Below are 57671 nucleotides of genomic sequence, written 5' to 3' on the forward strand. Positions count from 1 at the left end.
CGACGCATTCGGGAAGTAGTGCGACCTGCTTGCGGTCATCGCCTTCAACGAATCGCTTCATGAGTCACCCGGTCTCAATGAGTTGATTCAGTTTAGGCGATGAGTGCGTTTTCACACAGGCTCGGCCATTAACAGCCTTTCGCAGTCGCGCAAAGATTGTCATTCGAGCGGCTGCTACAAACCGATCAGCGGACCTTCGAACGTGGCCATCCTCTCGGTGATCTGCGGCCGTCGAACGTTTCCTCGATACAGCTGACTGTATAAGCATTCAACCGCCATGTGATCGGCTGCCGTGTAACCGGCTGCCGGGTAGCCGGTTACCGTTCACGCCGCCCGTGCGGTCGTGTCGAGCTTAGCGAGCACTCGTGCATGTCATAGGGATCGGCGATTTATCGCGGTTTTTATCGCTTGGTCAAACGTTCCCGGGAGCGATGTAAGCGGTTTTCACGATTGTATAGAACTCGCGCGCATAGGTGCCTTGTTCACGGGGACCCAGGCTCGAACCTTTGCGCCCGCCGAATGGAACGTGGTAATCGACGCCCGCTGTCGGCGTATTGATCATTACCATACCGGCCTGTACGTGACGCTTGAAATGGCTCGCATGAGCCAGCGACATGGTGCAGATGCCAGCGGAAAGGCCGAATGGCGTGTCGTTGGCTACGGCAAGCGCTTCCTCGTAATCCGCGACCTTGATGACGGAAGCGACAGGACCGAACACTTCCTCCCTGTTGATCGTCATCGCCGAGGTCGTGTTGGTCACGAGAGCGGGCGCCAGGAAAAATCCTTCGGTCGCCGAGGGAACACGGTCACCGCCAAACACCGAACCACCTTCGGCACGTGCGAGTTCGATATAACGCTCGTCCTGTTCTAGCTGTTTGGCGTCGACAACGGGACCGATCTGCGTCGACGCATCCAGCGCGTTACCAATCTTGAGACTGCGCATGCGCGCCTGCATGGCCTCGACAAAACGGTCGTGGATGCCGCTCGTCACGATCAGGCGGCTAGATGCGGTACAACGCTGGCCGGTGGAGTAGAAAGCGCCGTTGATGCAGGCCTCGACCGCGACGTCCAGATCGGCATCGTCGAGCACGACCATCGGGTTCTTGCCACCCATCTCGAGCTGGAATTTCTTACCGGTGGCGACGCATTTCGCGGCGATCGCCTGGCCGGTCCCAACCGAGCCCGTGAAGCTGATGGCATCCACGTCAGCTGATTTGACGAGTGTTTCGCCGACGATCGAACCCGTGCCCATGACGAGATTGATTACGCCCGCTGGTGCACCGCCTTCGGCGATGATCTTGACGAGTTCCCATACGCTCCCCGGCACGAGTTCCGCCGGCTTGATGACCACGCAGTTTCCATACGCGAGCGCAGGCGCGATCTTCCAGGCGGGAATAGCGATCGGGAAGTTCCACGGCGTGATCAGACCGATGACGCCTAGCGGTTCGCGTGTGACTTCGACCGTCAGTCCCGGGCGGACGGACGGCAAAATCTCGCCGCCGACCCGCAATGCCTCGCCCGCGAAGAATTTGAAAATCTGTCCGGCGCGTCCCACTTCGCCGACTGCTTCGGCGAGCGTTTTCCCTTCCTCGCGTGCCAGCAGCTTACCGAGTTCGTTTTTGCGCGCAAGGATGGTGCTGCCGACCTGGTCGAGCAAGTCAAAGCGCTGTTGTGGGGTACTGAGCGACCACGTGCGAAAGGCTGAGCGTGCAGACGCGATTGCTTTCTGTGTCTGATCTGCGCTGGCCCGTGCGAAATGGCCGATCACGTCGCTCGTGTCCGAAGGGTTCACATTAGGAGCGAAGTCGTTGCCATCGACCCATTCGCCGCCAATGAAGTTCTTGAATTGCGTCATCGTAAATCCGTCAGTGAGTAAATATCTGCTTGATCAACCGAGGTTCAGCAGCGAGCGCTCGGCGAGATTGGCGTACAGCGCACGCACGCCGAATGTCCACGGAGCGATTTGGGTCGACAGCCACACGGTGTTGACGAGCGCGCCAAGCGGAGGGGCGCTGATCGTCACGCGGTCGCCGAGGTGATGCGTAAAGCCGCCACCCGGCGCATCGCGATCTTTGATCGGAGAGAACATCGTGCCGAGGAACAACATGAAGCCGTCGGGATACTGATGGTGCTTGCCCCAGGTCTGACTCACCAGGTCAAGAGGGTCACGGCTGATCTCCCGCATATGGCTGATGCCTTCAAGCACGAAGCCGTCGTCGGTACCTTCCACGCGCAACGAAACACTCGTTTCACGAATCGTGTCCAGTGTGAACCGTCCGTCGAACAGGCGAATGAACGGGCCGATCGCGCATGAGCCGTTGTTATCCTTACATTTGCCCAGCAGCAGGGCGGAGCGGCCTTCGATGTCGCGCAGATTGACGTCGTTACCCAGTGTGGCGCCCACCGCCTCGCCCCTGCTGTTGACTGCGAGGACGATCTCCGGCTCTGGGTTGTTCCACTTCGAAGCAGGCAACAAGCCGATATCGGCACCGAGTCCGACTGAAGACATAGGCTGCGACTTCGAAAATACCTCTGCATCGGGACCGATTCCGACTTCCATGTACTGCGACCATGCACCGCGTCGCTGCAGCTCTTCCTTAAGCTTGGCGGCAGCTTCTGAGCCGGGCTTGATTTTCGACAGATCGGTGCCGATCAGACGCGTGATCGCAGCGCGCACTTCCTCAGCCTTCGCAGCTTCGCCGCCTGCCTGCTCTTCAATGACGCGCTCAAGAAGGCTAATGGCGAACGTTACGCCACAGGCTTTGATGGCTTGCAGATCGCAGGGAGCCAGGAGGTAGGGTTGATCGTCTTTCCGTTGTGCGGCGACGGTGGCTTCGATCAGATTGCCGACATGACCCAGAGATTCGCCGGAAGCCTGCCGGACGAGTTCTACGAGATCCTGGCGATCGAAAAGATCGGACACTGTTGGTGCGATGCGGGAGATATCGAATACTTCCCCGCCGCGAACCGCAACGACGCACGGTCCCGCGCCGTTTTTCGTTTGACGCCACACGCGGCCAACGAGCAGGGCACCGTCGAGATCGTGAGGCAGATAGCTGGAATATGAGGTCATGAACGGATCCAATGTGCATTGAAAGTGGTGGCAACGGTAGCCGCAATAAGGATAAAACTCTGGTGACGCTAGAAGCGGTGGACGATACCCACGCCTGCTGCGAACATGCTGCGCGACGACGACGGAGTCGACTGGAAGCCGTCGCCGATCGATGCCGTTGCGGCGATCGAGCGGTTGGTCGGGCCACCCGGGAACGTCGGCGTGGCGAGCGTACGGCCGTTCGCACGCTGGAACGCTTGAAGTGCGTAGAACCCGGTACGTTTGGACAACGCGTAGTACTGGGACAGGTTGAACTGGTGGTACGACGCTGCGTCGTCGATTCCGTTCGCCTTGCTCGCCCACGTGTAGCTGTAGCCTGCAGCGAAGTCCCATGCCGTCGTGGGCTTCCAGTGCAGCACGGTGCCGGCGGTGTTGAAAACCTGCTCGTCAGTGAACTTCGACAGCACGCCCGGGATGTACTGAACGTTCGTGTACGTCGCCGAGATATCCCACGCGCTGTTGAACACGTAGCCGACGCCGACCGCGAAGCGATTCTGCGCCTGCGCGCCCTGATAGCCGTTCGTCACCGCCGACACACCCGACTGGCCAGCCGTATTCATCGTCGAATCCGTACCGTAGACGCCGCCGCCGACGGTCGAGTTGTTGATGCGCGAGAACGCAACCGTACCGCCGATCGGGCCTTGCTGATACTGGATCGCCGCCGACCACGTCGAACCGCGATACACGCTGTCCGGCACGCCTGCGAGCGAGTACGAGCCGCTGACCGTCACGCCGTAGAGCTTCGGAGAGGTATATACGATCGAGTTGTTCGCGCGGTAGATCGTGTCCAATGCGTCCAGATCGCCCGGGTGCGCGCCGAAGTAGCCGGTCAGCCAGTTCGTGGGGCTGTACGGCGCCATCAGTGTGTAGTAAGACGTGTACTGACGACCCAATGTCAGCGTACCGAAGGTCTGATTCGTCAGACCGACCCAGGCTTGACGGCCGAACATCGCGTTCGCGTATTGCTGCGCGCCGCTGTTGATGTTGAAGCCCGACTCCAACTGGAAGATGGCCTTGGTGCCGCCGCCCACATCTTCTGCGCCCTTCAGGCCGAAGCGGCTTCCCGCCCAGATGCCCGATGCCATCTTGACGTTCGAGCGACCACCGCTCGTCGAACCGAGCGACGTCTGGCTGCTCTGATAAACGATCGAATCATCGACGATACCGTAGAGCGTCACGCTGCTTTGAGCGAACGCCGGCGCAACTGCCGCGAGTGCCGTTGCTGCGGCAACGGCGGCCTTGTTCAAGTAGAAACCCTTCATTAAATTCTCCTCTATGTCCACGTGAATTGCTTTTGCCCTATCGGATCGGTACGAGCGCCTTGAGTACGCTCATATCGACCCTTGGTGTCGTCGGATTACTTGCAACTACATTCTTCGGCTCGCGCGTCATATCAATTACGGACAACTAACGTAGGTGTGCGGCGCGCCGCTTCCAGATGAAACTAGAGCAACTAGACCTGCGGGAAATTCCTCGTTAAAGCGCTAGATCCATCAGGTTGCGAGCAGCTACCCATGCTGCGGCGATTGACACCGATCCTTAGGCGCATGCAGGTCGGCTGTCTCGCGTTTTTCCTACGCTACAGATTTCTGACTAGGAAACGGGATCCAGTTTAATAGACACTCCGCCCTGTTTGGCCGAGGCGTAGGCCGCGTCCATGACTTGCATCATCAGCTCCGCATCCCGCAACGATGCGATCGGCTTTGCGCCAGTCCGACTTTCGGCGAGCACACGCTTGACAAACAAGGGGTAATAGACGTCGGTCTCAAGCTGGAGGCGGCGGCTTCGCGTGCCGGCAGAAAGATTATTTCTGTCGCGGATCTCGATCCGGTCCGGACCAGACTTCGCGTACATGCGGTTCGAAGCAAGAGTGAAAGAAAATTCGCGCTGCTCGTCGGGTGTACTGGGGAAGCTATATCCCGTTTCCACCAGGCCGATCACGCGGTCTTCGGTTTGCATTGTCAGCAGCGAATAGTCCTCAACGGCCGTTTGATGCGTTCTTGAGTTCATCGTGGCAGAGACTCGGACGATCTCCTTGCCAGTGAGCAATCTGAACAGGTCGATGAAGTGAGTCGCCACATTGATTGTCGATCCGCCTCCGGAATACACAGGATCGAGCGCCCAGCTGGCACCGGCCGCTTCGTATCGACTGGGCGGTCCCACAATGAAACGGAACGACATGTAGTTGAAGTCCGACGGTATGCGCCCCTCCGCATCTTCGAGCGAGCTGAGCAACTCGCTCATCCGGAAGATCAATGGCACTGCGCAATAAAGATTGGCTTCCTCGGTCAGTTTGCGAAGTCGGGTGATCTGCGACATGTTGACGCCGCACGGTTTCTCCAGCGCAAAGGGAATGTTACGCGCGATCACGGCCTCAGCGAGCGCCGGCATCTCAGAATGCCGCCCGAACACGAATGCGAAATCGACTTCCTCACGCTCGAGCAGTTCATAGGCCGACGAGTACAGCTTGCTTCCGAATCGTGCGGCAATTGCCTCGCCCTTGACATCCTCCGCATCTGACACGGCAACCACTTCAATCCCGGGCGCGTCCAGCGCATCGAGATAGAGTGGCACATGCCAATGACTGACTTCCAGTAAAGCAACTCTCATGCGTATTCTCCTTTGAGATTTTTACTCATCGCGGGCCGTGTCCGGTGCTGATCGTCCATCGGGGCGGTAATCGAATCCCAGAAACTTAAGTGCATAGACAGCCTGCCCCTGATGCATCGGGCCCCCGTCCTGGGTACGGCATCCACGCGCCTGCGCGGCGCGGCGAAGCGGCGTTGGCTCGGACGCATTGATGATGTCGACGACGATGGCGCCAGGCGCGAGCCGCTCAGGATCAACTGGCATGGCATCGTTCGCTTTCATGCCAAGCGGCGTGGCATTGATAACGATGTCGAAGCCTTGCGGATCGGGTGGCCCCGAACGTACGTCGCAGCCGGTTTCAGCAGCAACAGATGCCGCAAGGTCGCCAGCCCGATGCCCGTCGACATCGGATACGGTTAGCTTGCTAGCGCCTGCGGACGCAACCGCAAATGCGATGGCGCTCCCCGCACCTCCGGCGCCTAAGAGAAGCACGGACTTATTCACCGGGTGGTTGCCTTCCCACTGCATCCCAAGAACGCAACCGACGCCATCAAATATCGCGCCGACCCAACGTCCATCTGCTTCGCAACGGATGACGTTGAGCGCGCCGACCTGACGGGCAGTTGGATCTAGTTCATCGACAAATTCCAGCATCCGTTGCTTATGAGGCATGGTGACGAGCAGGCCGGAGAGATTGCCCATCGCTCGTGCACCGCTGACGAACTCGGACAGGTTTTCCGCCTTCACCCAGAACGGAACGCAAGCCGCGTCCACGCGCTGTTCAGCAAAAAGCTGGTTCAACAATTGTGGCGACTTAGCTGCCGTCAGTGGATCGCCCACTAATCCATAAAGTCGCGATTTACCTGTGATATGTGGATCCATAGCTGTTTGGTGTTCGATGTTGGCTGAAGGCGCAGTCTTGCGTGACTGCTCGGAAATGTGGCGTACCAAGCGCGTGTCGGACACATACAATCTCCGACCGAGCCCCTTTGATGACGAAGACCGCATCTCTTTGACGCAACGCGCTCAATTCGACTTTGGGCCGTCTGCGGCTGTCGGATGCGCCGAGAACTGGCGTTCTCATGACACTCGAGAAGGCCCCAAGGGTATAAACAGTCACTTCCAAGGCGCCGGCGGTACGTCCAGATCCCAAGTCCCGTAGACAGCGGGCTCGTTAATCTCGATGACCTCGAGGTCGTCGGAGCGCCCTATCACGTTGTGCGGCACGCCGGCAGGCTGCGACAGGCCGTCACCAGCGTTAAGCGTCACGTCGCCCTCCACTCCGGCGAAACGGAACGTCACGGATCCGCGCAGCACATACAGGTAGTGCCCAGTCATGTCGTGCCAGTGCCAGCCAGTGGGATCGGTGAACGGCTTCAGCGCACGAATGTGTTTCGCTCCGATGCGACCGTTGGTCACCGCGGCGAGTCCGAGGTCGCGATACTCAGAGTCGGCGCGCAGGCCCTCTTGGTTCCAGGGCGACTCGGCCGCGCTGATGCGCGCAAACGCGCTTAGAGATTGCGCGAGCTCGCGCGGGCCGTCGTAACGGGGTGTGTCTTCGTTGTGCATGTGCGTTCCCTTTGTGCGGTGTCAATCGATTTGCAAGCGCCGCAGTCGCATCGTTTATGTTCGGCTCATGCCAAGTTGCACCAACACAGTGGTCGCAACGAGTAGGGCCGGCCAGAACGGCTACGAGCGAATCTGATTTGCGAGATCCTGGGCATCGGCAGTTTTGATTCCTCCGGCCATCGCTTCGCCGCGCAAGCGCTCGTACTCGACTTTGGGTACCGGGACCGCATCGCGGTCGCCGAGATCGTTGAGGCGGATCCGATACGTCTCCCGCGTAGTGAAAGCAGCGAACGCGGCGACAAGACAAATGCCGAACGTCAGCAAACCGATCTTCAGCGGAATATTGGTGGAGCCGGGGGGCGCGACAGCTACGAAGAGTGTTGGCGTCAGTGCAGCAAGCGTCGTCCCAACGTTTTGTCCGATGGCCATTCCCGTCACGCGCACCCGCGTGCGGAATAATTCTGGGAAAAGGCTCGGGAAGACACCGTTGAAGCCTTGGTAGGCAACGCCCCACATCAGCATCGAAAGAATCAGCGAGAGCCAGAGGTTATGGATGCTGATGGCGTAGAGGTATGCGAACGAGAGCAGCCCGGCGCTGAGGACGCCTGCGAGAACGGGCGGCCTGCGGCCAATTCTGTCAGAGAGATTGCCGACGAAGGGAATCAGTATGACCGAGCAGATGTTGCCAAGAACCGGAATCAAAAGAAAGACGCCGGCAGAAAAGCCGATACCGTAGGCCGGCTGGACCGCATACGCGGCGCCGAAAACTGTAGCGAGAAGCGCGATGACGGCGGTGAGCGCCATGCAGATTACGCGCAAGACATCGTCCCAACTCTGCCGGAGGACTTCGACGACCGGTGAGGCAGGAACTTCGCCATGGGCCTGCTCCTCGGAGAAAGCCGGAGTTTCCTCGACCTGGCGGCGAATGACGTAGCCGACGATGATAACGACAAAACTGAGGAGGAACGGAATTCGCCATCCCCAGGAAGCGAACTGGTCCTTCGGCATGTAATGCGCGAGGGGCAGGAAGACCGCTGCCGCTAGGAGCTGCCCAGCTTGCACCCCTTGGAGCGTGAAGCTCGCAAAGTAGCCACGCCGGCCGAACGGTGCATGCTCAAGAATCATGGAACTGGCGCCGGAGACCTCTCCCGCGACGGCGAACCCCTGAATGAGCCGGAGGGTGACAAGCATCACCGGAGCCCAGATGCCGGCCTGCTGATACGTGGGCAAGAGTCCCACGCCCATCGTCGAAATGCCCATTAAAAACATGCAGAAAATCAGCACCGTCTTCCGGCCGTGTCGGTCGCCGACGTGGCCAAGCACCATCGCGCCTATTGGTCGGGCGACATAGCCGACGCCGAAAGTCGCCAGTGATGCGATGATGGCAACCGTCGGGTTGCCAGAGGGAAAGAAGAGCTGCGGAAAGAGTAATGACGCTGCGGTCGCGTAAATAAAGAAGTCGTAGTACTCGAGCGCTGAGCCGATCCAGCCGCTGGCCGCGGCTATCTTCGACTGGCGCTGACGATGGGCCTCAGCTTGGGTGCTTCCGTTCATGACTTGTCTCCGTCGTGGATTGACTTTTCGGCGCCGTTCCGTTATTGTTGTAACACCGTTCCAGTAAGAACAATGTTACCCATATTATGAGAGTTGTCAAGGGAGCCGTTGACCGTTCGCTTCAGGCGATCGAGTTGCTCGCACGTGAAGCGCGCTGGATGCGTATGTCCGATATCGCCGCTGAACTCGAGCTGGAGAAAGGCCCCGCCCATCGCGTGCTTGCGCAGCTGTGCGAGCAGGGCTGGGCTGAACAAGATGAACAGACCTCCCAGTACCGCTTGACCTTGAAGCTTTCTTTGCTTGGTCAGCGGTTCCTGCACGGGCTCGGGTTGCCGGGCCTGGTGCAGCCGATTCTCGACGAACTCGCAGCGCAATGTCACGAGCTAGTTCGGCTGACGGTCGTCAATGAAGGGACGCTCGCGTGGTTCGCTGCGTCTCAAGGCGCGGCGCCCGGTCTCATGTATTCGCCGTCCATGCATAGTCCCATCGCATTGCATGCCACATCGGTCGGAAAGGTGTGGTTGGCGACAATGTCAAACGACGAAGCAATCGGGCTCGCACTGCGCGGGGGGCTCGGCCAGCCCAACGGCGCAGGGACATCGAAGGCGATTAATAGCGTCGACCGATTGATACCGGAGCTCGAACTGACGAGGCAACGTGGCTATGGTCTGGTCGTCGAGGAAGCCGAGCCAGGTGTCGTCGCGATGGCCGTGACCGTGCGCTCGCTGATTGACGGGGCGATAGTCGGGACGATGAGCATTGCTGGGCCGGTCTTACGCATACCGCCGGAGCGTTACGACGCCTTTTACGCGCTACTGCGCGAAGCATCCGCGAAGTTGGGAGCTGTCTGGCCGCGACAGAGCGTCGATCGGCACGTCAACGAGGCGGCCTGAGATGCCGGACGCAGTTCATGCTTCTCAGCGAGTCGCCCTTTGGCATGAGAAGGCAGCAAGCATTCTCGTCGCAGCGCGCCGTCAAGGCACGCAAGTGGAGCGCCTCCCCGTTGAACTGCGGCCTTCAACGGTTGACGAGGGCTTCGCGATCCAGCGAAAGGTGAGTGATGCCCTTGAGAGTAGAACCGGCGCATGGAAATGCGCGCTTCCGCAGCCGGGCAAGGTCATCGCTGCGCCGATCTACGACGCCGATATTCATCGAGGCGATGTATGTCGCATGAGTGGGTCTCCGCGTGTCTCTGTAAGGGCGGAGCCGGAACTGGCCTGCCTGCTGAACCGCGACCTGCCGCCGCGGCGCGAAACCTACAGCGAAGCTGAAGCGCTCGACGCTCTCGGGCACACGCACCTCGCGCTCGAATTGCTAGGCAGTCGTTATTCGCATCCCGAAACGCTGTCGTTTCCTGAACTACTGGCAGACGGCCTGTTCAATGCCGGCCTTGTCATCGGCCCCCGCGTTAAATCTCGGGAGGGCGCGACGCTGGCCGATCTCCCCGTCGAATTCGACGTCAGTCTGGCCAGCGTCGGCGAAGAACCAGTCATGTGTGCGGGACGCCACCCTGACCGGGGTGCGCTCCAGCCGATTGTGTGGCTCGTCAATTTCCTTCGCGTCCGCGGCCTCGGGCTGCATGCCGGCCAAGCTGTGATCACCGGGTCCTACGCGGGCGTTCTGGAGTTGCCAGTTGGTCGCGAGTTGCATATCGGCTTCGGCGACCTCGGCACATTGCCGATTACTTTTCTGTCTTGATAGGAGTACTAGATGCGTCTCGTCCGTTTTGGCCAGCCTGGTCAGGAGCACCCCGGTATCATCGATTCGAGCGGCGCGATCCGCGATCTGACCGGCATCGTGAGCGACATCGATGGAACGACCATAACGCCAGCCGCCCTTGCAAAGCTGAGCGAACTTGATCTGGATCGCCTACCCGTCGTTGAGGCGGGGACGCGTCTTGGCGCCTGCGTCGGCAATGTCCGTAACCTCGTGTGCATTGGCCTGAACTACTCCGATCATGCTGCTGAAACCGACACGCCGATCCCACGCGAACCTGTGGTGTTCAACAAACACACGGGCTCCATCAGCGGCCCGAACGATCCGGTCGTCTTGCCCGCAGACGCGCGCAAGCTCGATTGGGAGGTGGAACTCGGCGTGGTGATCGGCAAACCCGCGTGGCAGATCGACGAAGCCAACGCGCTGGACCATGTGGCGGGTTACTGTCTTGCGAATGATGTTTCGGAACGTGCGTATCAGCTCGAACGCGAAGGCCAGTGGACCAAGGGCAAAAGCGGATTCTCATTCGCTCCGCTTGGTCCTTGGCTGCTGACACGCGACGAAGTTCCCGATCCGCAGGTGCTCGACCTGTGGCTGGACGTGAACGGTACGCGCCGTCAGACGGGCAACACACGCACGATGATTTTCAACGTCGCGCACATCGTGGCGTATCTCAGCCGCTTCATGCCTTTAATGGCGGGCGACGTGATTATTACGGGCACGCCTCCTGGCGTAGGCCTCGGTCAGAAGCCGCCTGTCTTCCTGAAAGCAGGCGACACCATGACGCTCGGTGGCAGCGGGCTCGGCGAGCAGGCACAAAAGGTTGTGCAGTACGTGGATACGCTTGGCGCAGCGTGGGGCCGCGGCGAGTATCCGTCGACACTTTAAGACGATTCGATTTCTCAAAGGGAGGAGATATGAGCCTTGCTGGAACGGGCGTCGTCGCCATCTGGCATGACCTGCTGCCGGAAGCGAAGGACGAATTTTACGAGTGGCACAATCGCGAGCACATGCCCGAACGCGCCGGGATTCCAGGGTTCAGGCGCGGTCGGCGCTTCATAGCACTGGATGCAGGTCCTGAGTACTTCAATCTTTACGAGGCTGACACGGTCGAGGTGCTTGGCGCGCAAGACTACCTTTCTCGGCTGAATACGCCGACGCCGTGGACCAAGCAGGTGGTCGCCTCTTTCCGGAGCGTCGCACGCTCAATCTGTCACGTGGCCTATTCGGACGGTGTTGGGCAGGGTGCCAATCTCATGACTGTGCGCTTCGACGTTGCATCGGATGCACGGGCGGAGGTCGTGAAGGGTGTGCGTCAGCGCGTCCTACCGCCCCTCGTCGACCTACCGGGTATCACGGGCGTGCACCTTTGCCTTGCCGACGAGGAGATCAGCAAGGTGGAAACGGCGGAGAAGAAGGCGCGTTCAGAAGGCACCCAGGTACCGACATGGATCGTGTTAGTCGAAGGGTGCCGGGCAGACTATGTCCGTTCAGCGGTGGACCGTTTCGTTTCGGGACTCGCGGCATTGCCCCAGGCCGGCGCGACAGCACCGGACACGACCCTCTATCAACTTGAGTACACGCGCTGCAAAACGCCCTGGAGCGCTGGCTGAGCGGTTAAGCGTCATCTGAGGACCGCTGCATGGCCCTTCGCGCGAATCCCACGTGGCTAAGCGCGACCGGCCTTTACCCTGAGAAACGTAGGAGTAGTGCCATGTCGTTGAATATCGCCGACACTTCAGAGCCATCCACCGCGTCGATGTCGGCTCGTGTCATACGGCTCAATCCTGCCGACGATGTTGTTATCGCGCTCGAACAGCTTGTGTCGGGCATGGTGCTCGGCAAGGAAGCAGTGACCGTGTCGGGACTGATTCCACCCGGGCACAAAGTGGCGACACATGACATCGGTCAGGGTGAGGCGGTGCACCGCTACGGCCAGGTAATCGGCTTTGCAAGCCAGCCAATTCGCGCGGGGCAGCATGTTCATACCCATAATCTTGCGATGGGCGATTTTGCGCGCGACTACGCGTTCGGTCAGGCCGCGCGTCCGACTGTTCCGTCGAATGAGCCGGCAACATTTCAGGGCATTGTCCGCGCAGACGGGCAAGTCGCCACACGGAACTATATCGGGATCCTCACCTCGGTGAACTGCTCGGCCACGGTTGCACGAGCCATTGCTGATCATTTCCGCCGCGACTTCCATCCCGAAGAACTGGCCGCGTTCCCGAATGTCGATGGCGTCGTGGCACTCACACACGGGTCCGGTTGCGCTATCGACTCTGAAGGCGATGGTCTAGCGATCTTGCAGCGCACGATTGGCGGCTATGCATGTCATCCGAACTTCGCAAGCGTGCTGCTCATCGGTCTCGGGTGTGAAACGAACCAGATCCCGCGACTTCTTGAGACACAGGGACTCCGGGAACACGACCGCTTGCGAACGTTCACGATCCAGGATAGCGGTGGTACGACACTGACGATCGCGAAGGGTATTGAACTGGTTCGGCGCATGTTGCCCGAAGCGAACAACGTGAGGCGGGAGCCGGTCGGTGCAAGTCATCTCACGGTCGGTCTTCAATGCGGAGGGTCGGACGGGTATTCCGGCATCACCGCCAATCCCGTGCTTGGTGCAGCCGTTGATCTACTCGTGCAACACGGAGGCACCGCGATTCTCTCGGAGACGCCCGAAATCTATGGCGCGGAGCACTTACTTACGCGCCGCGCCGAAACGCCCGAGGTGGGTCGGAAGCTGATTGATCGCATCAAGTGGTGGGAAGCGTATGCGCATCGGCAAGGGGCGCAAATGAACAACAATCCGTCTGCGGGCAACAAGGCAGGTGGCTTGACGACCGTCCTTGAAAAATCGCTGGGAGGCATTGCGAAAGCCGGCTCTACCAATCTGACCGAGGTGTACGAATATGCTCAGCCGGTCACGGCGCGCGGTCTGGTGTTTATGGACACGCCCGGCTACGACCCGGTGTCGGCTACGGGCCAGGTGGCCGGCGGTGCGAACCTGATCTGCTTCACGACGGGACGTGGTTCAGCTTACGGCTGCGCGCCGGCGCCATCCGTCAAACTTGCGACGAACACAGCACTATGGCAACGACAGTCTGATGATATAGACCTGAACTGCGGAGAACTGTTGGAAGGACGAGCGACGATCGAGCAACTAGGCCGCGTTCTTTTCGAATTGCTGCTAGATGTCGCCTCGGGAACCCGTTCTCGCAGTGAGCAGCACGGTTACGGACAAAACGAATTCGTACCTTGGCAAATTAGCGCGATCATGTGAGCGCACCTCAATACCGTTCCAGCCTCCAATACTGCTGCGCAGACAGTGACTTCCCCGCGCTGGCTTTCCCTAGGCGGCGGGTGTAAGCGAGACTGAAAGGCTGCTTTGCATCGCACTTCTGCCTCTGGGCACTCGGCGGTATGACGGTCTGCTTCGGGTCGCCTGCTGACCGTCGTGCCAAGCAATATCTGAGCGCTGTTACTCGGTCGAACCAAATTTGCGCATAGCGCTGACGGGCTAATATGACGTGGGTAATGTCAACTACGAATTCCGCCCATTCGAAGTGATCGTCGTACCCGTTTGAGGCGCTGAAAGCGACGTCGACGAAGCCCGTCGCACATAGGGATGGTTGTGCGCAGTGGCCATCGCGCAAACGGCGGCGTCGAGGGACTCCGAATTGGAGCGGCATCGGTGCTGCGCGCGATGCCGCGCTGCTGGCTAACATCATGAGTGGCGTCCAGACTCGATGCATGTCTGGGCTGGGTCATCCGATCGACATGGAGCGGGGCCGTGACTTGCCGCAAGCTGAAGGTTTACGCACTCGTATTCTGCGTCGCGGGCGCATTGTTGGGCAGCGTCGCGGCATCGGCAGATGAAGTTAAGGTGATGATCTCGGGCGGGTTTGCGTCAGCCTATCGCGCACTGGGGCCACAATTCGAGGAGGCGGCCGGCGATACGCTGGTCACCGTCTGGGGGCCTGTGGTGGGCACGGCCGCAAATGCCATCCCTGTGCGACTTGCGCGCGGCGAGTGGGCAGACGTGCTGATCGTGGTCGGCTATGCGCTCGACGATCAGATCAACGCCGGCAAGGTCGTGTCTGGCAGCAAGGTGGACTTCGCACGCTCGGCAATCGGCATCGCGGCTCGCGAGGGGGCGCCGAAGCCGGATATCAGCTCGGTCGACGCATTGCGGGGCACACTGCTCGCCGCGAAGTCGATCGTCTATCCGGACGACGCGAATGGAGTCTACATCGGCAGTGAACTATTCCGGCGTCTCGGTATCGAGGGGCGGGTAGAGCACAAGAGCCGCATGATCCCGGCCGAGCGGGTCGCCAGTGTCGTCGCGAACGGCGAAGCGGAGATCGGATTTCAGCAGATCGTCGAACTGTTGCCGGTGGACGGGGTGACGGTGGTCGGCAGTTTGCCCGCGGAGGTACAAAGGTACACGGTGTTTTCCGGGGGCATCGCCGCCAATGCCAAAAATCCAGCGGGCGCAGAGGCGCTGATCCGTTTTCTGTCATCGCCGGACGCGGCCCCCGCGATTGAGGGGACCGGGCTCGAACCACTAACACCGAAGACTGCGAACTGAGCGAAGCTGTGAGCCCAGCGGGCCGGCGACCTAGGTGACGGTCGGATCTTCCGAGAACGGCCAGGAAGCGACGTTCACGTGATGCCGCGGTTGGACACTGGAGCGTCGGTAGCACATCGATTGTGTTGAAAAAGTCTTGTTTTGGGTCAGGGCGCTGGAGTTGGCACGACGTTATCGAGTTGTGACGATCGGCGAAGCGGTGAACTTGGGCGAGGCAACGATCCTCATTTCTCGTCATGCAACTGCCTGGTTCATCTGCTTGCTTCCTGACATGAACCGCTTGGCCATTCTTCGCAGGTTTTGCGCAGTCGCTGCCATCAGGAACTCATCATGAGCACCGCTTGGACCTCGCAGTCGCAAACGGTCCAGTTTCAGGATGCGTTTGAGATGGGCAAAGAGCATTTCCACCTTCTTTCGCTCACGGCAAGATCGCTTGTATTCCGGCGTCTTCGCAATACGCCTCGTTTCGTCACGCGCAGCTTCATGGATGCTGCGGGCGATCTTGCGGAATGGTGTATTCGGACAGCAGCGGTCCTTCATCGAACAGCTCTCGCAGTCGAGCTGACTTGCCCGATAGATGATCGTGTCAGCCTTCGTGACGCGCGAGCGCGGATTCGTGAATTTGCGCCGATCACTGCGTAGTGCGTGCCCGGTGGGACAGCGATATTCATTGGCCAGTTCATCCCATAGGAACTCGCTGCTGGACAATGTATTGTCCTTGCGCGTCGTTTTATCCCAGACCGGAACATGTGGTGCAATCTCCTTCTCTTCGATCATCCAGGCAAGCATCGCTGCCGAGCCATACGCGGTGTCGCCTGCAAGACGTCGAGGTTTGAGATCATGCCGCCGCTCAACGCGGTCAATCATCGTCCTGGTTGATTCCACTTCGTGCGAACGGTTCGCGGGCGTCGCCTCGACGTCAACGATGATCCCTGCCTGCAGGTCAATCAGATAATTGGTCGAGTAGGCGAAGAACGGCAAGCCACCCTTGGCGGCTGTCCAGCTCGCGGCGGGATCCGTAAGAGATATCCTCCTTGGCGGGGTCGATGTCTCTGCCATCTCCGCCGCTTCGGTGCCCGCTGGATTCGCTTCTTCCAATGCTTCCAGATACTCGCGCACCGCACGGCTTTGTCCCTTGACGCAACCCCAGTCGATGGGCCCAGAACCCGGAACACCGCGTGCAGAGCTCGCGTCGGCTCTGATGATGCTTGCGTCAATCGCGAATCCTTCACCCTTTACGAGGCCTTCGGACATGCACCGACCCAGCACTGACTCGAACACATGGCGTAGTACATCGCTATCGCGGAAGCGACCGTGGCGGTTCTTGGAGAATGTCGAGTGTTCGGGTACGGCGTCCTCCAGGCCCAGGCGACAGAACCATCGATACGCCAGGTTCAGATGCACCTCTTCGCATAGCCTACGCTCGGACCGGATGCCGAAACAGTAGCCGACGATCAACATGCGGATCATGAGCTCCGGATCAATCGATGGCCGCCCCATCGGACTGTAGAACGGCGCGAGATGCTGGCGTAGATCGCGCAGATCAAGGAAGTGATCGATGCCTCTCAACAGGTGTTCGCGAGGGACGTGATTATCGAGGTTAAACGAGTAGAAGAGTTTGTCCTGTCCGCTGCCCAGTTGACCCATCATGACGAATCACTCCCGTCGATCGATGTCTTCCAGGATACCGAACATTCCGAACCACGGGCGACTTTTTCAACACAATCCATCGAAAGCGGTCACTGAAACTAGCAAACGCGGTGACGGTTGATCGGCCGAAGCGGTCACTCACGAAAGCAGGATTTCGCCGGTCTCACAGACGGCAGTGAAACAAATCTACAGCTATTAAGCTGACAATAAGCTTGGGTCTCTTATCCTGATGATGACGCGAAAGCAATTCGCTCACTTCCCTTTTTTTGAATGGAGGCCTGACATGTTGCGTCACATTACTGCCACTACCCGAACCGTTCTTGCCATCACCACCCTGACTGGCCTCGTTGCCATCGATCAGGCCGTCACATCACACCGCAGTTCCGTAAGTGCGCCCAAGCAGACGCAGACGACTCTCACGGATGACGCCAGGGGATCGCCGATGGACGCGGGCAATGCGCCGCTGTCCTCGTTGCAGCTCGCGGTGTTGCTTGAAGGATTCAACTGGCAGGCGCTCAACGATGCCGCACAAGCTGCATACGCGCGCACTCCGTAACGTCAGGGAGGCTCGCCGCACGGCGGGCCTTTTTCACTATTTCGCCGCATACCCGTCAGTGCATGACGCGCTGTCGTCTGCGCGCGTTCACGGGATTGGCGATTTCGTCTGTCGGAACTGAATGCGTTGCGCCTGGTGAACAGCCGATACGCGACGTCATAAAAAGTTCTTATCTCCCACGGCGCACAATCGTATCAGCCAAGCGGTACAAGCCTTCGGTGGAAATCCGGTGCTGCTGGCGATCGAGCAATTCAGTGTTGCTCAAAAATTGCGCGGACTGCAAAGATAGACTCGCTCGATCCCTTACCGGATCTTGCGGCGAGGCACCAGACGCAGCGGCGGGGCCCGGAAGGGACGTGCGGTTCCTATGACCCAGAGGAGCCGAATTCCCCCACTTCCGATGGATGATCAAGTGAAAGTCAATTCTCTAATTCTCGCGTCTGCAGCAATGTGGGCCACGGTGGCCCATGCGCAGAGCAGCGTGACGCTATACGGTCTTCTCGATGCCGGCGTCACGTATACGAACAATCAACATGTCAGCGGCACGACAGGTCACAGCAACGTGCAGGCGACCAGTGGCAATCTCAATTCCGACAGATGGGGACTGCGCGGCAGCGAAGATCTCGGCTCCGGTATGCATGCCATCTTCACGTTGGAGAACGGTTTCAGCATCACCAACGGAAAATTGGGCCAGGGTGGCCGTATGTTCGGCCGTCAGGCCTGGGTGGGCCTCGCGACAGACCAGTACGGCTCAGTGACACTAGGGCGTCAATACGATTCGGTAGTCGACTATCTTGGACCCATGAGCCTGACTGGCACGCAGTATGGAGGCACCCAGTTCGCTCACCCGTTTGACAACGATAATCTCGATAACTCGTTTCGCGTCGACAACGCGATCAAGTATGCGAGCGCGAACTATAGTGGCCTGAAGTTCGGCGGCGTCTATGGCTTTTCAAACCAGGCCGGCGCCTTTGCGAACAACCGTCTGTATAGCCTGGGCGCGTCATACAACACCGGTCCGTTGAACGTCGCGGCGGCCTACATGGAGATCAATCAGCCCGGGGTGAATAGTGGCGGCGCCCTGGACGGCACCAGCACGTCCGCCGACGCACCGTTCACCGCGCAACGTCAGCGCGTCTGGGGCGCGGGAGCGAACTATTCGTTTGGCGCCGCAACCGTCGGACTGGTATGGACCCAGACGAAGCTTGACAGTGCGACCACAATCAGCACCGGCTCGCCATCGAGCCCCACGAAGTTCGGCAATGCAAGCGGCCTTAGCTTCAACAACTATGAACTCAATGCGCGCTACGACCTGACGCCGGCGTGGCGTATCTCAGGCGCCTATACATTTACCGATGGTCGCCTGAGCAACGCGACAACGAACGCCAAACCCAAGTGGAACCAGATCAGCCTGCTGAGCGACTATGCGCTCTCCAAGCGGACGGATCTCTATCTCGAAGGCGTGTATCAACATGTCAACGGCGCGAGCGGCACCGTGTTGAACGGTGCGTTGATCAACGGTATTGGCGCGCAGTCGGCGACGAATACGCAAGTTGCGGTGACCGCAGGCATTCGCACCCGCTTCTAACTCCCAGCCCTCACAAGACGCGGCCGTCCCGCCGCACTTCCTCAAGATATCTCATCATCGAAAATACAAATGATTCAGAAAAAGTTAGTCACCCTGCTGAGTCTGGCCGCGACGCTATCCGCATGCGGCGGCAACAGTTCATCGACGCCCGCCGCGACACCCGCGTCTATAGCCGTCCCTGCTTCAGTGACCGCCGCTCAGTCGGGCTACAAGATTTCGGTCTTTGCCAAGGCGCCCGGCACGCTTTTGCCCGACGATCTCGTCCAGCACGGCAGCAACATCTTCGCCGTTGCGCAAGACAGCAATAACAATCCGGACGGAACGACAGTCGCGGGTACGTCGCCGCAAAGCCAGGTGATCGAGTACGATCTGAACGGCAATGTCGTCAAGACGTTCAACGTACCGGGACACCCGGACGGCATCATGGAGTTCGATTCGCACACGGTGTGGGTCAGCACCAATGAAGACGCGAACCCGCTTTTGATCGTGATCGATACCACGGCCAATACCCAGACAACGCTCGCGCCTGACGTTACGCCGGCACATGGTGGCGGACTCGATGACATGAAGCAGCTCAACGGGGTGGTGTATGTGTCCGCATCGCATCCTACACTGGGAGCCGCTACTGTAACGGCGCCTAAAGGCGTGAGTTCGGTGCCGTCGGCTTATACCGTCACCCTGAATCCGGACAACAAGACGTTTCATCTGACGCCCGCTCTGATGGGCAATGCGGCAGCGACGAACATTGCAACGAATACGCAAGTCATGCTTAACATGACCGATCCGGATTCGATGGCAATCGACCCGGCCGGCAACGTGGTCGTCGATAGTCAGGCCGACGCCGAACTCGTGTTCCTGAAGAACCCTGGTGCGAGTCAGTCGGTGAGCGTGTTGCCGCTTATGTTGTCCGGCAACGCTGCACCGGTGGACGACACGCGTTGGGCACCTTCAGGCAGTTCGTTCATGCTGGTGTCGGACAATAAAACTCAGTTGATCTATCGCATCGATGCAAGCGCTGGCTTTACGGCCGGAACGGCGTACGCCTCCGGCCAGGGCACGCTGTTGCAGCTCAACACTTCGACGGGGGCAATGACGCCGGTCTATACCGGGATGGGTTCCCCGCACGGAATGATCTTTGTAGGCCAGTAGCCGGCCCACTGCTGTCCATTCGGCGCACGCGATGCAGTGCGCTGGATGGGCAGCCGACTCGGACCTCGCGTCGTATCAGATGACACGCTCGAGGCGAGCCCTGCGCTTGGGCACGCTTGGGCCATTGTGTGAAGCAATCGGGTATGGAATTCAAGAAACTCGACCGTCTGCTCCGGGTTGACTCCGGTCTCAGGTCTCGCTCGTAAGCGCCCCTTCACCGAGCGCGGGACAAGACGGCTTGCGAACGTCCGCAAAGGCCGACAACTCGCCGAACGGCACGATTGGGCGAAGGTCCGCTGTACCTTGGAAGCCGTCGTTGAAGGAGCAACGGGTCGAGGGCCCTTGTGGGTCGATCAGCGACTGTCGTCATCCGGCTCAGTGCGGCCAACTGCGGACGCTCGTTAGCGAACTCTCAGGGACGTCCGAACGTCGGCTGCCCCGCCGACATCGGGCGTTCGCGAGCGCCAATGGCTGGACGTCAGCGCGTGCGGACGTTCGTGTTGTATTCGAATCAACTTTCTGCGAATTATTGTCTTCCGCTAGTTTTGCTTTTCCATGCCGAAGTGAGCCTATTCATTTCAGCCTCATAAGTCGCGCAAAGTTTAACGATTCGCTCGAGGCAACCGCCGACGCGCAACATGCATTCGTCTCATTCGGGATGCGTGAGAACAACGTCGAAGCTTGGTGTGCGTGTCCCTCATGCTCCGTGCCGTTCCGGATCGCCCTGACCCGGATGTGCTGCCATTCCACTCCGGAATGATGGCTATTGCCTCGCGGCCTCTACTGCACATGGACGCTTGCGGCCAAGATAGCGACACCCAACACTCTTCGAGGATGACGTCATGAGCAAGCTCTTCAGTCGTACGAAAGTCGGACATTTCGATCTGCAACACCGTGTAGTTCTCGCGCCGCTTACGAGAATGCGTACCGAGCCGAGCAATGTCCCGGGTGATCTCATGGTGGAGTACTACGCACAGCGTGCGACGGACGGTGGCCTGCTCATTACCGACGCGACGGCCGTGTCCCAGCTCGGCATCGCTTACGTCGATGCGCCCGGGATCTACACCGAGGAACAAGTCAAGGGCTGGAAGCGCGTGATCGATGCCGTTCATGCCAAGGGAGCACGCATCTTTCTGCAGATGTGGCACGCGGGCCGTCAGGCGCATCCTGCCAACACTGGCGGGGTCACACCCGTCGCCCCGTCGCCGTTGCGTTCGCTCGAGCATGCTGCGATTCGCGACGAGAGCGGCCAGGTCAGCGAGGCGGAACTGATCGTGCCTCGCCCCCTCGAGACCGCGGAAATCCCCGTTATCGTCGAGCAATTCCGTCGCAGCGCTGAACTCGCAAAGCAGGCCGGCTTCGACGGCGTTGAGCTCCACGGTGCCAACGGCTACCTGTTCGAGCAGTTCCTGCTCGACGGCACGAACCATCGCAGTGACGAGTACGGCGGCTCGATCGAGAACCGCGCTCGTTTCCTATTCGATACGCTCGATGCAGTCGTTTCCGTGTGGGGTCCCGCTCGCGTGGCCGTCCGTCTTTCGCCGAGCGGCGTTTACGGCACCATGTCCGATAGCAATCCGCATGCGACGTTCGGCTATGTGGCGGGCCGGCTCAATCAGTATGACCTCGCATACGTCCACGTGATCGAACCGCGCATTCGCGGCATTGTGGAGAAGGAGACGACCGACGCGGACGTCTCTTCGAAGGACATTCGCCGAATCTACAAGGGCACGATCATTGCCGCCGGCGGTTTCACCGGTGAGAGCGCTGAGCAGATCGTTGTCGATGGCCATGCGGATCTCGTTGCCTTCGGCCGGATGTTCATTTCGAACCCCGATCTTCCGGAGCGACTGCGTACTGGCGCGCCGCTCAATCGATACGATCGCTCGACGTTCTACGGTGGCGACGCGCGGGGCTACACCGACTACAAATCGCTGCCTGAAGAAGTCGCGGCCTGAATGTGTTTGCGGGCCAAGGGCGGCGCAGTGGCCGTTGACCCCGTCGCCCTTGAGTTCGGGCGCGCTGTTCTGCGGGTAAAACGCAGTACCAACCCGATTCCGTCGATGAATCGACGCCATCCACTCGCATTTCGGCGGGTCAACCGCAAGTTGTTTCCGACCGCAATCGGCCTGGCGCATCACAAGGAAATTGGCTGCACGTTGTAGCGGGTGAGGAGTGCTTCGCTTCACGCGATGACATCGGCAACGCATCGGCATGCCGGAGCCGAGTACCGCGTTTTCATCGTCGAAGGTGGCGAGTGAGGCGCCAGCGCCGTTGAGGTGGAAGCCCGGCCCTGTAGAGCGGCATTGCCTGCTGGAATGAATCTTATGCCGCGCCCGGCACTACCTCGCTGACCTGCTCCTCGCTAGCATGTTCTGCGTCGGCTCAGGGCTGCATTCAAACGGCAGAGGCCTGGAACGGCTAGCACAATCGGAGGAACGATGAAGTTCAGAGCAATGAATATGGGCTTTGGCGCGCACGTCGATGAGGTCGATCTAACCTCGTTGACGCAAGACGATGTGGATCGGTTACATACGGCGCTTCTCGAGCACGGCTTGCTGGTCATCCGGAATCAGAAGCTTTCGCCTGCAGGGCAGGTCAGGATCTCGGAGGTCTTTGGCACGCTCGAAACGTTTCCGTCGGGCGAAGGGCAGTTGGCCGAATATCCGCAAATCTTTCGCGTGGCCAGCCACCCCGCTAAAGGCCATACGAACGTTGGCCGCTACTGGCATTCCGACGGCTCGTTCCGTGCAGAAGCCACGCCTATCTCGATCTGGTATCTGGTCGCGCAACCGGCCACTGGCGGCGAGACGCTTTTTGCCGATCTGCGGGAGGCGTACAGGGCCTTGCCCGATGAGAGGAAGCCCGCGATCGATGGTCTCATCACGCTGCATCGAAACGGGATAAGACATCCGCTCGTCATGCGGCATCCTGCGACACGCGAGCCGTCGATCTATTTCAATGTCGGTCTTACCGGCGGCGTCGTGGGCTATACGCCTGAACAGTTCATGGCATTGCGGACCGATCTGAACGATCACCTTTCCCGCGCAGGTGCCGCTTACGTCCATCACTGGCGCGAAGGCGACGTCATCATTGCCGACAACTTCCGGGTTGCCCACCGGGCTACGCCGATCTCGGTGGATCAGCATCGCATTCTCGATCGAACGACGATACGGGCTGATGGCGTTTACTGGGGCAAGGCGCAGAAGTGAAGGGCCGCAGCCCGTGGGCGTGCCGGCCCGCGCGAAATACTCCATTTTGCCGACGACGCGCCGCGCGCTCTGCGCAATGCGGCGCGCCGTCGTCGTCGGGTCACACGCCCTACGCCAGGAACAGCGTGTCGTGGGAAGCAAACGCGGAGCCACGTGGAAGAGGCGCGATGCCGCGCTTCAGGATCGGCGTGCCAACGCCGTCGAGGCCGGGAGGAAACGCGGCAACGTCGTCGCTGAACCCGCAGAGCGGCGCGCCATCGCCCGAGAAGGCCAGAGACTGGCCATATCCGTTTCCGTTGGGTCCGGATGCGCTCGCCACCACTACCTTCATGTCGCCGTTCCTGTCGCCGATTGATCGCCCCGGGATCGCCTTCATCATCGCGGCAAGCGGCGGCCCACAGCATGCCGTCACGGGCATAACCGGCTTTCCTCGCTGGCATGGATTGCCGGATGCCGATCTCTTTTGCGACACGCGGCGCCTCGGGCAAAGCCTGCATCGTTGCGGCGCAGCCCGCTACGAGGACCGCTACCGGGCAGACGCGCGGCCTCGCACCTTGCGTAGCGCTCGAACGAGGTCGTTATTCATTGCGCGGGCTTTCCGGCAAACAGAAATCGGCTGAGTGCGAGCAGCGGGAACAGCATGCCGACGACCCCGACCCAAGTCCAGCCGCCGTGCCTGTACAGCGTGCTCGCGATTGCGGAGCCGGCGGCGGCGCCGCCGACGAAGACGCTCGTCATGTAGATCGAGTTCAGACGGTTGCGGCTCTTCGGATCGAGCAGGTAAATTTCGCGCTGTCCCAGGACCAGGTTCATCTGCACCGCAAAGTCGAGCAGCACGCCGGTGCCGACGAGCCCGAACACGCCGAGGCCCGGTAGCGTCAGTGCCAGCAGCACCGTGACGAGCGTCATCACGACTGCGCCGAAGCCGAATACCGCGCGCCACCCGAACTGCGCGGCGATGAAGCTCGAGATCGGACGCGAGAGCAGAATGCCGAGCACCAGCCCGCTCATGATCGTGCCGACCACGCGGCCACGCGTCTCGGCCGCCGCGAAATCTGCGCTGCGAGCCTCGTCGGTTGCCGAGTCGACGGCTGCGAGAATCGCCTTGGCGCGCTCGTAGAAGCGTCCACCGGGTTCGGTGACAGAGAGGTGTCGCGTCGTGCGATGCAGCACGACGGTCTGCAACTGCTGCTCCAGCGCCGTGACTGCGCGCGAAACCTGCGCAGCCGTCACGTTGTTTTCTTTCGCGACGGCGGTGAAGGAACCGGTTTCGACCACGCGGACGAATATCCGCATACTGCTGACGATATCTGCCATTCTGTTCCCGGACGGTGAGACCACCCATTTTTCTCCGGAGCGCTGGCTTGGAGCCAACCTTTCTCAATGTGCTACCGCATCCTGGCGCAGTCTGACATCAGGCGTGGCGGGGGCGTTAGACGTCGTATGCCTGCCTGGAATGGATGTTATGCGTATCGAGGGTCTTCTACCAGCGTGACGCCGCGCGCATCATCTGCTCACCACGAATTTCCCGTTTGGAGAAGATCATGAGCACGTTCCCGTCATACACCATTGAGACCGCACCGGCCGCTTCGAAACCCGCCCTGGAAGACGCGAAAAAGACCTTTGGCTTTGTGCCGAATCTCCAGTCTCACATGGCCGAATCGCCTGAGCTCCTTGCCGGCTACTCCGCCCTCTGGGACCTCTTTGCCAGGAGTACGCTTACCTCGCATGAGCAGCAGGTCGTCTATCTGACCTCGAACTTCGAAAACAATTGCCATTACTGTATGGCCGGCCATTCGGCACTTGCCCGGATGATCAAGATGGATCCCGCTGTCATCGCCGCGCTGCGCGATGGAGAGCCGCTGCCTGATCCGAAGCTTGAAGCCCTGCATCGCTTCACGACGATTGTCGTACGCGAACGCGGCTTTGCTTCTGATGCGGATGTCGAGGCATTTCTCGCCGCCGGCTTCACGCGCCAGAATGTGCTTGAAGTGATACTCGGCGTTGCCACGAAGGTCATGAGCAACTATACGAACCACATCGTACATACGCAGTACGACCCGTTCATGAAGGGCAACGAGTGGACGAAGCCGGTAAAGTCCGCCGCCTGACCCGTGCGCTCGATGCGTCGATATCTTCTGGAGGTCTCGTAACATGACCAACACAACTGCAAGAAAGCCTGATGAGCGTGCTATCCCTTATCAGCTGCCTCAACCGCCTGACATGTCACCCGACATCGTGCACTTGGGCATACTCGATAAATGGCTGGAGGACGATAACCTTTGGGTGCCGATGACGCCGACTGTTTCGTTCAAGCCGCTGCTTCTCAGCGCCAGCCAGGGCTACTACGTCAATCTACTTAGAGTGCGCCAGTCCGGCGTGCTCTCGCGTCACCGTCATACCGGGCCTGTCCACGCGATCGTTCTGCGAGGCAGATGGTATTACCTCGAGCACGACTGGGTTGCGGAGCAGGGTGGCTACGCACACGAGCCGGCAGGCGAGACGCACACCCTGTACGTGCCCGAGGACGTAACTGAGATGATCACGTGGTTCCATGTTACGGACGGGTACACCTACGTCGATCCCCAAGGCACAGCAGTGGGATACGAAGATGTGTTCACGAAAATCGAAGCGGCTCGCAGGCATTACGAAGAGATCGGCCTCGGCGCCGACTACGTAAAGCAGTTCATTCGCTAAGCGTATTCGTTATCTGCGGGCTTCGGATGCCGCGAAAGCACGAACGAAGATGTGCCCCATGCGCGGCGGAGGCCGCGCACCTCGATCGCCCGGCACAACGGGCTGCAACGGAGGATTTTCACCATGGAACGAAAAACTGTTGACGTGAATGGCGTACCGGTCAGCTACCTGAGCGCCGGTGACCCGGCAGGATCCGTCTTGTTGTTGCTGCACGGCACCTATTGGAGCCGCGTATGGCAGCCGGTACTCGACGATCTGGCCGCTGCCGGATTACGCCCCATCGCGGTAGATTTCCCTGGTTCCGGCCGCTCGGGTGGCGAGCTGACCATTGCGGATGCCTCGATTCCCGCTTTGGCGGGTTGGCTGCCGCGCTTCCTGGATGCGCTCGGTATCGCGGGACCGGTAGGCGTCGCCGGGCACGACATTGGCGGGGGCATTGCGCAGGAGGTGCTGGTCGATGGAACGATAGAGGTCAGCAAGCTGGCGCTCGTCAATGCAGTGATGTTCGATTCGTGGCCAGTGCCCGGCGTTGCCCGGTTCCGCGATCCGGCGGTGGCCGCTGCGACGACGACGGAGGATATCCTTGCTGCCCGTCGCAAGTCAGTCCTCACGGCACTGGCCAGGCCAACAACGGAAAGCGAAGTGGCCGAGTATCTCGAACCTTGGACGGACCCGCGCGTCGCACGGTCGTGGATCGCCTTGGCCGGTGCGGCGGACAATCGTTACACGATGGAGCTGTTGCCGCGCCTTCGCGCGTCGCAGACGCCAAAGCTGCTCGTCTGGGGCGAAGACGACAGCTTCCAGCTCGTCGAGCACGCGGAGCGCTTCGCCAAAGAGATCCCGAACACGCAGCTTGTCCGGATTCCCAAGGCGGGCCACATCCCCATGGAAAATGACGCTGTCGCAGTGGCTCGCGCGTTGGCTGGGTTCTTCATCTGACGCAGAGCAGCAGGCGGGAGTGGTTGTCGCTCGCCGGTCCTTTCCCAGCTCGCGGATGGGACTCATGCAAGGTTCGGCAAGGTACTTGCCGGTCAGGCGTCCGGTCAATTGTGTGTGTTTCGAAAGCGAGGCGGCGAACTCTCGCGTTACTCCAGGGGGCTTGGTGAGAAGCCCTTCCACAGTATCTAGTGAAGTCGGCCCGCTGCAGACTGGCAGGGCTAATTCAGTCAGTTCGGACATAGGAGAACATCATGCAAACGAATCTGGAAAACTATTTCACTGCCTACCGCAACCTGAAGTTGATGCGGGATGAGGACGGCGTGCTGGTCGTGCAATTCCATAGCAATGGCGGCCCGCTCACTTTCACGGCAGAGGCCCACACGGAGGTTGTTGATGCGTTCTACCGGATTTCGCAGGACCGGGCGAACAAGATCGTCATCCTCACGGGTGCAGGCGGGGACTTCATGACCGGGGTTGACTGGGCATCTTTCAAGGACGTCTCCGATCCCGACGTTTGGAGCCAGATCCATGACGAAGGCGTTCAGGTCCTGGAAAACATCGCCAATATACGCGTGCCAGTCATCGCGGCCATCGAGGGGCGTGCCCATATCCACTCGGAGTATGTTCTGCTGGCCAACGTCATCGTGGCAACAGAAGACGCATCCTTTCACGACATGGGCCACTATGCTGCGGGTGTCGTGCCTGGCGACGGTATCTTTACCACCTGGAGCTATCGCGCGGGAGCGGGACGGGCAGAAGCTTTCCTGCTCAACGCGCAGCCGATTACGGCGGCGGTCGCACGCGAGTGGGGGGTGGTTGCTGAGGTCGTGCCAGACGGCCAGGCGCTTGGCCGCGCACAGGAATTGGCGAGGCAGTATTTGAAAGCGCCGGAAGTGGCACGCCGCAACACGCGCGTACACTTTATTTGGCCCTTGAAGCAACGCATCGTGCAGGAAGTTGGCTATGGGTTGTCGCTCGAAGGCGCCTCCGCAGCCGCCCTTGTGAAAACAATGCAGGCGAAGAGCTGACCGCTACGAGCGGCACCTCTCGATTTGCGGAAATATGGGAAGGCGAGTGCGTTGTCGGGTACCGTTGTGGCGCACTTGCTCAGGCCCGAGATCGATCCCTACCGCGGCCTCGCACCGCGATTGATCCGGAGCTCATGATCCGCATGTTGAAGAGTAGAAAAGTTTGTGCTGTTCGCCGCCCATCATGACGAATCACTCCCGTCGATCGATGTCTTCCAGGATACCGAACAATCCGTACGTCGGCAGACTTTTTCAACACAATCCGTTACTGAGCTGACGATGGGGGACTAGTCGGGGCGAACGGCAGCTTTGACTGTCGCCGAGGCCGACAGTGCGAGAGGCGCGCCTCGTTCGTATTCTACGTTCGGTAGCCGGGGTCGGCGTGGCGCACCTGGCCAATACTCGCAAGCAGTGGACGGCAGCGATCTGCCGGACTGGCAACGGACATTCGACACGAGAGCCACATGAAAGCGATTGAATTGCGTCAACTGCGCTACTTCTCGATTCTTGCGCGGGAACTCCATTTCGGCCGGGCGGCCGACCTCGCGTCGATAACGCAATCTGCGCTTAGCCAGCAGATTGCGAAACTGGAAGAACTGGTGGGCGCGCAATTACTGAACCGCGACCGGCGCGGCGTGACGCTGACCGCTTCGGGCGAGGCTCTGCGGAACAGCGCCGACGCCATCTTCGCTCAGGTTGAGCGCGCGTTGCGTGAAGCGCAAGATGCCGCAGGCAGTCGAGAATCCAGGCTCTCGATCGGTCTGGTCGAGTACGCGAATCTGCCGTTTATTCCGCCTGCGCTCATTCGTCTGCAGACACTATATCCGGACATAACGATAGAGCGCCACGAGATGAACACGGCGCAGCAGATCACCGCGCTGACCAAGAAACATATCGACATCGGCTTCGGCGTATTGGTCGACACTGCACCAGACAACGACGACGTACTGGTTCAGCCGCTGTTCGAAGCAGACTGGGTCTTGTTGATGCGCAGCGATCACCGGCTGGCAAACGTCGACTGTCTGAACCTTTGCGATCTTGCGCAGGAGCGATTGATCGGCTCGGCACGTGCGGTCAATGCGCCGCTTTATGACTCGATGGTTGCTCAGTTCCAGCAAGCTGGCTTCACACCAAACTTCATCTATGAAACGACGCAGGTACAAGTTGGCGTCACGCTCATCGAACAAGGGCTCGGCGCAATGATCGGCACCACATACCTATTCTCGTCGCTTCCAAAAACTTTGCGCTACCGGCAGATCAACGGCCTCGAGCCCGTAACGGTCCAGATGCTGTCGCGCACAAACGAACGCAATTCACTGATACTTGACTTTCTCGATCTGGCGGCTGAAGAAGCGCGTTGCGCGCAAACCCGCGCTACTGCGCCTCGCGCCTCCAGTCGATAGGCAGCATTTAGGTGCGCCTGCTCAACCGTGATCGGCGTGAAGTAACGTTGACTCTGCCAAGCGAGCACTACGCGACAGCGTCGATGCCATCATCCGGCAGGTAGAGCAGGTGCTACGGATTATTCGGGAAGCGGCGGGCTATCAGAGTTTCAAGATCTCGGTTGGCCACATTGGAGATGCCGATCTGCCGTTCATCCCGCTCGTGTTGATTCGGTTTCGGGCGCTATATCTAGCCATCACGGTTGAGCGCCGCGAGATGAACACGGCGCAGCAAATCGCCGCGCTAAAAAAACTGCATCGATTGGGGTTATCTTTGCCAGCAGGCAGCGTGCTCAACGATGCGGAGATTCTAACGGAGCCTCTGCTCGAATCGAACTGTGCGCTGCTGATGCGCAGCCACCACCGACTCGCGAACGTCGACTGCCTCAAACTTGTCGACCTTGTGCTGAGCGTCTGATCACCTCGGCGCGCGGGCAAATGCTCCTCTCTACCAATCGACCGTAGCGCATTTCTAAAGCACCGGCCTCAGGGCAAATTTCGTCTACGAAAACTTGCAGGCGCAAGCCGGAACTACGCTGATCGAACAGAGACCTGGAGTAGTGACCGGTGCGATCAACCCGTTCACGTCATTGCCGCAGACAATCAACTATAGGCTCATCAATGACATGGAGCCGATGTCGGTTCAAATGGTTCTCGCGTTTGAAAGAGCGCGATTCGCTGATTTTCGATTTCGTTGAAGTGATTACCGAAGAAGCGTGTCGCTTGCGTGCTTTGAACCTCCAGCCGGGCGCACCTCGCGATAAGTACGCGGTTCGCTTCACGTGTCGGATCGATTAGCGCTAGTAATCGGCCTTGCAAGTATTTCGAATTGGCTAATACCGGTGATGTCATCCAAACTTCTCCTCAACGCACGAGCGGCTTGATGAATAGGTGGACCGCCGTCGAGATCATCCGCCGGCTTGCGTTCGTGTACCGTCTGTTCGTGCGTATCGTGAGAATTCTGAAATGGATGTGACATCACGAGAACGCATGCGAGAGATTGCAACAAACCGCGCAATCGAAGTATTTCGCGCATTCCCAATCGACTGGAGTATTGAAGATGACCCAAGCACAAGCGAAGCCCGGAAAGACTCTTTTGTCCCCTAACGATCACACACTGATAATGATCGACCATCAGTCGCAGATGGCATTCGCGACGAAGTCGATCGATGCGGTTCTTCTGCGCAACAATGTCGCATTGGTCGCGAAAGCGGCCCGCGAGTTTAGCGTGTCGACGATTCTGACTACTGTCGCAGAAAAGCTCTTCTCCGGTCCGATTTTCGAAGAAATCAGCTCGACATTTCCTGGTCAGACGGCGATCGATCGGACTAACATGAATATGTGGGAGGACCCGCGCATCACAGCTCGCGTAAATGAAATCGGAAAATCACGCATCGTGATGGCGGGTCTCTGGACCAGCGTCTGTATCGTCGGGCCGGCGCTTTCAGCGCTTGATCAGGGGTTTGAAGTGTACGTGATCACTGATGCGTGCGGCGATGTTTCGGACGAAGCGCATCAACGTGCGCTAGATCGTCTCGTCCAACAGGGCGCACGCCCGATGACGTCGCTGCAGTATTTGCTCGAGTTGCAACGCGATTGGGCTCGGACCGAAACCTACAATGAAACAGTTAAAACCTCGGTTGCGCATGGCGGCGGTTACGGACTGGGTCTGATCTATGCGAAGACAATGTTCGGCGGTTCCGAGGGACACTGAACAAGATTTGTCATACCCGCTCGGCCCTGGTCGTTTATCGCCGGGGTGGAGCCGGTGGCGATAATCGAAGTGCGGGTTTGCCGGTGACAGCGATCAGCAACACGGTGATTGTTTTATAGTTAGCATAACGATATGTATCGCATTATTAACGTCGCGCAATTAAATCAGTTGTCCGATTTTTTCTGTGAATAATCGTAGGTTGACGTGATCTTCAATTGGTGATGCAGCCAGTCGATCTCGCTCCTTTGCGTAATTAAATCGAGCGACTGGCGCGCTTCAATTCGATATTTCGACGTCAGGGCAGGACCAATGAAACTCTATCTGTTATCGCTGGGCGCCGGCATCCTGGTCGGCATTATCTATAGCCTGATCAATGTACGTTCGCCAGCACCTCCGCTTATCGCACTGCTGGGTCTGCTGGGCATGCTGATCGGCGAGCAGGCGATTCCTTCCGCGAGGCAGTTGTTGGGTTATTCGACGCCACCGGCGCTATCGCATCAGGCGAGCGGAACCGATCGTCTTTCCAGCACCCGGTCGGGTCATGCCGTGTTGCAGGCAGACCGGGGGCTTGATGGCAACGAGGAGGAACACTCATGAGCATTACCATTACTCAACCGGACCTGATCCTCTACAACGGCCGGGTGACGACGCTGGATCGTTCGAACCCCACGGCAACGGCTGTTGCGATGAAGGATGGCAAGTTTGCTGCGGTGGGCAGCGACGTCGAGGTTCTGCCGCTCGCAGGGTCATCAACCCGGGTGATCGACCTGACGGGGCGCAGAGTACTGCCCGGACTGATCGACAACCACATTCACATCATTCGCGGCGGACTGAACTTCAACATGGAGCTGCGTTGGGATGGCGTGCGCTCCCTTGCCACCGCGATGGACATGCTGCGCGAGCAGGTTGCCGTCACTCCGGCGCCGCAATGGGTGCGCGTGGTGGGTGGATTCACCGAGCATCAATTCGACGAGAAACGCTTGCCCACGATCGAAGAGCTGAATGCGGTTGCGCCCGATACACCCGTGTTCATTCTGCATTTGTACGATCGCGCGCTACTGAATGCGGCGGCTCTGCGCGTGGCGGGCTACACGAAGGACACACCGGAGCCCCCGGGAGGACAGATCGTGCGAGACAGCGCCGGCAATCCGACCGGCCTGCTGCTCGCGCAGCCGAATGCATCGATCCTGTACGCGACGCTGGCAAAGGGTCCGAAGCTGCCGTTCGACTATCGGGTGAATTCGACACGCCACTTCATGCGCGAACTTAACCGGTTGGGCGTGACCGGTGCGATCGACGCGGGCGGCGGCTCCCAGAACTATCCGGACGATTACGAGGTGATCCAGAAACTGTCCGACGAGGGCCAACTGACGATCCGTCTCGCATACAACCTGTTCACGCAGAAGCCGAAGGCGGAGAAGGAAGACTTCCTGAACTGGACGAAGACGTCGAAGTACAAGCAGGGTAACGATTACTTCCGCCACAACGGCGCAGGCGAGAATCTGGTGTTCTCGGCGGCGGACTTCGAGGACTTCCGTGTCGCACGTCCGGATATGCCCCCGCAGATGGAGGGAGAGCTGGAAGAAGTCGTGCGCGTACTGGCGGAGAACCGTTGGCCGTGGCGTATGCATGCGACCTATGACGAAACGATAAGCCGCGCGCTCGACGTGTTCGAGAAGGTCAACAGGGACGTGCCGCTTGCCGGCATCAACTGGTTCTTCGATCACGCCGAGACGATTTCCGAGAAATCGATGGACCGAGTCGCTGCGCTGGGTGGTGGCGTCGCGGTGCAGCACCGGATGGCGTACCAGGGAGAGTACTTTGTAGAGCGCTACGGTGCGAAGGCCGCCGAGGCCACGCCGCCGGTTGCGAAGATGCTGGAGAAGGGAATCCGGACTTCGTCCGGTACGGACGCAACACGGGTCGCGTCGTACGACCCTTGGGTATCGCTGTCGTGGCTGGTGACGGGCAAGACGGTGGGTGGTCTGCGGATGTATCCGCAGCGGAACTGCCTTGATCGCGAAACAGCCCTGCGCATGTGGACCGAAAATGTGACCTGGTTCTCGAACGAGGAGGGCAAGAAAGGCCGGATCGAGGCAGGTCAGTTTGCAGACCTGATCGTCCCGGACCGCGACTTCTTTGCGTGCGCTGAGGGCGAGATTGCCGATACCACGTCGCTGCTGACCGTGGTGGGTGGCAAGGTGGTATACGGCACAGGCGAATTCGCGTCGTTCGACGACAGCGCACCGCCGCCCGCGATGCCGGACTGGTCACCGGTGCGTCGCTTTGGTGGTTTCGCCGGGTGGAAGAACGCGAGCGGCAACGGCGAAGCGGCGCTGCAGCAGGTCGCAGCGGCGTCGTGTGGTTGTGCGACGGCATGCGGTGTGCACGGTCACGCGCATGCCCGCGCGTGGACGGCCAATGCGCCGACCTCGGACCTGCATGGCTTCTGGGGCGCGCTCGGCTGCTCCTGCTGGGCGGTCTGACGTGAGGACAGGCGCGCTACAGGGAAATCCGTCGTGGGTGGCCGCGTTGCTGGCACGGTGGTGGGTGCTGCCGCTGGCGCGGCTCGCCCTCGTGTCTGCGTATCTGATCGGGGGTATCGACAAGCTCGCGCATTTCCATGACGCCATTCTGGAGCAGGAGCATTTCAGCCTGCATCCAGGGGCGCTGTGGGCGACGCTGGCGATTGTCGTCGAACTGGGCGGCTCCTTCTGCGTGGTTTTCAACCGGCTTGTCTGGCTGGGCGCAGGCGGACTGTCCGCACTGACCGCCGTTGCCATGCTGGTCGCCAACAATTTCTGGAGTCTCTCTGGCAATGCACGTTTCATCGCATTGAACGGGTTTTTTGAGCACCTCGGGCTGATTGCCGCCTTTATTGCCGTGACGTATCTGGCCAGCGGCGCACACCGGTCCCGTGGCAAGACATAGCTGAACCCAAAGAGGAACTTTCACCATCATGCATAACAGAGGAACTTTCAACATCATGCGTAAATTCCGTTCCCTCGCTGTAACCGCGCTGGTCGCGGGCACGCTCGCCGTGGCCTCGTCGCTGGCACTAGCCAGCCCCCCGGTGCTAGCCAGGCCCACGGCGACGCCGTCGTTGGCCGTAGGGCCGCAGTACGACACGACACACGTCTACGTCGCGCCCGAGGACTTCGACAGGTTTACCGACAGCTTCGTCGCGACGTTTGGCGGCCATAAGTCGCAGCGGGGCGTCTTCCAGGTGACGCCGACGTCGAGCCGGACGATGTCGCAGCTCGTGTTCACGCCGGTCGGCACGTTGTCAGTATTTGGCTTCAAGACGCCGGTTCCGTACCCGTTCGGCAGTGAGCGCACCGGCTATCTCGTGACCGACATGGATGCGGCGGTGAAGTCGGCGATGGCGCATGGCGCGGATGTATATGTGGACACGTTCCCGGATCCGATCGGGCGTGATGCGCTGATCTCGTGGCCGGGTGGTGTGCACATGCAGCTGTACTGGCACAAGCAGGCGCCGTACTACGATCCGCTGGAGACGGTGCCGGAAAATCGCGTGTATGTGTCGCCGGAGCGCGCGAAAGCGCTCATCCACGATTTCGTCGTGTTCTCGCACGGCAAGGTCGTGTCCGATGACCGCAACGCACCGGGCATCGAGATTGGCCGGCCGGCCGACACGTATCGTCGGGTCCGGATCGAATCAGGCTTCGGCAAGATCACCGTCCTCGTGACAGACGGCCATCTGCCTTACCCGTTCGGGTACGAGTTGACCGGCTACGAGGTGAAGGATCTCGCCAACACGCTGAAGAAAGCGCAGGCGGCCGGCGCGACCGTACTCGTGCAGCCGTTCACCTCGGGTGGCCGCGACGCCGCGCTCGTGCAGTTCCCGGGCGGTTACATCGCCGAGCTTCACGCGGTCGCGCACTGAGCCAGGTCGGATGTACCGGCGGTCCCAGCCCGGGAAGAAGGCGGGGACGGGCTGGTTTCGTTTGATTGCCCGCCACGTCGCCGCCGGGAGGTCCCCGGGTCAGATGATTCCGGCGGCTGAGGCGCCGGAAACGGATTGCAGGCGACGGGTCCGATCTATTCCTGGGAATTCCTTGAGCCCTCGATGCAGCAATGCTTCGAGGGTTTTTGTTCCGGCATATCTCGCAGGGGCGAACATGCGGAATTCAGTTGGTTGCATCGATCACCAAGGCCGACCGATGCAGGTGTCGCTGCAACGTATCTGGCCGTCGCTTTAACGCATGCCCGCGTTAACTGATATATGCACAATGGCAGCCACGATCAAGTGTCCGGCATGGACGACGTAAACGCGTACCGCCGTCGTGAGGGGGCGATACGTTCAACCTGAATCGAGGACCCCGACATGAATGAGCCAATTCCTGCGCAGGTAGCGTTTGAAAGCCTGGCATCGACGATTCCAGACATCGACTTCACGGATTGCACCGCTACGGCGCTAGTCGTGGTCGACGTTCAGTACAGCGACGCCGCAGCCGACCGTGGCTGGGTCAAGGCATGCGAAGCGATAGAACCCGGTTCGATGCATTACTACCTCGAAAGGCTCGAGCGCACGACCATTCCTGCAATTCGCACGTTGCTCGATGCCTTTCGTCGAATGGGAAGACCGGTCATTCACCTTGCAATTGGGTCGGCGTATCGAGATATGCGTGATTGCCCGATACGGTTTCGCGAATGGTCGCGCATGCTGGAAAGGGCCAGTGGCATCGAGGACTTATGGTGGACGGAAAATCCGGACTATGCGTTCCGCGAGGAGGTCGCCCCTCTGGATGGAGAGACTGTGATTCGCAAGACCACGCAAGGTGCGTTTAACGGTAGTGAAATGCAGAATGTCCTGGATCGTATGGGGATCAAAAATCTGGTATTCACTGGGGTGGTGACGAGTTGCTGCGTCGAGACGACAGCACGGGATGCTGCAGACCGGGGTTTCGGCTGCGCGCTGGTTTCAGACGCTTGCGCCGATTGCGATCCGGTCATGCATGATGCTGCGCTGTCTAACTTCGGGCTTTACTTCGGCAAGATTGTGCCCACTGCGGATGACCTCGTCAGGACGTTGACCGAGAAGGGACGCATGTAGCTGATAACCGTGTCCGCAAATGCGGCACCCGGGGCGAACAACTCGGCCACCATTCGGCGCCAAGCGCGTTGCCGGCTCGTGCAACTAGCGCGTACGGCAGAACCGACAGTAGCCGCAGCAAACCGAGCAGCAGCCGATAACCGAGACTTTTCATGCTTACACCTGTTGTCAGTGGATACATTGATGACCACGCAGTTCGAGGTGCAACTGGACCAGCCACGCAAACGGGCAGTCATCGGCAATCGATGCTACGAGATCGTGCTTCCCGATCAGTTGAACCTTATGCGCGAGCCTCGCTGCGTCGAACGCTTGCCGCGCACGCCAGCGCAGCGCCAGCATGATCACGGCGCCGAGCAGAAAAATGCTGCCCTGGTAAGGCAATGTAGGCGTGCCGTCGTCGAGCAGGCCGAGCAGCGATGCGAGACTGACGCACGGGACGATCGCGATAACTGTCGAAACCGAAAAGAGCACGAGGTTGGCGCGCAGTGCGGTCGCAGTACTGGCTTTCATGGACACGCTCCCACAGTCGGATGAACTCGGCCTTCATACTGGACGCGCATGGCTTACCAGACACTTAACGGTGAGCTGCGCAGACTGTCATGCTTCGGCCATGCCGCTATTGACGTGAGGGATCTGGGTAGTCCGGCAACTTGTCGGAGTCGGCGGATCTCGTCGAGAGCATGTGGCGCCTCTGCAGGTAGAGGTCGCGAGTGAACGAATAGGGATCGATCGCGGCCTGTGAAAGCAGGTCCGAGGCGCTTAGAAGATCGGCGCGTTTGCTGACAATACGAGTGCCGGTCACCGACACCTGAACGGCAACTGGTGCGGCCGCGAACGGGTTGAGCAGAACGCCTGCCGCGACGTCGCTGACATCCCGCACGCTGCTCGGGCCGAACAACGGCATCACCAGATATGGGCCAATCGGTACGCCATAGTGCGCAAGCGTCAGGCCGAAATCCTGATGGTGCTTGGGCAAGCCCGCAGGCGTCGCCCAGTCGATCAGGCCGCCAATCCCCAAGGTGGAGTTGAACGCAAAGCGCACTACATCCTCGCTCGCGTCTGTCGCTTTCAGTTGCAGCAGGTCATTGGCAAAGTTGCCGATATCGCTGAGATTGGAAAAGAAATTCCGGACTGCCGTCTGTACGGGCGTCGGCGTTACCTTCTGATAGGCGGTTGCTACTGGTTTGACCGCGTATTTGTCGACCTTGTCGTTGAACGAGTAGATGGTCCGGTTCATCGGTTCAAGCGGGTCGCCGGCGGTGCGCCCGGGCCCCGTTGCGCATCCCGATGAAAGAAGCACCGTGGTGGCGAGCGCCAGAGTATTCAGATCGCGCCTTTTCATCGGGGGACTCCCGGTACAAAAATGACAGAAAAGAGGTACTAGCCATGCAGCGCTGCGGCCGTGGCGAAGGACAGTCGATGGGATGGTGCGACCGGAACACTTACCGGCCACTTACTGGCCGCTTGGCAATTACATTGCAGTCCCTTACCGCTAACACTGCATGAATCGTTCTGATCGAAGCAGACGGCTTCCGGATCAGTGAGTCTTGACGCCGGGCGCACGCACTGTGCACGCGACACTACTCGGTCGGTTTGTACAACAGGATTTCACATCCGGGCGTCGTGTCCTTGAAACGGATCGACATGCCGTGCATGCCCGCTACCGCCAGCACAAGGCTCAGGCCGAGCCCGCTGCCGGGCGTGTGACGGCTCGCTTCACCGCGATAAAAGCGCCGTAGCACCGCTTGCTGTTCGGCGGGTGCGATGCCTGGCCCGTCGTCCGAAACGGTGATGCCCGCGCCGGTCTTGTCGCGGAACACCTTGATTCGCACATGGCCGCCGTGCGGTGCGAACTTGATGGCGTTTTCCACCAGATTCGCCAGTGCCTCGAATAGCAGGTTCGGATCGCCCTGGATCTCAAGCGGCCCCGATACCGTTCGCTGCAATTCGAAGGCGATTTGCTTGTCTTCGGCAGTTGGATCGTAGAATTCGAAGACGTCGTCGGCGACGGCAGCCAGATCGACCGTTGCGAAACCCGCATGGCGCACGCCGCTTTCGATTTCCGAAATGCGCAGCAGCGCGTTGAAGGTGCGCAGCAGCCCGCTGGTCTCGATGATGGTTTCATCGATTGCCGCGCGATACTCCGCTTCGGTTTTGGCGCGCCGCTGCGCACGTTCGAGTCCGCCGAGCATCCGGGTGAGCGGTGTGCGCAGATCGTGCGCGATCGCATCGCACACACCCTTGACTTCGTTCATGAGCCGTTCGATTTCGTCGAGCATGCCGTTCACGACGCCTACCAACCGATCCACGTCGTCCCGTTTCGAATGCATCGGCAAACGCCTGCTGAGATTGCCGGCGACGATTTCTTCGATCGAGGCAGTCACCGCGTCGAGCCGCCGCATGGCCGAAATGCCGATCAGACCCGCTCCGACCAGGCCGATCACGAGTGTGATCATGGCGGTGGAAAGCAGCGCGTGCAGCAGTTCTTCGTCGAAGTGGTCGAGTTCGCGGGTGTTCTGGCATTGCAATGCGATGCGGCTATCCGGTACGCGCGCGGCAATGCATCGGCCGGGCGGGTGGCCGGGCAGCTTCGCGAGCCGCATGGAAAACGGCTGGTCGAACACAGGGATAGCCGGTTGATCGCCCGCGTAGCCGCCGGCAAGATGTTTTCCTGCAGCGTCGAACAGACCGAACGGGCGCTGGTGGCGCGGATCGAACTGGTTTTGATGTTCGAATCGCGCGACCAGTTCATCCGGCTCTTCGCGTGTCAACTGTGCGTGCTCGCGCATCAGCCAGTCGTCGATGCGTTCCTGTTCGAAGCCGGTGATTTCGCGGTACAGGTAACCGAACAACAGTATCGCGATCACGCCGAACAGCATCAGGAACAGCGTGGCGAGGCGAAAGCCGGTGGTGCGATGCAGGTCAGTCAGGCGCATGGAGCATGTACCCCGAACCGCGCACGGTATCGATCATCGGAGCCGTCCCGTCCGGGTCGAGCTTCTTTCTCAGGCGGCTGATATGCACGTCGATCACATTGGTCCGCTCGTCGAGCCGGTAATCCCACACAGCCTCGAACAGCATGGTGCGGCTCACCACCTGGCCCTCATGCTGCATCAGGTATTCGAGCAGCCGGTATTCGCGCGGCAAGAGCGACACCGGACGGCCGGCGCAGCTCACTTCGCGCTTGAGCGGGTCGAGACGCAATGGGCCGACCTGATATTCCTGCACACCGGGTGCCGCTTCGCGCCGGCGCATCAGCGCGTCGAGCCGTGCGGTCAGCTCGATGAATTCGAACGGCTTGGTCAGATAGTCGTCGCCGCCGGCGCGCAAGCCGCGCACGCGTTCGTCGACCGCGGACAGGGCGCTCAGAATCAATACCGGCGTGACCACGCCGGCGCTGCGCAACGCCGCCAGCATGCCGAGCCCTTCGAGGCCACCCGGCAACATGCGATCGAGCACGATGGCGTCATAACTGTTGGCGACCGCGAGCATCAAACCGTCGCGGCCCGTGCTCGCGGCCTGCACCTTGCAGCCGTGATCGGTGAGCGCTTCAACGATCTCCGCGAGGGTTTGCTCGTCGTCCTCGACGACCAATACATTCGACATGCCTTTTTCCAGAAGTGAGCGCGTGTCGAGCCTGCGCGAACCGCGCCGTTTACACTACGCTCGTACCTGCGATGTCCGCAGTATGCCGCGTGAAGCCGCACAGGCGTTTCGCGCCAACATGAAAAAATTTTAATGTAAGTCCTCATTGCCTTGATTAGCGCATGCGAGTCCTTCTGATCGAAGACGATACGCGCGCCAGCCATTTTCTGGCGCGCGGGTTGAGCGAGAGCGGTCTCATTGTCGACGCGGTGGCCGACGGTGCGACCGGTCTCGCGTACGCGCGCGAGGGCATCTACGACGTGATTGTGACTGATCGGCTTTTGCCGGCGCTCGATGGCATCGCCCTCGTGCAGCAATTGCGCGCAGGCGGCGATACCACGCCGGTGCTGATGCTGTCCGCGGTCGGCGGGCTGAACGAGCGCGTGGAGGGCATCCGCGCCGGTTGCGACGACTATCTTGTGAAGCCGTATGCCTTCGTCGAAGTGCTGGCGAGAATCGAGGCGCTTGCACGGCGCGCAGATCGCAGCAGGATGAGCGAGAGGCTCGAATGCGCGGATCTGATGCTCGACACGCGGGCGCGAACCGCGACGCGCGGCGGCCGCGATCTACGCCTGCAGCACCGCGAATTCCTGTTGCTCGAATGTCTGGCGCGACGCGAAGGGCAGGTCGTCACGCGCAGCATGCTGCTCGAGGCAGCGTGGAATTACGATTTCGAACCGCGCGGCAATATCATCGATATGCACATGCATCGCTTGCGGGCGAAGGTGGATCGCGATTTTCCGGTGGCGCTGATTCATACCGTGGTGGGTGCGGGTTATGTGCTGAACCCGGCACCTTAGCAGGTGCTTTGCGGCGACATGGATACGCGCTCCGACGGCGTGTTGCGGCGCATTAAATTTTTTTCATTATTGGGCGAAAGCGCCGACAGGACCCGCTGACTACTCTGGCGACATTCCCATGTTGCCGGAGTGTTCTCCAATGTCAGGGCTGTCCCGTCCGGCGCCGTTTTCGCGCGTCGTCAGTCCTCGTGCGCCTCATCGGGCCCTGCGTGCTGCCGCATGTGCCGCATGCGCACTCGGCGTCGCGGTTCTGGCCGGGTGCTCGCTCGTGCCGGCCTATCAGCGGCCGGGTGCGCCGCTCGCGCAGCGCTTCGACGGCGCGGCGAATGCTTCGCTCGCCGATACCGTTCCCGTCAGGAGCGGCTGGTGGCGCGAATATCACGACCCCGCGCTCGATGCGCTGGTCGATCGCAGTCTGCGCAACAACTTCACGCTGGCGTCCGCGATTGCGAGCGTCGAACAGGCGCGCGGCAACGCCGAGAAAGCCGGCGCGCCGCAGTATCCGTCGCTCTCGCTCGGCGCCACCTTCGACCGCGCTCACCAGGGGCGTGGCTCGACCACCAAAACCCAAAGCCTGTTCGCCGAAGCCAGTTACGAGGTCGACTTCTGGGGCTTTAACGCCGCTAACGCCAGCGCGGCGGACCTGCTCGCGCGCGCATCCGAGTTCGATCGCGATACAGTGGCGTTGACGCTGACCGCATCGGTGGCGGACACGTATTTCCAGGTGCAGAGCCTGCGCCGCCGTCTGGCGATCGCACGGTCCATTTCCGACGATGCCGCGCACATTCTGCAACTGTTGCTCGCGCAACAGGAGGCGGGCGTTGCAACCGAGCTGCAGGTCCAGCAGCAGCGCAATGCGCTCGCCACCTTCCAGGCGGCGGTCCCGGCGCTGCAACAGCAACTGGACACCAACATCCATGCGCTCGCCGTGCTGGTGGGCACCGCGCCTGAGCAGTTCACGGTCAACGACACCGCGCTCGCCGGAATCGCCATTCCCCAGCCGCGTCCGAATCTGCCGGCCAGCCTGCTGGAAACGCGCCCCGATATCCGCTCGAAGGAAGCGCAGTTGCAGTCGGCTAATGAGAGCGTCGGCGCGGCACGCGCGGCCTTTCTGCCGAACATCGTGCTGACCGCCGACGGCGGGCTCAGCAGCAAGTCCCTTTCGCATTTTCTGTCGAGTCCGTTTGCGAGCCTCGCCACGTCGCTGGCCGCGCCGCTGTTCGACGGCGGCGCGCTGCACGGTCAGTTGCACGCAAGCCAGGCCGCCGAAGCCAAGGGCGTCGCCGATTACCGGCAGGCCGTGGTGACTGCGCTGCAGGACGTCGAGGATTCGCTCTCGGCGGCGCAACAGCAGCAGCTCGCGGAAGCCGCCGACCAGACCGCCGCTGACGCTGCCCGCAAAGCCGCCACGCTCGCGCAAGCCCAATACAAGCTCGGCACCGTCGACTTTCTGACCGTACTCGACGCCCAACGCACGCTCTATCAAGCCGAAGACACACTGGTGCAGGCGCGGCTCGCGCGCCTCCAAGCGTCGGTGAGCCTGTTTCGCGCGTTCGGCGGCGGCTTCGGTGTCACCGATAGCGGCACCGCTTCCACTCCTACGCCTTCCCGCTCATGAACCCTGCTGATATTCCGAATCACGAGGCGCCCCGGGCGCGCCGTCGCGCGCCGCTCGCGGTGGCGTGCGTTGTCCTTGCCTTGATTCTTGGCGCGTGGTTATGGCCGAAGCATCCGGCTGTGAAGCCCGTGGCTGCGGTGCCGGTCAACGCGGGTCATCCGGTGATCAGCGATTTTCCGATTCGCGTGGTCGCAGTGGGTACGGTCCTCGCACTCAATACTGTGGACGTCAAAGTGCGTGTGGACGGCCAGTTGCAGCGCGTGGCTTTCACTGAAGGGCAGGATGTGAAGGCAGGGCAGTTGCTCGCGCAACTCGACCAGGGACCGCTCACTGCGCAATTGCATCAGGCGGAAGCGGCGCAACGCAAGGACCAGGCCTCGCTTGATAACGCGAGGCTCGATCTCGCGCGTTACTCGAAGCTCGTCGGCATTGGCGCGGCGACCACCCAGGCCGTGGACACCGCGAAGGCGCAAGTCGAAGCGCTCGCCGCCACGGTCGCTGCAGATGCAGCGCTGGTGCAGAGCGATCGCCTGCAACTGAGCTTCACCATGCTCTTCGCGCCGTTCACAGGCCGTGTGGGCGCGCGCGAAGCCGACATCGGCGCGATCGTGCATCCCACCGACACGACCGGTATCGTCACCGTCACGCAAATGGAGCCGATTACCGTGCTGTTCTCCGTGCCGCAAGACGTGCTCCCCGACCTGCTAGCGAATCAGGCGGCCGCGCCGTTGGCGGTGAACGTGACCACGCGTTCCGGCAGCACCGCGCTCGCCGACGGCACGCTCGTGTTCATCGATAGTACGGTCGATCCCACCACCGGTCAGATCAAACTCAAGGCCTCCTTCACCAACAGGGATCGCAAGCTGTGGCCGGGCGAGCTGGTGAATGCGCGCGTGCTGTTGCGTACCGATACGCAGCGGGTCGCCGTGCCGAGCCGCGCGGTGGTGAACACGCAGAACGGCACGCAGTTATACGTGATCAACGCGAATGGCACGGCGCAGATGCGTCCGGTGAAAATCGGCGTGACGGTCGACGGAATGACGGAAATTCGCAGCGGTGTCGCCCTTAAGGATTTGGTCGTGTTTGATGGACAAAGCCGCTTGAACCCAGGCGTGCGCGTGGCGGCGACCACGGTGCCGACAGTAGCCCAGGCACCGGTCAACGCAGACTCGACGGGCAGCCAGGCCAACCAGGACAATCCGTCATGAGCCTGATGGAACGGTTCATCAAACGGCGCATTGCGACCAGTTTTCTTGCTATCGCGGTGCTGCTGGCGGGCGCGGTGGCGTATTTCCTGCTGCCGGTCGCGCCCTTGCCACAAGTCGACTTTCCGACCATTCAGGTCGTGGCGAAGTTGCCGGGTGCGAGCGCCGAGACCATGGCGACTTCGGTAGCGACGCCACTCGAACGACAACTCTCGCTGATCGCGGGCATCACGCAGATGACGTCGTCGAGCTCGCTGGGCACGACCAACATCGCGGTGCAATTCGACTTGTCGCGCGATATCAACGGCGCGGCGCAGGACGTGCAGACGGCGATCAACGCGGCCGGCGGCACCTTGCCGAAGAATCTGCCGAACCCGCCGACCTATGAAAAGGTCAACCCGGCCGACTTCACCTTGCTGTCACTCGCGCTGACGTCGCCTTCGCTCACGCTCACGCAACTCGACAGCTACGCCGAAGACTATCTGGCGCAGCAGATCTCGCAGATGCCCGGCGTCGGCCTGGTCGATTTTCACGGCCAGCAGCGGCCTGCCGTACGCATCCAGCTCGATCCCGACAAGCTCACCGCGCGTGGCCTCACGCTGGAAGATGTGCGCTCGATCGTCGGCGTGCAGACGGTGAATGCACCCAAGGGCAGCCTGAACGGCCCGGATCGCTCGGTGATTTTCAACGCCACCGACCAGATCACGACCGCCTCCGAGTATCGCGATCTTGTGATCGCGTACAAGAACGGCGCGCCGATTCGCGTATCGGATCTCGGCACCGTTCTGAACGCCGCCGAAGACAACCAGCAGGCCGCGTGGCTTCAGCACGAACGCGCGATCATCCTCGATATTCACAAGCAGCCTGGCTACAACGTCGTGCAGACGATTGCCAACATCAAGGCGAAGCTGCCTGCGCTGGAAGCGACGCTGCCCGCCGCCGCGCATCTGCATGTCGTGGGCGATCGCACGCAAACCATCAATGCGTCGGTGCACGACGTGCAGTTCACGCTGATGCTGACGGTCGCGCTGGTCGTGATGGTCATCTTCTCGTTTCTGCGCAACGTGTGGGCGACGATCATTCCGAGCCTGACGATTCCTTTGTCGCTGGTCGCTACGTTCGGCGTGATGTATCTGCTCGGCTATAGCCTCGACAATCTGTCGCTGATGGGGTTGACCATCGCGGTGGGTTTCGTGGTGGACGATGCGATCGTCGTGATCGAAAACGTGATGCGGCATGTCGAGGAAGGCGTGCCGCGCATGAAAGCCGCGCTGCTCGGCGTGATGGAAGTGCGCTTCACCATTATCTCGATGACGATCTCGCTGATCGCGGTGTTCATTCCGATCCTGTTGATGGGCGGCATTGTCGGACGCCTGTTCCGCGAATTCGCGGTGACAGTGAGCGCGGCGATCCTGATGTCGGCGCTGGTCTCGCTGACCGTCACGCCGATGCTATGCGGCTGGCTGATCCGCTCGCCTGAGCCGGATGACACAGGGCGGATGCGCAAGCTTGAAGCCTGGCTCGAACGAGGCTTTGTCGCGGTGGAGCGGCGTTACGAGCGAGGTCTCGATTGGGTGTTGAATTGGCCGAAACTGATGCTTGGCGTGACGATCGCGACGATCGTCGCGACTATCGCGCTGTTCGTCGTGATCCCGAAGGGCTTCTTCCCGCAGGAAGACTCCGGTTTGATCATGGGTGTCGCGCAGGCCGCGCCGGATATTTCCCCGCGCGCGATGTCTTTGAAAATGCAGCAACTGGGCAATATTATCGAAGCCGATCCCGCCGTCGATAACGTCTACTACTGGATGGGTGCAAATCCGACCGTGAGCCAGGGCCGCGTGATGATCAACCTGAAAGCGTTCGGTCAGCGCAAGGACAGCGCCGCGCAGGTGCTCAATCGCCTGAAACCGCAACTGGCGAAGGTGATGGGCATTTCCTTGTCGATGCAGGTCCGCCAGGATATTCAGGTGGGCGGCCGCATCAGCGCCGCGCAGTATCAGTACACGCTTCAGGACCCCGATATCAATGAACTTAATCATTGGGCGGGCGTACTAACCGATAAGCTGTCGAAGCTCCCGCAACTCGCCGACGTCACTTCGGATCAGCAAGCGGCAGCCACCAGCGCTACGCTCGTGATCGACCGCAGCACGGCTTCGCGTTTCGGTATTACTGCTCAAGCCATCGACGACACGCTATACGACGCGTTCGGTCAACGGCAGATCGCGACGCTGTTCACACAGTTGAACCAGTACCACGTTGTCGAAGAAGTCGATCCGGGCTTCCAGTTGACCACCGATGCGCTCGCGCACCTCTACGTGCGTTCGCCGCTGACGAATGAACTGGTGCCGCTCAACACGCTCGCAAAGATCGAAAACAACGTCTCGCCGATTTCCGTGAATCACCAGGGGTTGTTCCCGGCCGTGACGATCTCGTTCAATCTGGCGCCGGGGCAATCGCTCGGCAATGCCGTGACGGCGATTCGCCAGGCCGAAGTCGCGGCAGGCAAACCCGACAGTTTGACGGGCTCGTTCCAGGGCACGGCGCAGGCGTTTCAGGCGTCGCTCGCGAGCGAACCGTATCTGATCGCCGCGGCGCTGGTGGTGGTGTATCTGATTCTCGGCATTCTGTACGAAAGCGCGATTCATCCGCTCACCATTATTTCGACGCTGCCCTCGGCGGGTGTGGGCGCGTTGCTGGCGCTGATGCTGTGCGGCCAGGATCTCTCGATCATGGGGATGATCGGCATCATTCTGCTGATTGGTATCGTGAAGAAAAACGCCATCATGATGATCGATTTCGCGCTTGTGGCCGAGCGTGAGCAAGGCTTATCGCCGCGCGAGGCGATCCGTCAGGCGTGCGTACTGCGCTTCCGGCCGATCATGATGACGACGCTCGCCGCGCTGTTTGGCGCCCTGCCGCTCGCGCTCGGCCACGGCGCGGGGGCGGAATTGCGTGTCCCGCTGGGTATTGCGATTGTCGGCGGCCTGATCGTTTCGCAGATGCTGACGCTTTTCACGACGCCGGTGGTGCATCTGTGGTTCGATCGTCTGTCCCATTGGCTGGCGAAACGGCGCGCGAAAGGCGGCATGCTCGAGCGTGAACCGGTAGGTTGAGCGCCGACGGCGCGCAACGCGGTGCATAGCGGCCGGTGCTTGACTGCCGGCGCGCTCACCCTGCTCAGCGTGTCGTCTCGGCACGCATTCCAATTCTGCGGGACCGCCGCCGATCCGGCGCGGCGGTCCTTACCCTCCGGCTGAACTTCCTGAGTGCGTTAGTGCACTTTGGCTGCGGCCTCCTTGGCGAGCAGGCGTTGCGCCTGTTGATCGCCCTTTCCTGCTTCCTGCGCGGTTTGAACCGACGTCTCGCTTGCTTCGGCCAACAAAGCACGTGCGGCGCTGCTGATGTTGACCGTATACGACGACGCTGACGAAGCGGACGACGCGGGCGTGCTGGTGCTCGACCCCGTAGCCGAAGAGGCGCTCGTGCCCGATGCCGGGGCGCTAGACGCTGAACTCGAGGTAGACGCGGCGGATGAAGCCGCTGCTTGTGCGGCGTTTTGACCGATTGCCTGAATGGACATCCCAATCTCCCGATAGAGAAAATACGTGTGTACTGCGTTCTGTCTATCGGCCTCGATTCGGAGTGCTTGAGCAGTATATTTTTTCAAACTTTCCATCTTCTTAAGGATCTCTTAAGGAGAGGTAAAAATGCCAAACGGTTCTCGCCCGCATTCGGCACAGACTGGCAGCAAGAACACTAATAGCGACGAACTTTGCAGACGCCTGGAGGCATACCAGTCGGCGTAGTTTTACGCGCCGTCACCGTTCAGTCATGCGCGCATGTTTCCATATATTTCGTTTCATTACCGGGTGCCTGGCATATGCCGGTGCCTCTGCCTTTCCCGATCGCATACCTGTTTTCGGAGACGAACATGCCCAGCATTCGATCTGCTTACGCAGTAAGCCGCATTTTTAGTTGCACCGCACTAGCGTTCACCGCCTTCAGTTTCGCGGCTGGCGGCGCCAACGCACAAACGGCGGCGAAGCCGTTAGTCACTCCGGGTTTTAGCATAACCGTGTTCGCGGCGGGTTCCGGCGGGTTGATGAGCGCACCGGATTCACTGGCCGTGCTCGATGGTCACGTTTGGGTTGGCTATGCGAATAACGGCGCACCAGATGGCTCGAACGGCGCGATGAGCGTGATTGTTGAATACGCGCAAGACGGCAGTGTCGTGAAGACTTATCAAGTCCCGGGACACAACGATGGCCTGAAGATCAATCCGTATACTCGCGAGATCTGGGCGATGCAGAATGAGGATGCGAATCCAAACCTCGTCATCATTAATCCCTCGACCGGCCAGGCATCCAAACCGTATTCCTTTGGCAAGACGCTGCACGGCGGCGGTTACGATGACATCGTGTTCAAGGACGGCCAGGCCTACTTCAGCGCGTCCAATCCCACCCTTAACAGTAGCGGCAAGAATATGGGGCCCGCGATTGTCCGCGTTGTGCACCTTGATGCGAGCACCTACACAATCGACGTCACTCCGGTAATGCGCGGCACATTGGACGCCAGCAACATTCCGTTTGGCACGGTGGCGAACCTGACCCTGACCGATCCGGATTCAATGACGCTGACGCCGTCGGGTGATGTACTGCTCGATGATCAGGGAGATGGTCAGCTTGTCTTGTTGCGCTCGTCGGGCGACGAACCGCGAGTGCAATATCTGCCGCTTCTCGGCAACGTGCAGGTGGACGACACGGTATTCGCCACTGCGCGACGGGGCTACCTGCTGGTGTCCGATACGAAGGCGAACGTGGTGTACAAGATTAGTGCCAATGTCTGGCAGCGCGACGCGGCGTTCTCCGCATCAACGGGCGTGGCCGCTACAAGTAGCACGCCGGCGGTGCCGGCTTATGTCGGCCAACTTGATCTGCGTAGCGGAGCACTCCTTCCTCTGGTGACCAATTTGGTAAGTCCGCACGGCATGGCCTTTGTATCGACAGACGACCAGCAGTAACGGCCGCGCGTTGATTGCAGGATGACGTGGTCGCCGTAAGCAATTCTGCGGCGATTGCGTTGGCCGAACGCGCGATTGTCCCCTGGAGCGGACGCGGTCATGGAGGTAGCGCCATCCGCTTGCCGACCGTATCTCTTCCTCAAGCGATTCCCAGTGCCTGCAATATGGGTAGATGTATTTCAGCAAAGCGATTCGCTTTCGCAATCAGATCGTCGCGGGTGTTCAGCGGGCTAACGGAAACTCCTTCCATGGCGTGAGCCGGCGTGGGGTTCCTGTGCAAAGCAGCTTCGGCGAATTCGGCCCACTGTGTGGGTTCCCTTAAATGACGTCGCCTTGCCAACAGGAAGAGCTGTGGCACACGGGGAATCAAAACACCCGATCCGGACACGGGACTGACCAGAAATTGTACGTCCCCATGCTGGAGCGCCTGCTCGCAAATGGCGGCGTTCAGCCTGTCCGACGACGGACGAGCCAGATTAACGTGCGCCTCGTCCTGTACATTCAGCAACACGCCGGCCCCCACTAACAATGTCACGGCCTTGACGATGAGGGGGAGTGTAATCCCACGTCCGCGGACGCTGTTTTCGATATCGGAGAGACGTGCGGGGTGATGGCTGGCAAGCGCGTCGAGAATCGGACCATATGAGCTTTCCGGTAGCGTCGCTTCTCCCAGCGCTCCGCGCACCTTCAGCAAGACCGCAGCCCTCGGCAGCGCCAGCATGACGCGATGCGCGCGCAGCGCCGTCTGCTGCACCTCGTCACCGAGCGTCCGGCTCCCTTTGACCCAATAATCTCGCCGCATCGACCGGTTGATGCAAAAGTCTCGTACGGTCTCCCGTAAAGCGGTATCCGGAATGCCCACCAACAAGGCGCGTTGAGCTGGGTTGAGATTGATCTCGTCGACGTGATCGCGATAGTCCGCAGAACAGCCATAGGTCAAACCGCTCGCGGCAAGCGATGATGTGACCTGCGAGAAAGTCATGGGCTGCCAGTCACGATTGAAATATTCATGCGCGAGGTAGTGCGTGTTCTCGTTGCACAATGCGTCGACACGTTCAGCCAGCTGCGGGTTGACCACTGCGTAGCCGGGTTGCGTCGCAACCACGGTCTTTACGAAGTCTAACGCCGCTGCAATGTGCGTCTGGACTTGCGTTTCGGCGGGCACGCCGCCGTGGGCATTCAACCTCGCGCTCGCCTGGAAATGACAGTTCATCAATTCGCGCACGGGCAACATCGTGGCCCACCCGGGCTGGGTGTTATAGCTCATATACACGACGCCGCCGTCATTGAGTTTGCGTCGTATGAAATCGGCAATGAGCGCACGGTTTTCGTCGGAAATCCAGCTCCAGATGCCGTGCATGCCAATGAAATCAAATTTCGGCAATTCGTCTCGCCTGCAAAATTCTGCGAAGCTTTCGGCGAACAAGCTTGCCTGCGATCCGGCGCACTGTGTCAATTGCCGTGCAAAGCTCGCATGAGACGGGTTGAAGTCAGTACCGAACCATCTTGTAGCTGACCCGGCTGCGTGGATATTCACGCTGACGCCGTGGCCGAATCCCAGTTCGCAGGCGGTACGCAGGGCCGGAGGGGCGAATCCCGACTGTAGTAACGGAAGTCTAAGGCGCAGCGGATCCAGTTCGTCGCAATAGCCATACGTGTACGCAATACCATCAATGCTGCCGGCTTCCCACTCACTCACGTTCTAGCTCTCGTTTTCTTGAAGGATCGCCGTGCTGGAACGGCGACTTCCCAACCCACTTTCAGCGGAGGCCGGGTGATACGGTCAACGTCACCGGGCGCGGATCGCCTCGCCGTCGGGTCGACGTGATGCGAAGCCTCTCATAGCGCGGACCTCTTTGTCTATTCACAGTCCGACGCCAGACATTCCTGCGTGGTTTCCCGCTCTGATAGCAAGTCCCTCAGGTTCTCATAAGGTAACGTCCCTTACATTCATTCGCCGACGGCGATGCCGCCCAACTGCTGGTCGGCTGATCCGGGATGAGGTTCGAGTCTTTGGTCATTCGACACACCTCGTTATCCAATCGACATTCGTCCTTCGACATGAATAGCTCCGACTCCCAGCCCCAATCCGATGTGTGGTCCGATTGGCTGTTACATATCCGGCACGGAGATGATCCAACGCACGAACGAGCCCTCCATGTCGAACTCAAACACCATGTGGACCGCGTTCTGGCCGGCGCGAGGCTTACCCCTGGCATGACGCTCGCCGACATCGGTACCGGCGATGGGCTGATCGGTTTAAGCGCGATCGACCGCATAGGCCCATCGCTGCGCGTGCTTATGACGGATATTTCGGCACCTCTGCTTCGTCACACTGAAGCACTCGCAGTTCAGCGGAACATCCAGGATCAGTGCGTCTTCATCCAATGCTCCGCCGAATCGCTCGATGGCATTGAGGCTGGCACTGTCGATGCAGTCACGACACGGGCCGTTCTCGCGTATGTCCCGGACAAGATGGTCGCCCTGCGGGAATTTCATCGGATTCTCAGGCCCGGTGGCCGGCTGTCGATCGCCGAACCGATTATGCGCGACGATGCAATCGAGGCAAGCTCGCTGCGGAAAATCGTTGAAGGTCTGCCCGAGAAAGCAGGGGACAACTTCTTCCACCTGCTGCATCGCTGGAAATCCGCTCAGTTTCCCGATACTGACGAAAAAATTTCTGCGAATCCGATTGCCAACTACGGCGAACGCGATCTGGTCCGCTTCGCTTTAGATGCGGGGTTCGCGGATATTCATATGGAGTTTCACATTGATGTACGTCCCGCCGCGGTCACCTCCTGGGACGTGCTGCTTGGCAGCTCGCCGCACCCTTGGGCTCCGCGGCTCGGCGACATTCTCGCGACGCAGTTCACAGTGGACGAACGACTATTCTTCGAACAGATCCTCCGCCCGCAAGTTGAAGGTCGCCGATTGGTCACGGCCGAGCGCACCGCTTACCTTACCGCGCTAAAGTCTCTTCGCTGACGCACATAGCGGCTTCGATCACATGCGGTCCCCGTACCAAGTTGTATCCCGCTCGATTTCCGGAAATTCTGTAAACCCTTGAGTCGACGATGTTAAGCGGCGACGTGACCTTCGCGCGTGTCATCTCTCTGTTCCATCTCCATCACCACGATTCGCAGACCATTGCTGAACTGGCCGAGGCAACTGGCCTGAGTCATGCTGCGGCCAGTCGTATGGTCGACGGACTGTATCGGGAAGGCGTGGTGGATCGTCGGGAGGCGGCCGAGGATCGCAGGCAGAAGTGTGTTGAATTGACACCTGCTGGCTTGAAAAAAATCGAGGCCATGCGCCAGGTAACACCCGAGGCCTATGCCGAGATGATGGCGCAAGTGCCAAAGGAACTACGTATCAGGCTCGACGAGATCCTGATGGAGCTCGAGCCGTACGTGATCCCTTCTGAACCAGAGCGGGGAGGCCGTCCGCGTAAACCCCGGTCGCGTCGCCAAAGCTGAGAAGGACGCGGCAACAATCGAATCGGCGGCAACGCTGGCCCGTTAGACCGCAGACACATAACGATTCACGAAGCGGCAGGGACCAGCCGCTTCAAGGCTTTTCGAATAGGCGCACTGCCATTACCATCCAGCGTGCGGGCGAGCCACCGCGTCTCGCGCACTTTACTGCGACCGAAATTCAGGTACACAATCAGCACGGATATTGCAGTTCGCAGTCTCCAGTCCTTTTGATTATTCGTGCCCTCAAGGTGCTCACCCGGGTCACAATCCGTGCCCACTCATTTGGAATCTCTCCATGAGCGATAAATCGTCGGGCGGAGTTGGAGAATTGGTGTCAGGCGGCAGCCGCCACCACCAGATTTTTCCAACGCTGAATGAAAGACAGTTTGCACTATTGGAGAGGTACGGTGAGCGACGCAGGCTGAACACGGGCGATGTGCTGTTCTCCGAAGGCGACCGGCACATTCCCATGTTCGCCATCGTCTCAGGGACTATCGAGGCGACGAGAGGCTCAGGAGACGGTCTCCATGTGCTGGGCAGGCACGGTCCAGGCAGCTTCACAGGTGAGGTCGGAACGCTTGCCGGCCGCGCCGCGGTGGCCACGGCGCGCGCCACCAGTGATTGCGAAGTGATCGTTATCGACGAGGAATCGCTGCGCGCGCTCGTCATCGCGGAAGCTGAATTAAGCGAAACAATCATGCGCGCGTTCATCCTGCGCCGGGTCGCTTTTATTCAGGACCAGAGCGGGGGTATTCTGGTCATTGGCAGTTCGGCGTCCGCGGCCACGTTCCGTCTTCGGCATTTTCTGAGCCGCAACGGTCAGCCATCGGCCTACTTCGATATCGTCGAGCATCAGGAAGCGCAGGCGCTTCTCGAACGCAATGGCGCGACAGAAGCTGATATACCAGTGGTCATCACGCTACAAGGTCACGTTCTGAAGTGCCCGACCCACCGCGCCGTGGCCGATGCAATCGGTCTCAGTCCCGACAAGCTGAATGGCGAGCGGTTCGATGTGGTCGTGGTGGGCGCCGGACCGGCAGGTCTTGCGGCCGCGGTATACGCGGCCTCCGAAGGCTTGAAGGTCGCGGTCCTCGACACCAAGGCGCCGGGTGGCCAGGCGGGTACCAGTTCAAAGATAGAAAATTACTTCGGGTTTCCAACGGGCATCTCGGGTCAAGCGCTTGCCGGGCGCGGCCTGTCGCAATGCCGGAAATTCGGTGCCGAGGTCGGCGTACCCATTGAAGCGCTCGGCATCGATTGCCAGGACGCACCGCCTTTTCACATTCGGCTCAATTACGACGAGCACGTATATGCCAGCGCCGTCGTCATTGCTACTGGCGCGCGTTATCGGAAACCGTCGCTGGACCGCCTGGAGAATTTCGAGGGGCGCGGCGTTTACTACAGCGCAACGTTCATGGAAGCCGCGTTTTGTGCCAACGAAGAATTGATTATCGTTGGTGGCGGAAATTCAGCCGGTCAGGCAGCGGTCTTCCTCGCGGGATTTGCGCGGCATGTTCACATCGTGATTCGCGGTGACGGACTCAATGCGAGCATGTCGAATTATCTGATCCGACGGATCGATGCGGCGTCCAACATTACCGTTCATCAGCGGACCCAAGTCGTGGAGCTGTACGGCGAGGAGCGGCTTGAATCGGTCAAATGGGACCGGCAAGGGGAGATCGAACAGAAACCGATCCGGCACGTCTTCCTGTTTCTCGGTGCGCAGCCCAGTACCGGCTGGCTCGGCGATTGTGTTGCGCTGGACAAGAACGGCTTCGTGCTCACCGGCACCGATGCACTTAAGGCGTGTCCGCCGGATCGTCCGCCTCGATTTCTGGAGACGAGCCGGCCAGGCATCTTTGCAGTTGGTGACGTTCGCAGTGGTTCGGTGAAGAGGGTCGCGGCTGCTGTCGGAGAGGGCGCCGCTGTCCTTCAGTCGCTGCATGAATATTTGGCTCTGTATGAGTGAAGTCTGACTGCGAGTGTCAACAAAATAGCGGCGTTGGGACGCATGCCGTGCTTGCCAGCGAGATCCGTGTCGTCAGGTATGACATGCTACGATTCCTCGAAGATCACGATGGAGGTAGCTATGTGGGACAAGATCGAACACAACGGATATGAAGTCTGGGTCCTTCCGATCCTTGCATACGGTCCACCGGCCCCAACCACCTTGTGGCACTACTCGGCGTACATCTGTCGCCACGGTTCCGATGCCCACCTCGCCGGGCAGAGCATTCGCTTCCAGGAACTTGTCGCCACCTTCGGCAGCGAAGAAGCGGCCCGCGAGGCTGGGTATGTAGAAGGAAAGCGGCGTGTCGACCTGATGGTCGAAGGCGGCTCGGTTGTCAGCAACGGCTGATCACTGCTCTAGTTGTTCAAAATGCAACTCTGGATTCAACCATGCGCACGATGCGCTGATCTCTACGGGCAGTCGGCTACTGCGGCTCCGCATGACGACCTGACGCCTAACGGCGTCGGCACCGTGAAGGATACGCGAGCAGAAGAGCACTACACGTGCGTGCGGTGCGGCGCCGTGTTTGCACGCATTCTCGCAGGTGCGCCCACGCGACAGATCTGGATGCTCCTGAACGCGGGGCAGCACTGATTATCTTGCGCCAGAGGGTCGGCTTGCGGATAGTATCCTTCATACGAGGATTCCTCGAAGATACCGACGGAGGCCGCTATGTGGACCTGTCGAAACTGCAATGTCTCGTTCGACTTCGATCGCGTCGAGCCGGAACTGGATGAACAAGGATTCTTTTTCCTCTGTCCCGCCTGTGACTACCGCAACAAGCTGGTGGATACAGGTCCAGACGCGACCGGGCGCCCGAAGCTTGTCCAGAGCGACGACGGGGTCTCGCGTCAAGATCAGTCTGACTGAAGACAACGCTGCCGAACACCTTCCGCGGGGAATTGCGCTCGAGGCGCGCCGCGTCGCCGTCGCAGACGATCCGGCGAGGAAATTGGCTGGTGAACCAGAAAAAGAAGCAGCGCATAATAGTGGAATTCCTTTGGCAGAATGATGGAGGCAGATATGGCCACGTTTGCTATAGACGCCATTCGCATCAATCCGACGAACGACAGGATTACCCATGTGCGTTGGGCTCCCGTCGACCCGGCGACGCGTGATTGGTTGTCCCCCACGTCGATTGTCGAGGTGGCCGAAGTCGTGGCCACGATCCGTCGGGGGAATGCTGTTTGGTCCCTTTTTACGCTCGGCGGCATACGGTTTCTGGGGCCAAAAATCGTGTCTGTCGCTCACACCGACGGCCATGACGGGATTGACACTGATGTCCCCGGCGAGCACGTCGAAAAATGTATTGACGACCTGCCGCACGTTTGACCGCGCACACTCGGTCAGGCGGACCTTGGCGTAGCGGTGCTGTCGCTGCGCACGGTCACGGTGTCCTCGAAAATCATTCGCAAAGACCGCAAATCGACGTGCAAGGCGGCGCGCCTTCCTGCTTGCCCTCGAGGCGAAACATATCGAACTGGCGGCCGCCGCGGCCCGGATAATTGCGCCGTTGCAAAGAGCGTCGCCATGTTTAATGTAAATTGGTCGCTCTTGAGAGCGCCTTTCAGCGAGACACCATGAGAAACGGAAAACCAAAACTAACGCGCCGGGATGCCGACGGTCTTTTCCCCGACCTGCAGCAAAGCGGCGCCCGTCTCGCTAGCCGGCCTGATAACCCGTTTGGAGAAGAAGTATCCAGAACAACCGATCGACGTGATCGTGGCGAGGCAAAGCTTTGGAAAGATAACCTCGTTACCTTGCCTGCAGCGATCGAGTTGCCTCCGGGGTACGAGTCGGTGTCGCACGTGCGCGATGCGATGGAGCGGGCCTGGCGTATGAAATGGGTCCGGGAAAGCGGCAATGAGGTCGTCGCGGAATTTCCTGAAGGCTGGGCGGCCATTCGGCCGGCCAGCGGCGCAGTGGAGTTAAAGGACGCAACCGGCGTGGTCCGGGCCGTGTACGGCTGGGCAGGGGATGCTGAAGTGAGACTCCTGCCACGGTATCGGGTCGAAACGCAGGAGAACAGTTCGAGCGGTCTTGGCAGTTTGCTTGTCCGTGATCGCGAGAACGGACAGATTCTCGAGAGGTCGTCGACATGGTCTGCGCAGACCGGGACCAACCACCCCGATTGGACCCGGCTGTCGGCGTGGCTCGACAAGCAGCATCCGCTTCACCGGGATCCGCTGCGGTTGTGGACGGACTGCGAAGACAATCGCGGTTGAATTCGACCCAACGAAAATCCGCGTCCCGCTGTCTCCGCCGCGAGGCATGCAACTCCCGTGCCGTCGCCATTCGCAAAGAACACCATCATGCAACACCTGAAATACCTGACAGGCTACCCAGCCGGGCTACAGGAAAAAGTCAAAAAACTGATAGCCGACGAACAACTAGGCCCTTACCTCGCGAAGCGGTACCCCGACACGCACCAAGTGCAAACAGACCGGGCCCTGTACGAGTACTGCGCGGAGCTCAAGCGCGAACACCTTCGCAACGGCGCGCAAATCGACAAAGTCACTTACGATAGCAAGCTCGACGTTGTGCGCCACGCACTCGGCCTGCATACGAGCATCTCGCGTGTGCAGGGCGGCAAACTGAAGGCAAAAAAAGAAATCCGCATCGCCTCGCTATTCAGGGACGCCGCGCCGGAATTCCTGAAAATGATCGTCGTGCACGAACTCGCTCACTTGAAAGAAAGCGACCACAACAAGGCGTTCTACCGCCTCTGCGAGTTCATGCAACCGGGCTACCACCAGATTGAATTCGATCTGCGCTTGTATCTCACGCACCGCGATCTGAAGAAGGCTCAGACCTGAGCGTTAAGCCTCGAGCTTCGGGATTCACTGATGATCAGAATCCCGCGAAACTCGCAAACGATGGCAACGGTCAGCGGTCAAGCGGCAACCGCTTCGGCTGCTTCAACCGTCTCAACCGCCGACGCCGTCAACAACACCGGAATCGACTTCGAAGTCGGCGTCCCCGCGCCATCGGCAACCGAAGAGAGCGGCACCAGCGGATTCGTCTCCGGATAGTAAGCGCCAAGACACCCACGCGGAATGTCGTATTCCACCAGCAGGAACCCAGCCGCGTGACGCTCGATTCCATCGGCCCACACGCTCTTGATATCCACACGCTGGCCCGCAACGAAACCCAGCATCGCGAGATCGTCCTTGTTGGCGAACAGTACGCGCCGCTGCCCATATACGCCGCGATAACGGTCGTCGAGGCCGTAAATCGTCGTGTTGTACTGGTCGTGTGAACGCGTCGTCATCAAGGTCATCAGCCGTTCGCCATGCTCGGCGCGCGCCTGATGAATCGGCGTGTCGACGTCAATCGCATGCACGAGGAACTGCGCCTTGCCGCTTGGCGTCTTCCAGATCCGCTCGCGCGACGCCACACCCAGGTGAAAACCGCCGGGGTTCTTGAGACGCTCGTTGTAGTTCTGGAAGCCGTCGATCACCTGCGCAATGCCGTCGCGAATCAACGCGTAGTCTGCTGCCTGCGCGAGCCAATCGACCTTGGCGCTGCCGAGCGTGGCGTGCGCCATGCGCGCGACGATGGCAATCTCCGACAACAGATTCTCCGAGGCCGGCTTGTTCATGCCGTACGAGATGTGCACCATGCTCATCGAATCCTCGACGCTCACGCCTTGCGCCACACCATTCTGCAGATCGATTTCGGTGCGTCCGAGCGTCGGCAGAATCAGCGCG

At 60.1% G+C, this 57671-nt stretch carries 53 protein-coding genes (1 of these 53 running past the window's edge); 37 read left to right on the top strand and 16 right to left on the bottom strand.

Features of this window, described 5'->3' with window-relative positions; translation table 11 throughout:
- Positions 1-412: 412 nt before the first annotated feature.
- The 7 genes from FSO04_RS22390 to FSO04_RS22420 all read right to left on the bottom strand — a co-directional run bounded on the left by FSO04_RS22390 (position 413) and on the right by FSO04_RS22420 (position 8824).
- Positions 413-1855 carry an aldehyde dehydrogenase family protein gene (locus FSO04_RS22390; RefSeq protein WP_154562575.1) on the bottom strand — a complete coding sequence of 481 codons (1443 nt, stop codon included), beginning with the start codon at positions 1853-1855 and terminating at the stop codon, positions 413-415.
- Positions 1856-1888: 33 nt separating this feature from the next.
- Positions 1889-3073, bottom strand: a complete 1185-nt coding sequence (locus FSO04_RS22395; protein WP_154562577.1) for a fumarylacetoacetate hydrolase family protein — start codon at positions 3071-3073, stop codon at positions 1889-1891.
- A gap of 68 nt (positions 3074-3141) precedes the next feature.
- The gene (locus FSO04_RS22400) at positions 3142-4374 is read right to left on the bottom strand and encodes a porin (RefSeq protein ID WP_154562579.1); all 1233 of its coding nucleotides are present in this window, start codon (positions 4372-4374) and stop codon (positions 3142-3144) included.
- A 331-nt stretch (positions 4375-4705) separates the two neighbouring features.
- Positions 4706-5722 (bottom strand): Gfo/Idh/MocA family protein, encoded by a 1017-nt coding sequence (locus tag FSO04_RS22405; RefSeq protein ID WP_154562581.1) that lies wholly within the window; start codon positions 5720-5722, stop codon positions 4706-4708.
- Between the two features lie 21 nt (positions 5723-5743).
- The gene (locus FSO04_RS22410; protein WP_233464947.1) at positions 5744-6667 is read right to left on the bottom strand and encodes a shikimate dehydrogenase family protein; all 924 of its coding nucleotides are present in this window, start codon (positions 6665-6667) and stop codon (positions 5744-5746) included.
- Between the two features lie 150 nt (positions 6668-6817).
- Positions 6818-7270, bottom strand: a complete 453-nt coding sequence (locus FSO04_RS22415; protein WP_154562583.1) for a cupin domain-containing protein — start codon at positions 7268-7270, stop codon at positions 6818-6820.
- A gap of 120 nt (positions 7271-7390) precedes the next feature.
- Positions 7391-8824: an MFS transporter gene (locus FSO04_RS22420; protein WP_154562586.1), complete on the bottom strand. Its 1434-nt coding sequence runs from the start codon at positions 8822-8824 to the stop codon at positions 7391-7393.
- 86 nt (positions 8825-8910) lie between these two features.
- On the opposite strand from FSO04_RS22420, the gene FSO04_RS22425 reads away from it, so the two are divergent.
- The 6 genes from FSO04_RS22425 to FSO04_RS22450 all read left to right on the top strand — a co-directional run bounded on the left by FSO04_RS22425 (position 8911) and on the right by FSO04_RS22450 (position 15134).
- On the top strand, positions 8911-9717 hold the full coding sequence (locus FSO04_RS22425; RefSeq protein WP_154562588.1) for an IclR family transcriptional regulator: 807 nt from the start codon (positions 8911-8913) through the stop codon (positions 9715-9717).
- A 1-nt stretch (position 9718) separates the two neighbouring features.
- On the top strand, positions 9719-10522 hold the full coding sequence (locus FSO04_RS22430) for a 2-keto-4-pentenoate hydratase (RefSeq protein WP_154562590.1): 804 nt from the start codon (positions 9719-9721) through the stop codon (positions 10520-10522).
- A gap of 12 nt (positions 10523-10534) precedes the next feature.
- Positions 10535-11428, top strand: a complete 894-nt coding sequence (locus FSO04_RS22435) for a fumarylacetoacetate hydrolase family protein (RefSeq protein WP_154562592.1) — start codon at positions 10535-10537, stop codon at positions 11426-11428.
- A gap of 29 nt (positions 11429-11457) precedes the next feature.
- Positions 11458-12153: a hypothetical protein gene (locus FSO04_RS22440; protein WP_154562594.1), complete on the top strand. Its 696-nt coding sequence runs from the start codon at positions 11458-11460 to the stop codon at positions 12151-12153.
- A gap of 101 nt (positions 12154-12254) precedes the next feature.
- Positions 12255-13826 (top strand): UxaA family hydrolase, encoded by a 1572-nt coding sequence (locus tag FSO04_RS22445; protein ID WP_154562596.1) that lies wholly within the window; start codon positions 12255-12257, stop codon positions 13824-13826.
- A gap of 510 nt (positions 13827-14336) precedes the next feature.
- Positions 14337-15134, top strand: a complete 798-nt coding sequence (locus FSO04_RS22450; RefSeq protein ID WP_168435790.1) for a substrate-binding domain-containing protein — start codon at positions 14337-14339, stop codon at positions 15132-15134.
- A gap of 234 nt (positions 15135-15368) precedes the next feature.
- Here FSO04_RS22450 and FSO04_RS22455 read toward each other — a convergent pair whose 3' ends face one another.
- A complete protein-coding gene (locus FSO04_RS22455) occupies positions 15369-16784 on the bottom strand; it encodes an IS1182 family transposase (RefSeq protein ID WP_154562598.1) in 1416 nt (471 codons plus the stop codon).
- Between the two features lie 283 nt (positions 16785-17067).
- On the opposite strand from FSO04_RS22455, the gene FSO04_RS22460 reads away from it, so the two are divergent.
- From FSO04_RS22460 to FSO04_RS22480, 5 genes are all read left to right on the top strand, one after another.
- Positions 17068-17340, top strand: coding sequence for a hypothetical protein (locus tag FSO04_RS22460; protein WP_154562600.1), 273 nt, complete (start codon positions 17068-17070; stop codon positions 17338-17340).
- 412 nt (positions 17341-17752) lie between these two features.
- The gene (locus FSO04_RS22465) at positions 17753-18928 is read left to right on the top strand and encodes a porin (protein ID WP_168435791.1); all 1176 of its coding nucleotides are present in this window, start codon (positions 17753-17755) and stop codon (positions 18926-18928) included.
- 69 nt (positions 18929-18997) lie between these two features.
- A complete protein-coding gene (locus tag FSO04_RS22470; RefSeq protein ID WP_154562604.1) occupies positions 18998-20077 on the top strand; it encodes a hypothetical protein in 1080 nt (359 codons plus the stop codon).
- An 842-nt stretch (positions 20078-20919) separates the two neighbouring features.
- On the top strand, positions 20920-22035 hold the full coding sequence (locus tag FSO04_RS22475) for an alkene reductase (protein WP_154562606.1): 1116 nt from the start codon (positions 20920-20922) through the stop codon (positions 22033-22035).
- A 483-nt stretch (positions 22036-22518) separates the two neighbouring features.
- Positions 22519-23289 (top strand): TauD/TfdA dioxygenase family protein, encoded by a 771-nt coding sequence (locus FSO04_RS22480; protein WP_154562608.1) that lies wholly within the window; start codon positions 22519-22521, stop codon positions 23287-23289.
- 109 nt (positions 23290-23398) lie between these two features.
- On the opposite strand, the gene FSO04_RS22485 is transcribed toward FSO04_RS22480, so the two are convergent.
- Positions 23399-23707, bottom strand: a complete 309-nt coding sequence (locus FSO04_RS22485) for a hypothetical protein (protein WP_154562610.1) — start codon at positions 23705-23707, stop codon at positions 23399-23401.
- Positions 23708-23871: 164 nt separating this feature from the next.
- Positions 23872-24606, bottom strand: coding sequence for a LysR family transcriptional regulator (locus FSO04_RS22490; RefSeq protein WP_154562612.1), 735 nt, complete (start codon positions 24604-24606; stop codon positions 23872-23874).
- Between the two features lie 227 nt (positions 24607-24833).
- Here FSO04_RS22490 and FSO04_RS22495 point away from each other — a divergent pair, with 227 nt between their 5' ends.
- The 12 genes from FSO04_RS22495 (at position 24834) to FSO04_RS22550 (ending at position 36186) form a co-directional block, all read left to right on the top strand.
- Positions 24834-25400, top strand: a complete 567-nt coding sequence (locus tag FSO04_RS22495) for a carboxymuconolactone decarboxylase family protein (protein ID WP_154562614.1) — start codon at positions 24834-24836, stop codon at positions 25398-25400.
- Between the two features lie 43 nt (positions 25401-25443).
- Positions 25444-25986 (top strand): 2,4'-dihydroxyacetophenone dioxygenase family protein, encoded by a 543-nt coding sequence (locus tag FSO04_RS22500; protein WP_154562616.1) that lies wholly within the window; start codon positions 25444-25446, stop codon positions 25984-25986.
- Between the two features lie 123 nt (positions 25987-26109).
- Entirely contained in the window at positions 26110-26925 is an 816-nt protein-coding gene (locus FSO04_RS22505; protein ID WP_154562618.1) for an alpha/beta fold hydrolase, read from the top strand.
- Between the two features lie 251 nt (positions 26926-27176).
- Positions 27177-27953 carry an enoyl-CoA hydratase/isomerase family protein gene (locus tag FSO04_RS22510; RefSeq protein ID WP_154562620.1) on the top strand — a complete coding sequence of 259 codons (777 nt, stop codon included), beginning with the start codon at positions 27177-27179 and terminating at the stop codon, positions 27951-27953.
- 464 nt (positions 27954-28417) lie between these two features.
- Positions 28418-29356, top strand: coding sequence for a LysR family transcriptional regulator (locus FSO04_RS22515; protein ID WP_154562622.1), 939 nt, complete (start codon positions 28418-28420; stop codon positions 29354-29356).
- 109 nt (positions 29357-29465) lie between these two features.
- Positions 29466-29813 (top strand): type 2 periplasmic-binding domain-containing protein, encoded by a 348-nt coding sequence (locus tag FSO04_RS22520; RefSeq protein WP_154562624.1) that lies wholly within the window; start codon positions 29466-29468, stop codon positions 29811-29813.
- A gap of 642 nt (positions 29814-30455) precedes the next feature.
- Positions 30456-31109 (top strand): hydrolase, encoded by a 654-nt coding sequence (locus FSO04_RS22525; protein ID WP_154562626.1) that lies wholly within the window; start codon positions 30456-30458, stop codon positions 31107-31109.
- A 309-nt stretch (positions 31110-31418) separates the two neighbouring features.
- Positions 31419-31706, top strand: a complete 288-nt coding sequence (locus tag FSO04_RS22530) for a DUF1427 family protein (RefSeq protein ID WP_154562628.1) — start codon at positions 31419-31421, stop codon at positions 31704-31706.
- Positions 31703-33595, top strand: a complete 1893-nt coding sequence (locus FSO04_RS22535) for an amidohydrolase (RefSeq protein WP_154562630.1) — start codon at positions 31703-31705, stop codon at positions 33593-33595. Before FSO04_RS22530 ends, FSO04_RS22535 begins: the two co-directional genes overlap by 4 nt.
- Before the next feature lie 37 nt (positions 33596-33632).
- Complete coding sequence (locus FSO04_RS22540) at positions 33633-34040, top strand: DoxX family protein (protein ID WP_414693452.1); 408 nt, start codon at positions 33633-33635, stop codon at positions 34038-34040.
- Positions 34041-34095: 55 nt separating this feature from the next.
- Entirely contained in the window at positions 34096-35016 is a 921-nt protein-coding gene (locus FSO04_RS22545) for a glyoxalase (RefSeq protein WP_154562634.1), read from the top strand.
- A 441-nt stretch (positions 35017-35457) separates the two neighbouring features.
- Entirely contained in the window at positions 35458-36186 is a 729-nt protein-coding gene (locus FSO04_RS22550; RefSeq protein ID WP_154562636.1) for a cysteine hydrolase family protein, read from the top strand.
- 168 nt (positions 36187-36354) lie between these two features.
- Here FSO04_RS22550 and FSO04_RS22555 read toward each other — a convergent pair whose 3' ends face one another.
- From FSO04_RS22555 to FSO04_RS22570, 4 genes are all read right to left on the bottom strand, one after another.
- Positions 36355-36696 carry a hypothetical protein gene (locus tag FSO04_RS22555; RefSeq protein WP_154562638.1) on the bottom strand — a complete coding sequence of 114 codons (342 nt, stop codon included), beginning with the start codon at positions 36694-36696 and terminating at the stop codon, positions 36355-36357.
- Positions 36697-36802: 106 nt separating this feature from the next.
- Positions 36803-37528: an MlaA family lipoprotein gene (locus FSO04_RS22560; protein ID WP_154562640.1), complete on the bottom strand. Its 726-nt coding sequence runs from the start codon at positions 37526-37528 to the stop codon at positions 36803-36805.
- Positions 37529-37766: 238 nt separating this feature from the next.
- Positions 37767-39122, bottom strand: a complete 1356-nt coding sequence (locus FSO04_RS22565) for a sensor histidine kinase (RefSeq protein WP_154562642.1) — start codon at positions 39120-39122, stop codon at positions 37767-37769.
- On the bottom strand, positions 39109-39792 hold the full coding sequence (locus tag FSO04_RS22570) for a response regulator transcription factor (protein WP_093633662.1): 684 nt from the start codon (positions 39790-39792) through the stop codon (positions 39109-39111). The genes FSO04_RS22565 and FSO04_RS22570 overlap by 14 nt, the downstream gene beginning before the upstream one ends.
- A gap of 161 nt (positions 39793-39953) precedes the next feature.
- Between FSO04_RS22570 and FSO04_RS22575 the strand changes: the two genes are divergently transcribed.
- From FSO04_RS22575 to FSO04_RS22600, 6 genes are all read left to right on the top strand, one after another.
- Positions 39954-40631 carry a response regulator transcription factor gene (locus FSO04_RS22575; protein WP_154562644.1) on the top strand — a complete coding sequence of 226 codons (678 nt, stop codon included), beginning with the start codon at positions 39954-39956 and terminating at the stop codon, positions 40629-40631.
- 139 nt (positions 40632-40770) lie between these two features.
- A complete protein-coding gene (locus FSO04_RS22580) occupies positions 40771-42249 on the top strand; it encodes an efflux transporter outer membrane subunit (protein ID WP_166618232.1) in 1479 nt (492 codons plus the stop codon).
- Positions 42246-43457, top strand: a complete 1212-nt coding sequence (locus FSO04_RS22585; protein WP_154562648.1) for an efflux RND transporter periplasmic adaptor subunit — start codon at positions 42246-42248, stop codon at positions 43455-43457. The genes FSO04_RS22580 and FSO04_RS22585 overlap by 4 nt, the downstream gene beginning before the upstream one ends.
- Positions 43454-46567, top strand: a complete 3114-nt coding sequence (locus tag FSO04_RS22590) for an efflux RND transporter permease subunit (protein WP_154562650.1) — start codon at positions 43454-43456, stop codon at positions 46565-46567. The genes FSO04_RS22585 and FSO04_RS22590 overlap by 4 nt, the downstream gene beginning before the upstream one ends.
- A gap of 288 nt (positions 46568-46855) precedes the next feature.
- On the top strand, positions 46856-47014 hold the full coding sequence (locus FSO04_RS22595; RefSeq protein WP_154562652.1) for a hypothetical protein: 159 nt from the start codon (positions 46856-46858) through the stop codon (positions 47012-47014).
- Positions 47015-47385: 371 nt separating this feature from the next.
- Positions 47386-48474: a hypothetical protein gene (locus tag FSO04_RS22600; protein ID WP_154562654.1), complete on the top strand. Its 1089-nt coding sequence runs from the start codon at positions 47386-47388 to the stop codon at positions 48472-48474.
- 139 nt (positions 48475-48613) lie between these two features.
- Here FSO04_RS22600 and FSO04_RS22605 read toward each other — a convergent pair whose 3' ends face one another.
- The gene (locus FSO04_RS22605; protein WP_168435792.1) at positions 48614-50173 is read right to left on the bottom strand and encodes a class I SAM-dependent methyltransferase; all 1560 of its coding nucleotides are present in this window, start codon (positions 50171-50173) and stop codon (positions 48614-48616) included.
- Between the two features lie 362 nt (positions 50174-50535).
- On the opposite strand from FSO04_RS22605, the gene FSO04_RS22610 reads away from it, so the two are divergent.
- The 8 genes from FSO04_RS22610 to FSO04_RS22640 all read left to right on the top strand — a co-directional run bounded on the left by FSO04_RS22610 (position 50536) and on the right by FSO04_RS22640 (position 56777).
- Positions 50536-51459: a class I SAM-dependent methyltransferase gene (locus tag FSO04_RS22610; RefSeq protein WP_166618233.1), complete on the top strand. Its 924-nt coding sequence runs from the start codon at positions 50536-50538 to the stop codon at positions 51457-51459.
- An 89-nt stretch (positions 51460-51548) separates the two neighbouring features.
- Positions 51549-51950, top strand: a complete 402-nt coding sequence (locus FSO04_RS22615; RefSeq protein ID WP_154562658.1) for a MarR family winged helix-turn-helix transcriptional regulator — start codon at positions 51549-51551, stop codon at positions 51948-51950.
- A gap of 295 nt (positions 51951-52245) precedes the next feature.
- Positions 52246-53919: an FAD-dependent oxidoreductase gene (locus FSO04_RS22620; RefSeq protein ID WP_154562660.1), complete on the top strand. Its 1674-nt coding sequence runs from the start codon at positions 52246-52248 to the stop codon at positions 53917-53919.
- Positions 53920-54039: 120 nt separating this feature from the next.
- Positions 54040-54309 (top strand): hypothetical protein, encoded by a 270-nt coding sequence (locus FSO04_RS22625; RefSeq protein ID WP_154562662.1) that lies wholly within the window; start codon positions 54040-54042, stop codon positions 54307-54309.
- Between the two features lie 324 nt (positions 54310-54633).
- Positions 54634-54831: a hypothetical protein gene (locus tag FSO04_RS47090; protein WP_199203055.1), complete on the top strand. Its 198-nt coding sequence runs from the start codon at positions 54634-54636 to the stop codon at positions 54829-54831.
- 153 nt (positions 54832-54984) lie between these two features.
- Positions 54985-55293: a hypothetical protein gene (locus FSO04_RS22630; RefSeq protein ID WP_154562664.1), complete on the top strand. Its 309-nt coding sequence runs from the start codon at positions 54985-54987 to the stop codon at positions 55291-55293.
- 248 nt (positions 55294-55541) lie between these two features.
- Positions 55542-56186, top strand: coding sequence for a hypothetical protein (locus tag FSO04_RS22635; RefSeq protein WP_154562703.1), 645 nt, complete (start codon positions 55542-55544; stop codon positions 56184-56186).
- A gap of 87 nt (positions 56187-56273) precedes the next feature.
- On the top strand, positions 56274-56777 hold the full coding sequence (locus FSO04_RS22640) for a M48 metallopeptidase family protein (RefSeq protein ID WP_154562666.1): 504 nt from the start codon (positions 56274-56276) through the stop codon (positions 56775-56777).
- 77 nt (positions 56778-56854) lie between these two features.
- Here FSO04_RS22640 and FSO04_RS22645 read toward each other — a convergent pair whose 3' ends face one another.
- Positions 56855-57671 carry the end of an FdhF/YdeP family oxidoreductase gene (locus FSO04_RS22645; RefSeq protein WP_154562668.1) on the bottom strand. 1517 nt of this gene lie beyond the right edge of the window, so 817 of the gene's 2334 nt are visible here — the last part of the coding sequence; the start codon falls outside the window, past its right edge — the gene reads right to left on this strand; its stop codon occupies positions 56855-56857.

The sequence above is a fragment of the Paraburkholderia madseniana genome (assembly GCF_009690905.1).
GTDB lineage: Bacteria > Pseudomonadota > Gammaproteobacteria > Burkholderiales > Burkholderiaceae > Paraburkholderia > Paraburkholderia madseniana.

Bases quoted from the DNA above. Each gene is read 5' to 3' on its own strand.
- FSO04_RS22405 (WP_154562581.1), bottom strand. From the start codon at position 5,722: ATGAGAGTTGCTTTACTGGAAGTCAGTCATTGGCATGTGCCACTCTAT.
- FSO04_RS22470 (WP_154562604.1), top strand. From the start codon at position 18,998: ATGATTCAGAAAAAGTTAGTCACCCTGCTGAGTCTGGCCGCGACGCTA.
- FSO04_RS22505 (WP_154562618.1), top strand. From the start codon at position 26,110: ATGGAACGAAAAACTGTTGACGTGAATGGCGTACCGGTCAGCTACCTG.
- FSO04_RS22485 (WP_154562610.1), bottom strand. From the start codon at position 23,707: ATGCCCGTGACGGCATGCTGTGGGCCGCCGCTTGCCGCGATGATGAAG.
- FSO04_RS22480 (WP_154562608.1), top strand. From the start codon at position 22,519: ATGAAGTTCAGAGCAATGAATATGGGCTTTGGCGCGCACGTCGATGAG.
- FSO04_RS22640 (WP_154562666.1), top strand. From the start codon at position 56,274: ATGCAACACCTGAAATACCTGACAGGCTACCCAGCCGGGCTACAGGAA.
- FSO04_RS22420 (WP_154562586.1), bottom strand. From the start codon at position 8,824: ATGAACGGAAGCACCCAAGCTGAGGCCCATCGTCAGCGCCAGTCGAAG.
- FSO04_RS22390 (WP_154562575.1), bottom strand. From the start codon at position 1,855: ATGACGCAATTCAAGAACTTCATTGGCGGCGAATGGGTCGATGGCAAC.
- FSO04_RS22475 (WP_154562606.1), top strand. From the start codon at position 20,920: ATGAGCAAGCTCTTCAGTCGTACGAAAGTCGGACATTTCGATCTGCAA.
- FSO04_RS22585 (WP_154562648.1), top strand. From the start codon at position 42,246: ATGAACCCTGCTGATATTCCGAATCACGAGGCGCCCCGGGCGCGCCGT.
- FSO04_RS22435 (WP_154562592.1), top strand. From the start codon at position 10,535: ATGCGTCTCGTCCGTTTTGGCCAGCCTGGTCAGGAGCACCCCGGTATC.
- FSO04_RS22575 (WP_154562644.1), top strand. From the start codon at position 39,954: ATGCGAGTCCTTCTGATCGAAGACGATACGCGCGCCAGCCATTTTCTG.
- FSO04_RS22395 (WP_154562577.1), bottom strand. From the start codon at position 3,073: ATGACCTCATATTCCAGCTATCTGCCTCACGATCTCGACGGTGCCCTG.
- FSO04_RS47090 (WP_199203055.1), top strand. From the start codon at position 54,634: ATGTGGACCTGTCGAAACTGCAATGTCTCGTTCGACTTCGATCGCGTC.
- FSO04_RS22495 (WP_154562614.1), top strand. From the start codon at position 24,834: ATGAGCACGTTCCCGTCATACACCATTGAGACCGCACCGGCCGCTTCG.
- FSO04_RS22580 (WP_166618232.1), top strand. From the start codon at position 40,771: ATGTCAGGGCTGTCCCGTCCGGCGCCGTTTTCGCGCGTCGTCAGTCCT.
- FSO04_RS22500 (WP_154562616.1), top strand. From the start codon at position 25,444: ATGACCAACACAACTGCAAGAAAGCCTGATGAGCGTGCTATCCCTTAT.
- FSO04_RS22570 (WP_093633662.1), bottom strand. From the start codon at position 39,792: ATGTCGAATGTATTGGTCGTCGAGGACGACGAGCAAACCCTCGCGGAG.
- FSO04_RS22630 (WP_154562664.1), top strand. From the start codon at position 54,985: ATGGCCACGTTTGCTATAGACGCCATTCGCATCAATCCGACGAACGAC.
- FSO04_RS22615 (WP_154562658.1), top strand. From the start codon at position 51,549: ATGTTAAGCGGCGACGTGACCTTCGCGCGTGTCATCTCTCTGTTCCAT.
- FSO04_RS22430 (WP_154562590.1), top strand. From the start codon at position 9,719: ATGCCGGACGCAGTTCATGCTTCTCAGCGAGTCGCCCTTTGGCATGAG.
- FSO04_RS22545 (WP_154562634.1), top strand. From the start codon at position 34,096: ATGCGTAAATTCCGTTCCCTCGCTGTAACCGCGCTGGTCGCGGGCACG.
- FSO04_RS22610 (WP_166618233.1), top strand. From the start codon at position 50,536: ATGAATAGCTCCGACTCCCAGCCCCAATCCGATGTGTGGTCCGATTGG.
- FSO04_RS22530 (WP_154562628.1), top strand. From the start codon at position 31,419: ATGAAACTCTATCTGTTATCGCTGGGCGCCGGCATCCTGGTCGGCATT.
- FSO04_RS22440 (WP_154562594.1), top strand. From the start codon at position 11,458: ATGAGCCTTGCTGGAACGGGCGTCGTCGCCATCTGGCATGACCTGCTG.
- FSO04_RS22510 (WP_154562620.1), top strand. From the start codon at position 27,177: ATGCAAACGAATCTGGAAAACTATTTCACTGCCTACCGCAACCTGAAG.
- FSO04_RS22560 (WP_154562640.1), bottom strand. From the start codon at position 37,528: ATGAAAAGGCGCGATCTGAATACTCTGGCGCTCGCCACCACGGTGCTT.
- FSO04_RS22535 (WP_154562630.1), top strand. From the start codon at position 31,703: ATGAGCATTACCATTACTCAACCGGACCTGATCCTCTACAACGGCCGG.
- FSO04_RS22400 (WP_154562579.1), bottom strand. From the start codon at position 4,374: ATGAAGGGTTTCTACTTGAACAAGGCCGCCGTTGCCGCAGCAACGGCA.
- FSO04_RS22590 (WP_154562650.1), top strand. From the start codon at position 43,454: ATGAGCCTGATGGAACGGTTCATCAAACGGCGCATTGCGACCAGTTTT.
- FSO04_RS22600 (WP_154562654.1), top strand. From the start codon at position 47,386: ATGCCCAGCATTCGATCTGCTTACGCAGTAAGCCGCATTTTTAGTTGC.
- FSO04_RS22620 (WP_154562660.1), top strand. From the start codon at position 52,246: ATGAGCGATAAATCGTCGGGCGGAGTTGGAGAATTGGTGTCAGGCGGC.
- FSO04_RS22445 (WP_154562596.1), top strand. From the start codon at position 12,255: ATGTCGTTGAATATCGCCGACACTTCAGAGCCATCCACCGCGTCGATG.
- FSO04_RS22455 (WP_154562598.1), bottom strand. From the start codon at position 16,784: ATGATGGGTCAACTGGGCAGCGGACAGGACAAACTCTTCTACTCGTTT.
- FSO04_RS22550 (WP_154562636.1), top strand. From the start codon at position 35,458: ATGAATGAGCCAATTCCTGCGCAGGTAGCGTTTGAAAGCCTGGCATCG.
- FSO04_RS22515 (WP_154562622.1), top strand. From the start codon at position 28,418: ATGAAAGCGATTGAATTGCGTCAACTGCGCTACTTCTCGATTCTTGCG.
- FSO04_RS22555 (WP_154562638.1), bottom strand. From the start codon at position 36,696: ATGAAAGCCAGTACTGCGACCGCACTGCGCGCCAACCTCGTGCTCTTT.
- FSO04_RS22490 (WP_154562612.1), bottom strand. From the start codon at position 24,606: ATGGCAGATATCGTCAGCAGTATGCGGATATTCGTCCGCGTGGTCGAA.
- FSO04_RS22565 (WP_154562642.1), bottom strand. From the start codon at position 39,122: ATGCGCCTGACTGACCTGCATCGCACCACCGGCTTTCGCCTCGCCACG.
- FSO04_RS22625 (WP_154562662.1), top strand. From the start codon at position 54,040: ATGTGGGACAAGATCGAACACAACGGATATGAAGTCTGGGTCCTTCCG.
- FSO04_RS22415 (WP_154562583.1), bottom strand. From the start codon at position 7,270: ATGCACAACGAAGACACACCCCGTTACGACGGCCCGCGCGAGCTCGCG.
- FSO04_RS22460 (WP_154562600.1), top strand. From the start codon at position 17,068: ATGTTGCGTCACATTACTGCCACTACCCGAACCGTTCTTGCCATCACC.
- FSO04_RS22525 (WP_154562626.1), top strand. From the start codon at position 30,456: ATGACCCAAGCACAAGCGAAGCCCGGAAAGACTCTTTTGTCCCCTAAC.
- FSO04_RS22635 (WP_154562703.1), top strand. From the start codon at position 55,542: ATGAGAAACGGAAAACCAAAACTAACGCGCCGGGATGCCGACGGTCTT.
- FSO04_RS22425 (WP_154562588.1), top strand. From the start codon at position 8,911: ATGAGAGTTGTCAAGGGAGCCGTTGACCGTTCGCTTCAGGCGATCGAG.
- FSO04_RS22595 (WP_154562652.1), top strand. From the start codon at position 46,856: ATGTTGACCGTATACGACGACGCTGACGAAGCGGACGACGCGGGCGTG.